Source organism: Pseudomonas sp. Irchel s3a12, from assembly GCF_900187485.1.
GTDB lineage: Bacteria > Pseudomonadota > Gammaproteobacteria > Pseudomonadales > Pseudomonadaceae > Aquipseudomonas > Aquipseudomonas neuropathica.
The window spans coordinates 403,068-460,159 of the sequence record NZ_FYDN01000002.1 but is presented as its reverse complement, the minus strand read 5'-3'; the positions used below and the strand labels follow the sequence as shown (position 1 = coordinate 460,159).

Sequence of the window (57,092 nt, the reverse complement as noted above, 5' to 3'; positions counted from 1 at the left end):
GAACACCAGCACCTGGTGATTTTCCAGAACCCGCGCATGGGCCGGGTGATGGCGCTGGACGGCGTGATCCAGACCACCGAAGCCGACGAATTCATCTATCACGAAATGCTCACCCACGTGCCAATCCTCGCCCACGGCAGCGCCAAGCGCGTGCTGATCATTGGTGGCGGTGACGGCGGCATGCTCCGTGAAGTGACCAAGCATGCCGGTGTCGAGCACATCACCATGGTCGAGATCGACGGCACCGTGGTCGATATGTGCAAAGAGTTCCTGCCGAACCACTCCAGCGGCGCCTACGACGATCCGCGCCTGAACCTGGTGATTGACGACGGCATGCGTTTCGTCGCCACCACCACGGAAAAATTCGACGTGATCATCTCCGACTCCACCGACCCGATCGGCCCGGGCGAAGTGTTGTTCTCGGAGAACTTCTATCAGGCGTGCCATCGCTGCCTGAACGAGGGCGGTATCCTCGTGACCCAGAACGGTACGCCGTTCATGCAGATTGACGAAGTGAAAACCACTGCCGGTCGCCTGAACAGCCTGTTCCCGGACTGGCACTTCTACCAGGCAGCCGTGCCGACCTACATCGGCGGCTCGATGACTTTCGCCTGGGGCTCGACCAATCCGGCGTACCGCAAACTGAGCCGTGAAACCCTGCAACAGCGCTTCATCGGCAGCGGCATCGTCACCCGCTACTACAACCCGGAAATCCACATTGGTGCGTTCGCCTTGCCGCAGTACGTGCTGCAGGCGATCAACAAGCCAAGCAACGACTGAATAATCGCTGCAAGTCTTTGTAGGAGTGAGCCTGCTCGCGATTACGGTTTGTCTACCAACATCAGCGTTGGATGAGAAATCGCTATCGCGAGCAGGCTCACTCCTACAGTCGATGTCGTTTTTTTCATCTTCGCCCGTTGTAATCCTTTTGAACCAACTTTCGGCGTACACAGTCGAGATAGGTGTAAGCCCATTTGCGGGTTTGATCGAGGAGGCACCGATGCAAAAGTGGAAAGTCACTTTCGTGGACGATCATGGTGAAATTGTCGATGAGGTGTTCGAGCGCGCGGAATGCCCCAGCGACGATGAGGCCGCTCGATTGATCAAGGCACGGCTCCTGCCCGTCGCCGCCGAACTGGATCTGAACGATCTGGAAGGGCGCACCGCCGATGCTGGCGTCAAAAGCCTGAAAACCCAGAACAGCATCGAAATCCGCAGCATCACCCCAATCTGAAATACTTCTTGTCACCTTCAACACCAGGCCTTGGCAGCAGCTCTATCTTGGGGCTACTCTGCAAGCGAGATCAGCGAACGGATCGCTAAGGTCTGGTCTTGTCAGCTACATGCTTGTTCCCGCGTGCAACCACGTTGCCGTCGTACTTTGGCCAGAGGCCCGGGGCGGGAATACGGAAAGTCTATCCATCTATGCGAGGGGGACGATTCATGAGCACAGCCTATCAAGAAGACATCAGCAGCAATGTTCTGCGCCGCATGAAAGAAGGCGGTTTCGATTTTTCCCGATTCCATCCCATCGAGTTCTACGCAATTTTCCCGGACGAGGAGCGGGCGCGCAGGGCGGCAGGCAAATTTCGTGGTGAATCCATCAATGCCCAGGTCAGCCTGCGTGATGACGGTGCGTGGGCGCTGGAATTGAGCAAAGTGATGTACGCGACATATGACGATATCGGCGACTTCGAGCAGGGATTCTCTGCCGTGGTTGAACCTCTGGGTGGCATTATCGAAGGCTGGGGTGTGAAGCAGGAGGTGCGCAACCGCCACCGTTTGAACTGATCTCTGGTTTCATTTGTTGAGCAACGGCTGACCTTCGGGTTGGCCGTTGTCATTTCCGGCATAAGCAAAACGCTGTGGCAAAACCCTGAAACAAGAAACCGAGGCAAAAAAAAGCCACCGGAGAGGGTGGCTAAAAGGGAAGACCGATAAGGAGAGGAAACCGGTCAGGGTTACAGCGGGGCGGGCCGCCGAGGCGATCCCAATCAGTTGAGCTGGCCGCTTCATGGCGCCGGGGCCGGTGAAGATTTGCAGCGAATGTGCGGATTATCCGCAGGCAGCGCCGGGCAGTGAAATCAACTCTGACTATGCTGGTGATAGGCGATGCAGTGCGTCGCAATGAAGCGGGGGCAATCCGGTTGGGGCATTTGCCGCACAGGAATGGTGCGGTGCCTGCGGCGTGTATTTCCAACCGATTGAAATCAAAGCGTTTATGCCGATGGCACGGGCCTTGCGAAGGCCTGTATGTCCGGGTGACAAGGAGTACGGCATGATCCGCACCTATTTTGATGAGATGTACGATGCCGGCGGCCAGGTTCGCCCGCATTATCGGGAGTTCGCCCGATGGCTGGCTGATACGCCGGATGAGCTGTTGGCCCAGCGGCGACGCGAGGCCGATCTGCTGTTCCATCGCGCCGGCATCACGTTCACGCTCTATGGCGACGAGCAGGGCACCGAGCGCCTGATTCCTTTCGACACCATCCCGCGCAGCATCCCTGCCAGTGAATGGCGAATCGTCGAGCGCGGGTGCATCCAGCGGGTCAAGGCGTTGAACATGTTCCTCGCCGACCTCTATCACGAGCAGCGCATTATCAAGGCCGGGATCATTCCCGCCGAACAGGTGCTGGCCAACGAGCAATATCAGTTGGCGATGCAAGGCCTGGATCTGCACCGCGATATCTATTCGCACATCTCCGGCGTCGATCTGGTGCGCGACGGCGACGGCACTTATTACGTGCTCGAAGACAACCTGCGTACACCGAGCGGCGTCAGCTACATGCTCGAAGACCGAAAGATGATGATGCGCCTGTTCCCGGAGCTGTTCGCCGCGCAGCGTATTGCCCCGATCGATCACTACCCGAACCTGTTGCTCGACACCCTGAAAAGCTCAAGTCCGATCGATGACCCGAGCGTGGTGGTGCTGACGCCGGGGCGCTTCAACAGTGCGTTCTTCGAGCACGCATTCCTGGCGCGGGAAATGGGCGTGGAGTTGGTGGAAGGCGCGGATCTGTTCGTTCGCGACGACAAAGTTTTCATGCGCACTACGGACGGCCCGAAAGCGGTGGACGTTATCTACCGTCGGCTCGACGACGCGTTTCTCGATCCACTGGCGTTCAATCCCGATTCGATGCTCGGTGTGCCGGGGCTGCTGTCCTCTTATCGCTCGGGCAACGTGGTGCTGGCCAACGCCATCGGCACCGGCGTAGCGGACGACAAATCGGTGTATCCGTTCGTTACTGACATGATCCGGTTCTACCTCGACGAAGAGCCGATTTTGAAGAACGTACCGACCTGGCAATGCCGCAACCCGTCTGAACTTTCTCATGTGCTGGCCAATCTTCCAGATCTGGTGGTCAAGGAAACCCAAGGCTCAGGCGGTTACGGAATGTTGGTCGGGCCGGCATCGACGAAAGCGGAAATCGATGCTTTCCGCGAACGGATCAAAGCCAAACCCCACGCGTACATCGCGCAACCGACGCTGTCGCTGTCGACCTGTCCGACCTTTGTCGAAAACGGCATCGCGCCGCGCCATATCGACTTGCGTCCGTTTGTCTTGTCCGGGCGCGAAACCCGGGTGGTTCCCGGCGGTTTGACCCGTGTGGCGCTGCGCGAAGGCTCCTTGGTGGTGAATTCCTCCCAGGGTGGCGGAACCAAGGACACCTGGGTAGTCGAGGATTGAAGGAAGCTTGCCATGTTAAGTAGAACTGCCTCGGATCTGTATTGGATGTCGCGTTACCTGGAGCGGGCGGAAAACCTCGCCCGGATGCTCGACATCAGTTATTCGCTGTCGCTGATGCCGCAGGACGGTCGTGGCGATGGTTTGCACGAATTGGCCATGCCGTTGCTGATCACCGGTACCCTTGACGATTACCTCGAGCGCCATGGCGCGCTACATGCTGAGCGTCTGCTGCATTTTTTTGCCCTCGATGCGGCTAACCCGGCGAGCATTTACAGCTGCCTCGGCGCGGCGCGGGCCAGTGCCCATGCGGTGCGTGGGCGCATCACGGCGGACATGTGGGAGAACATCAATTCGACGTGGCTGGAAATTCGCGGCATCGCCGAACAGGGCCTCAGTCGCTATGGCATGAGCCGTTTCTGCGAATGGATCAAGGAACGTTCGCACCTGTTCCGTGGTGCGTCGTACGGCACGATCATGCGTAATGATGCGTTTCGTTTCATTCGCCTCGGTACGTTCATCGAACGCGCGGACAACACCCTGCGATTGCTCGATGCGCGCTATGAAATGGCTGGCGATCAGGCTGAAGCAGTCAGCGACGGTACGGCCCACGCCTACTACCAGTGGAGCGCCTTGCTGCGCGCCTTGTCGTCATTCGAGGCCTACACCGAAATCTACCGCGATGCGCCCGGCGCCCGGCATGTTGCCGAGTTGTTGCTGTTGCGTGCCGATGTACCGCGTTCACTGCGTGCCTGCACCGAAGAGATCGATCAGATTCTCGCGCAACTGCCCGGTGCCAATGGCCGTCCGGCACAGCGTCTGGCGGCAGAGATGGACGCGCGCCTGCGCTACACCGGCATCAACGAAATTCTCGAGGAAGGCCTGCACGCGTGGCTGACCGAATTCATCCCGCTGGTGCGCCAGTTGGGCAACGCCATTCACAGTTCCTACCTGGAGGCTGCATGAGACTTTCCATAAGCCACGAGACCACCTATCACTACGAGGATCAGGTGCGGGCGAGCATCCAGTACCTGCGACTGACCCCACACGATAGCGAACGTCAACACGTGTTGAGCTGGCAGCTCGATCTGCCGCGCCCGGTGCGTGCGCAACTCGATCCGTTCGGCAATATCCTGCATGTGCTGACCATGGACGAGCCGCACGAAGCGATCATCATTGGTGCGCGCGGGCAGGTTGATATCGACGAACTGCGCGAGGCCGAGCATGAGAGCCAGTCGGCGCTGCCGTTCCTGCGCTTTACCCGTTTGACCGAGGCGGATGAGGCGTTACGCGCGTTCGCCGAGAAATCCTGCAAGCAGCGGCGTGATCGCACAGCGCTGATCGATCTGATGCACGGCTTGAATCAGCACATGACCTACACGCCGGGGTCCACCGAGGTCGACACCAGCGCCGCCGAGGCCTTCGCCGGGCGTGCGGGTGTTTGCCAGGATCATGCTCACGCGTTTCTGGCTTGCGCACGCAGTCTCGGGATTCCGTCGCGTTATGTGTCGGGGTATCTGTACAGCGAGGATTGCGAGCATCTGGCCAGCCACGCCTGGGCTGAAGCGTGGCTGGATGACGCCTGGTACAGCTTTGATGTGACCAATGAACTGGCGCGGCCCGAGCGCCATCTGAAACTGGCGGTAGGTCTGGATTATCTGGATGCCTGCCCGGTGCGCGGTATGCGCCGGGGCGGTGGGTGTGAGCAGATGCATGCGAAAGTGTTCGTCTCGCCAACTCCGATCATCTCGGTGCAACAACAGTAAACGCCGTACCCCTGTGGGAGCGAGCCTGCTCGCGATAGCGGTCTGTCAGTTACAAATGTGCTGACTGATACACCGCTATCGCGAGCAGGCTCACTCCTTTAAGGAAATGTGCTCAGGGCTTAACCTTGCGCCCGGCCATGTGCTTGAGATATCCCACCAGCATTTCCAGATCCCCCTCCGGTAACACCTCCACCGAAAACCCTGGCATCTTCGCCTGCGGCCACTGACGCAAACTCTGCGGATCACGAATGTAGCGCTTGAGGAAATCCGCGCCGAAATACTCGGTCGGGCTGTAAGGAATATTCAGATCCGGCCCGAATTGCGCATCACCCGCACCGTTCAACCGGTGACACGCCAGACAGTTTTTCTGAAACAGCGCAAACCCTTGATTCACCGGGTCATCTGCCTTCAACGCAGGATCCGGCAGCAGGGCAGGGAAGCGTTCGGCCACCGGCGCCATGCGCTTGATGCTCGCGACTTCGAACGGCCACTGCTCCGGGCTGATATTGCCGGCCTGCGGATCGGTCCAGACCAGGTAGAACGGCCCGGCGCTGTGCTTGCCTTCCGACAGCGGTGGCCACGGCTGCGCCGGATCTTCGATGGCCAGCCATGCTCGCGCACCTGTTGTATTAAGCAACGGCGCAGCTGACAACTCGGCGGCAAAGCCGTCCAGTGCCACCGCTTGCAGATGATCCTGCGGTTTGATCCCTGTCAGTAATGCGGCCACAGGCACGGCGCGATAAGTCATGTCCTTCTTGTAGGACACATCGTTTTTGATCGTCAGGGTTTGCACTTGAGGATGCTTGAGCAATTCCTCGGTCTGCCAGGTGCGGCTGCTTGCGCCCAGTTGCAGATCCAACTGGGCGGCAGACAAGGGCATGCTCAGCAGCATGGCCCCGAACACAATGAGCGCTTTCAAATGATCGCCGTCCATGTCGTGAGAGTGCGCCAAGGTTGGCACAGCCACGCTGGCCCGGGTAGCGGGCCAGTCACATTTTCAGTGGCGATGAACAGCGCCTGCCGCTCGACTCAGCCGATGACCTTGGTCAGATTCGGCAAAATCAACAACAGCGTCGTGGCGAAAAGAATGAGCCCTGCTTGACGAACTTTCGGTTGTTTGAACATGGCTTGACCGCCTTTATTGTTATTTCCTGATGCCTGCCTGCATATCCATGACGGCAAGCGCTGCACTTCCTGTTGAAGAACGTCTGCCTCGGCAAAACCCGACGACCCTGACGTACATGTTCTACATTAGGGGCCGCGTCACGCTTGGCTTAGATCCATTTCATATGGAATGCTTGCCAGATGCGATAAAAAAGGCATGAGGCTTATTGCCAGCTTCTTTGCCGGCCGCTGGCTAGACAACTCGCCGACCTGAACCGGTTCACCCAGCTGCCGATGACCGTCCGTCTGAGCGTGTGCGTCAACCGCATTGAGCGCTGTGGTCATTGAATCCATGGCCGCACGGGTCAAGAGTGGAGTCACAAGCAATCACTCCCCGCACAGGTTCGAGGACGTCATGACCCAAGCTTTGATATTCGATGCGTTACGCACGCCCCGTGGCAGAGGCAAGGCCGATGGCGCCCTGCACAGCGTCAAACCGGTGAATCTGCTGGCCGGTCTGCTGGCCGCGCTGCAAGCGCGCACCGCGCTGGACACCAGTCAGGTCGATGACGTGGTCATTGGCTGCGTGACGCCGATTGGCGATCAGGGCTCGGACATCGCCAAAACCGCAGTGCAAGTGGCCGATTGGGACGTCAGTGTCGCGGGTGTGCAGATCAACCGTTTCTGCGCCTCGGGACTCGAAGCGGTCAACCTTGGCGCAATGAAAGTGCGTTCGGGCTTCGAAGACCTGGTGGTGGTCGGTGGCGTCGAGTCGATGTCGCGGGTGCCGATGGGCAGCGACGGTGGCGCCTGGGCGCTGGATCCGCAAACCAACCTGCACAGTCATTTCACTCCGCAAGGTGTTGGCGCGGACCTTATCGCCACGCTGGAAGGCTTCAGCCGTCAGGACGTCGATGCCTATGCGCTGCACTCGCAACAGAAGGCCGCGCGGGCCCGGGCTGACGGCTCGTTCAACAAGTCGCTGGTGCCGGTGCAGGACCAGAACGGCATCATTCTGCTCGATCACGATGAGTTCATTCGTGCCGAGTCGACTCTGGAAGGCTTGGGCAAGCTCAAGCCGAGTTTCGAAATGATCGGCCAGATGGGTTTTGACGCCACGGCGCTGCGGGTCTACAGCCATGTCGAACGCATCAATCACGTGCACACCCCGGGCAACAGCTCAGGGATCGTCGACGGTGCAGCACTGATGCTGATCGGCTCCGAATCCAAGGGGCGTGCGCTGGGCCTGCAACCTCGGGCGCGCATTGTCGCCACGGCGGTCACCAGCACCGATCCGACCATCATGCTCACCGGCCCGGCGCCGGCAACGCGCAAGGCACTGGCAAAGGCCGGGCTGCGCGTTGAAGACATCGACCTGTTCGAGGTCAACGAAGCGTTTGCCTCGGTGGTGCTGAAGTTCATCAAGGACATGGCGGTCGACCCGGACAAGGTCAACGTCAACGGCGGTTCCATCGCTATGGGCCACCCGCTGGGCGCGACCGGTTGCGCGATCCTCGGCACCTTGCTCGATGAGCTGGAAGCGCGGCGTCTGCGCTATGGCCTGGCGACGCTGTGCGTCGGCGGCGGCATGGGCATTGCCACCATCATCGAACGCCTCTGAGCCCCGAATTCAAGGAACCTTGTTATGAGCGAAGCCATTCGTTACGAAAAAGGCCAGGACGCGATCGTCGTGCTGACCATCGACATGCCGGGCCAGAGCGCCAACACCATGAACGCCGTTTACCGCGAGGCCATGGCCGCTTGCGTTGCCCGTCTAGTGACTGAAAAAGACCAGATTGCCGGGGTCATCATCACCTCGGCGAAGAAAACCTTCTTTGCCGGCGGCGACCTTAAGGAGCTGATCAAGATCGGCAAGCCCGAAGCCAAAGCCTTCTACGACATGGTGCTGACCCTCAAAGCGCAGTTACGCACCCTAGAGACCCTCGGCAAACCGGTGGTCGCGGCGATCAACGGCGCGGCGCTGGGTGGCGGTTGGGAAATCTGCCTCGCCTGTCACCACCGCGTGGCGCTGGACGATGCATCAGTGCAACTCGGTCTGCCGGAAGTAACTCTCGGCCTGTTGCCGGGCGGCGGCGGGGTGGTGCGCATGGTGCGTATGCTTGGCATCGAAAAAGCGCTGCCGTATTTACTCGAAGGCAAGAAAGTGCGTTCGCAACAGGCGTTGCAGGCGGGTTTGATTGATGAGCTGGCGGCGGATCGCGATGAGTTGCTGGCCAAGGCGCGCGCCTGGATCGTTGCCAATCCGACGGCAGTGCAGCGCTGGGATGTGAAGGGTTATCAGATTCCGGGCGGTACGCCGTCGAATCCGAAAGTCGCGCAGATGCTGGCGATTGCGCCGTCGATTCTGCGTAGCAAGACCCAAGGGACAATGCCGGCGCCGGAGAAAATCCTCTGCGCGGTAGTCGAGGGCGCTCAGGTCGATTTCGACACCGCGCACTTGATCGAAACCCGTTACTTCACCGAACTGACCACCGGGCAGATCTCGAAAAACCTGATTGGCACGTTCTGGTTTCAACTCAACGAGATCAATGCTGGTGGTTCGCGGCCGCAGGGTTTTGCGCCGTATGTCACGCGTAAGGTCGGCGTGCTTGGCGCAGGGATGATGGGCGCGGGTATTGCCTTTGTCAGTGCTTCGGCGGGCATTGAAGTGGTGCTTAAGGATGTCAATCTGGTTGCCGCCGAGAAAGGCAAAGCACATTCTGCGGCGTTGCTGGACAAGAAAGTCGCCCGTGGGCAGATGGATGCTTTGAAGCGTGATGAGGTGTTGGCGCGGATCACCCCATCCGAAAGTGATGCGGATCTCGCGGGTTGCGATCTGATCATCGAAGCGGTGTTTGAGGATCGCGATCTCAAGGCCAGGGTTTCCTCTGCCGCCCAGCAAGTTGTCGGCGCCGAAGCGGTCATCGCTTCGAATACATCGACGTTGCCTATTACCGGGCTGGCAAAGGCTGTGCCTGATCCTGGCAAATTCATCGGCCTGCATTTCTTCAGTCCGGTGGAAAAAATGCCGCTGGTGGAAATCATCAAAGGTGCACAGACCACCGATGAAACGCTTGCCCGAGGTTTTGATTTCGTCCTGCAAATCAAGAAAACCCCGATCGTCGTCAACGATAGTCGCGGCTTCTTTACTTCACGCGTCTTCGGCACCTTCACCAACGAAGGTATCGCCATGCTCGGCGAAGGCGTGAGCGCGCCGATGATCGAGACCGAAGCGCGCAAGGCCGGGATGCCGGTCGGGCCTCTGGCGATCTCTGACGAAGTTTCCCTCAGCCTGATGAGCCATATCCGTCAGCAAACCGCCAAGGACCTACAGGCAGAAGGGAAACCGCTGATTGAACACCCGGCCTTCGCCGTGATTGACTTGCTGCTTCACGAGTACAAGCGTTCGGGCAAAGCGGCGGGTGGCGGCTTCTATGATTATCCGGTCGGCGCGCAGAAACATTTGTGGCCCGAGCTGAAGCCGCGCTTCGAGAAGCCCGACGGGCAGATTTCGCCTAAAGACGTGCGTGATCGGCTGTTGTTCGTGCAGGCCATTGAAACGGTGCGTTGTGTGGAAGAGGGCGTGCTGACCTCGACGGCGGATGCCAACGTCGGCTCGATCTTCGGTATCGGTTTTGCGCCGTGGACCGGCGGTGCGTTGCAGTTCATCAACCAATACGGAGTGAAAGATTTCGTCGCCCGCGCGCAGTATCTGGCTGAGCAGTATGGCGAGCGTTTCGCACCGCCCGCGCTGCTGCTGGACAAAGCGGCAAAAGGTGAAATGTTCTAAGGACAACGCGCATTCCGGGGCTTGCCTTGCCAGGGGGTTTCAAGGCAGGCTCTGGGGTGTTCATTATTCCCATCACGTGTCAGGTATTTTTTATGTCGCTACGCATCTGCATTCTGGAAACCGACATCCTGCGTCCAGAACTGGTCGATCAATATCAGGGTTACGGGCAGATGTTCCAGCGCCTGTTCTCACAGCAACCGATTGCCGCCGAGTTCACCGTCTACAACGTGATGCAGGGCGAATACCCAAGCGACGACCAGACCTTCGACGCGTACCTGGTCACCGGCAGCAAGGCCGATTCGTTCGGCACTGACCCGTGGATTCAAACCCTCAAGGAATACCTGCTGAGCCGCTACGAGCGCGGCGACAAACTGCTCGGCGTGTGCTTCGGCCATCAACTGCTGGCGCTGCTGCTCGGCGGCAAGAGCGAGCGCGCGACCCAGGGTTGGGGTGTCGGTACCCACAACTACAAACTCGCGGCCAAGGCGCCGTGGATGAACCCGGTACGCGAAGAGCTGACGCTACTGATCAGTCACCAGGATCAGGTCACTGCGCTACCGGAAAACGCCACCGTCATTGCTTCGAGTGATTTCTGCCCGTTTGCGGCGTATCACATCAACGATCAGGTGCTGTGCTTCCAGGGGCACCCGGAGTTCATCCATGATTATTCGCGGGCGCTGCTGGATCTGCGTCAGGAAGCGCTGGGTTCGCAAATCTACAGCAAAGGTGTGGCGAGCCTGGAGCAGGAACACCATGGCGCTACGGTTGCGGAGTGGATGATGCGTTTTGTGGCGCACAAACCAGAAACTGTCTAAGGCCAAAAGCTTCGCGAGCAGGCTCGCGCCCACATTGGATTTCCGGTGCGCCACCGATCAATGTGGGAGCGAGCCTGCTCGCGAATGTTCCAGACAACTCGGTTTGCTCTACAACCAACCAGACTTCTTGAAACTTGCCCACAAACTCACACACCCCACCGTAATAAACCCCAGCACACCGAAATAGCCGTAGTGCCAGCTCAACTCCGGCATGTTCTGGAAATTCATCCCGTAAATCCCCGCAACCGCCGTCGGAAACGCCAGAATCGCCGCCCAGGCAGCAAACTTGCGTTGCACCACGCTTTGCCGTGATGCCTCGAGCAACACACCAATCTCGATGGTCTGGCTGGCAATGTCGGCCAGGGTGGTCAGGTCTTCCATTTGCCGCGTGACGTGAATCTGCACATCACGGAAGTACGGGCGCATGTTCTTGTCGATAAACGGGAAACTCAGCTTCTGCAGTTCCTCGCCAATCTCCACCATCGGCGCCGCGTACCGACGCAGGCGTACGACATCGCGGCGCAAGCCATGCAGCCTCTGAATGTCATGCTCATTCAACGCGCTGCACAACACGTTGCGCTCCAGCTCATCGATCTCGGCATGGATCGCTTCGCCGACTGGCTGATAGTTCTCGATGACAAAATCGAGCAACGCATAAAGTACGAAATCTTCCCCGTGCTCCAGCAGCAGTGGACGTGCCTCACAACGTTGGCGAACATGAGCGTAGGAGGCCGAGTGGCCATTACGCGCGGTGATGATGTAGCCCTTGCCCGCAAAGATGTGCGTCTCGATAAATTGCAGAACGCCGTTCTCGCGGATGGGGGAGTAGGTGACGATAAACAAAGCGTCGCCAAAGGTTTCGAGCTTCGGTCGACTGTGTTTTTCCAGGGCGTCTTCAATGGCCAGTTCGTGCAGGTTGAACTGACGTTGCAGGTTGGACAGCTCTTGAGCGTCCGGCTCTTCCAGACCGATCCACACAAAGTGACCGGTTTTCGCAGCCCAGGCAGCGCCTTCGTCGAGGGTAATATTGGTGACTTTCTTGCCTGCGCTGTACACCGCAGCAGCAACAACTCGACCCATGGTGGTGATTCACTTCTTCTTGGCAGGTGGCAGGGAATTCAAGGCTTCAGCTTAGCCGTGTCGCTGCTTGAGAGTCAGTGAAATCTGTACAGTTCACCGGGTAAAAGAAAACCCGCACAGGGCGGGTTGTCTTTTCAGGCAGCTTGCAGTTGCCGATCCATCGATTCAATGCACTCGCGCATCTGCTCGCGACACTGATTGATGAGCATGGGCATGTCGTCCATGGTCAATCCGGCTGTAGGAATCGCCGGCAACGAGCGTATGAGGATTTTCCCGCTGCGCCAGCGATTCAGACGCATGTGCTTGATGTAACTGCTGACGCAAACCGGAACGATCGGTACACCAGCGGCAATTGCCATCTGGAACGCACCTTTCTTGAAGGGCAGCAATTCTTCGCCGAGGTTGCGTGTGCCTTCCGGGAACACCCAGATCGAGGTGTCTTCGTTCTGCAAGGTATTGGTGGTGGTGAGCATCGATTGACGCGCCTTGTGCGCATTGCCACGGTCGATCAACACATTGCCGGCCAGCCAGAACAGTTGCCCGAACAGTGGCACCCACTTGAGGCTCTTCTTGCCGATGCACACGGTACGGCGCGGCACGACGTTTCCGAACACGAACAGGTCATAGTTGGACTGGTGGTTGGCGATGATCACGCAGCTATCGGGTTTGTTCAGCAAACCGCTGACATCGGATTTCACCCGTAAACGCAAAATACACATCGCTGGTAGCGCATAGAGGCGGGCGCACAGACGGCTGTTGTCCGGATTGAACGGGCGGCAGATCCCGAGAATCACCCCGAGCACGCCGGCCAGAATAAAGTGCAGGCCCATCAACAACATACGAAACACGAACAGCATTTTCAGGCCCCACCGGGACAAAAGGTGGCGCAGTGTACGGATGTGCACTGTTTTCGGCAATTGCCGCTATAGAGTGCGGAGATAGCCGATGTTTAAGCGCATGTTTCAGAATGGAGGGTCAGACCTGTCCTAGAGCGGTCGCAGACTTTTAAACCATGCGTGCAAGAAAAAGCCCGACACGACGGTCGGGCTTCTTTTGCGCGTCAGCCGGGCTTAGCCCAGATGCTCCTGATCCTGGATGATCGCGTTATCCAGAGCTTCCAGCAGCGCTTTACGCACCTTCAACTTGGTGTTCTTGTGCGCGAGCATGTTGATCTTCTTCAACTGACGCGCAGCGGCGAGGGCGGCACCTTGCAGCTCTTCGGCCGCAACCACCTTGTCGAGGAAGCCGGCATCCACGGCGCTTTTCGGATCGAACATCTCGCCGTTGATCACCGAGCGGTGGAACGCCGAGCGACGCAGACGATCACGCGCCAACTCGATACCTGCGTTATGCATTGTCATGCCGATCTGCACTTCGTTCAAACCGATGCTGAACGGGCCATCGACACCGATGCGGTAATCAGCAGACAACAGAATGAAAGCGCCTTTCGCCACCGCGTGACCTGGGCATGCGACGATGACCGGGAACGGATGAGAGAGCAGGCGACGCGCCAAGGTCGAACCCGCGGTTACCAGCGATACGGCTTCCTTAGGGCCGGCGGTCATGACTTTCAGGTCATAGCCGCCGGACAGAATCCCTGGCTGACCGGTGATGATCACGATGGCACGATCAGTCACCGCCTGATCCAGCGCCGCGTTGAATGCCGCAATCACGTCCGGAGAAATGGCATTGACCTTGCCGTTGCTCAAGGTCAGGGTCGCGATACCGTCTTCGAGGTGGTAGGAAATCAACTCACTCATGACGCTATTCCTTGTAAGAAAGATGGGCAGACGTTACCCACCGCCGCAGGCCAGGTAAAGCGCCGTGACTGACTCGCCAGTCACCGTTTCACGGCCCATCCAGCGTGGCGAGGCGCTCTGCTTCTATATAGAAGGGCCACGCCCACCGAAGATTGGCCGGTTTGCCATGGCTTACCAGCGAGCAAAACGACTTTTTCTCTTAACCGCATGAAAATTCTGAAAAAAAGTTTGCCATCGGAAAAGCTTTCGACTACATTAGCGCGCCTCGACAGACAGAACATGTTTGAAGAGATACGGTGAAGTGTCCGAGTGGCTTAAGGAGCACGCCTGGAAAGTGTGTATACAGGAAACTGTATCGAGAGTTCGAATCTCTCCTTCACCGCCACATTCAGTACACAAAACCCCTGATTTCGAAAGAAGTCAGGGGTTTTGTGGTTTCTGGCGTCTGGATTTTATTGGCAGCGGCGTGAAGTCCGCTTTGAGCCATTACAATCGCGAATTTATTCATCCTTGTAGGGACGACACTCCATGATCATTTCCACCACTCACGCCATTGAAGGCCGGCAGATCACTGCATATCTGGACATCGTCAGTGCCGAGTCGGTGCAGGGGGTCAATATGATCCGTGACATGTTTGCCGGTATGCGTGATTTTTTCGGTGGGCGTTCGCAGACGCTGGAGCGGGCTTTGAAGGAGGCGCGTATTCAGGCGACCGAAGAAATACGGGAGCGTGCGCGCGCTCTGCAGGCTGATGCGGTAGTCGGGGTGGACTTTGAGATCAGTATGCCCGGCGGGAAGGGCGGGATGGTTGTGGTGTTTGCGACGGGTACGGCGGTGAAGTTGCGCTGAGTTTGTTTGACGGGTGTGTAAGCCCATTCAGAGGCTGAATGGGCTCAATCTTGCGGTGCAATCAGCCTTGTGGCTTGAGGATCACGGTGCCTCTTTCGTCATAGGTCAGTGGTGTATCAATGGCGACCAGAGGGGGTGTATCAGAAGGTGGGTTGGGTTCGACTGGCTTGCTGGGATGGTAAATGACCCCTGGTTGCAGAACCGGTGTATCCGGACCCGGAGACTTGATGGTGATTTCACCGGAAGCGATCTTTTCCTTGAATTTTTCAGCGCCAGCCTTGCCGGCTGCGATCTGTTCGTCCGTGAGTTTTACGACAGGCATATTGGAGAATCCGTTGATTTGCATGTTCTCTCCTTGAGATTCATTTGTATGAAAAAGGTCAACGGCCTGTCTCTGCAATTCTTTAGCGGTGCAGGACCAATGGCACTTCATCGCGTTGAGTTTTTGTAGGCCATTCGTCGGGCATCAGGAGATCTGAATAACAAGTCCAGGAATGACCAACTAGTCTCAAAAGCGTTGGAGGTCGATATTTTTTCAGGCGAATGGGTTTTTGCCGGTGTCGACCGGTGGCGAAGGGGCGATGGTATGACTGATCCGTATATCGAAGACGATGGCGCTGAATTTTCCTTCAATAACTGTGTACGGTGCGGTCAGACCGAGTACCAGTCAGGCTTTGGCGAGGACCGGGTGCAGACCGGCAAGATCAAATCCACAGCACCGAAAGGACCGAAGGCAAAATTTCTACCCAAGGTCAGCGCGCGATCCAGAAAATAATCTGTCACTGCATAACCCCGTCATTGAACGGGGTTTTTTATGGCTGATTGAGTGAGAGAAATGTCCTACGCACTTCGGTGGCAAATGCGGGGGGCTTTCACAAACTTTTCACGTCTACCGCGGTAGGGTGAAGCCATCCGTTAGAAAGCAAGTCTCCAGCCCGTCTCCCCAGCGGGCTTTTTTTTGCCTGTCATAAAACCTTTTGCAGAATCGCTGTCCAATCGGCGCCGAGTACGCGAAGCCTCTGATTTCGGCTGGACTTTTGCGCGGCGACGGCATTAAATCCCGGCCCTTTTTGTCATCCCAATTTTTGAGGTTTTCGTCATGCGTTTAACACTGCCTGCTCTGGTTCTGGGGCTTCTGGTTGCTCAAGGTGCAATGGCTGCCGGTGATGGCACCGCGGCGCTGGGCGGTGGTCTGGGTGGCGCACTGGGTAATGTCGTCGGCCAGAAAATGGGCGGCAGCACTGGCGCGGCAATCGGTGCTGGCGTAGCAGGCGCGGCGGGCAGCGCAGTGGCGGCGCGCAAGGGGAGCCGGACCAAAGCGGCGATTGGCGGCGGTGTTGGCGCAGCGGGTGGTTCGGTGATCGGCAACAGCCTGGGCGGCAAGACCGGTGCGACCATTGGTGCAGGCCTGGGCGGTGCGGCGGGCGGCGCAGTGGGCAGTAACTTGTCCAAAGGTCACAAGCGTCACTGAGACTAATCCCTTGTCAGAAAAAGCCCGGCTCGATGTCGGGCTTTTTCATGGCTGAACGTTTTTCCCGTTTGCGTCTCCAATCTCACATAGGCCCATGTCTGGGCGGACTGTCCCACTTCGGGAACTGTGAGGTTCATATGCGCTTGTCATTATCTGCACTGTTTTTCGGTTTGCTGGTAGCACAAGGGGCGATGGCCGCTGGTGATGGCACCGCTGCTGTGGGGGGCGGCTTGGGCGGCGCGCTCGGCAATGTGGTCGGTGGACAACTCGGTGGCAGTACTGGCGCGGCGGTAGGTGCGGGTGTTGGCGGCGCGGCCGGGAGTGCCGTCGGGGCGAATAAACGCAACCGAACCGAAGCCGCCATTGGCGGTGGTCTCGGCGCGGCGGGCGGTTCGGTTGTCGGCAACAGCCTCGGCGGCTCAACGGGTTCGACCATTGGCGCTGGGTTGGGCGGCGCGGCCGGTGGTGCGGTCGGCAATAACCTCGGTGACGATGGCGGATCTCATTCGGGTGGTGGCCACAAGCACAAGAACAAGAACAAACATAAAAACCGCCATCATTGATGGATGATTAAACGGAAACCCGGCATTTTGCCGGGTTTTTTGCATTCACTTGTCGGACTCCGGAACGATTGGCTGTAAGGCCTTTCGAACGTTATACACGCCACGAGATGATGAGGTTTGCCATGACTCCCGAAACTGAGGGCAAGGAAGAGAAAGGTTCGAGTGGATTGCCGTTTATCAATGATCCGGGGAATGAGGATCCGGGGTCGCTGATGGATGATGCGACGGTGCCGCTGAATGATTCGGATGAGGCGGATATGGAGTATGAAGAGGATGAGGATGAGCAATAAGCTGTCTTGAGAGTCGAGCATGGCAGCGCACTGAATTTAAATATCCGGGGCCTATACTTCAGGCCCCTTGATTCTGATTGGTTTGCTTGCGAAAGTTAACGTTGGTAAAAAATGTTGGAGCGGAAGAGGTCGCCGTTAATTTTTTGTTATTTCGCAGTTAAAGCATGGTTGACGCGTATATAAAGGTTGTCTGATGGCGACATTTTTTCTATTCGGCCTGATGAGATGTATTCTTTAAACTCCTCTTCAACTATTTTTTTATCGCAGTATTTTTTGTATTCAGATGGCCTGTCGCTAGCGTAAATGTAGAGGCGCCACACATCAAAGCCGTCGATTCTGTTGTCCGATCCATAGTCGAAGTCCACTGATTCTGATGGGAAATGAATGGCGCACCCTACGCCGTGCAGTTCATATTGAATTCCATTAGTTATTTCACCGCAACGTTCGATTTGCTTGCTCCGCCAAAGTCTTAAAATATTTCGAGTGCCGAATTTTTTTAGTAGTAACTCCGTGCCGTAGTCTACTTTTGAAAGGAAGTCATTTATTAGATCCTCAAGATTTTTATCGTCTGTGTTCATCTTCTTCTGTGATGCTCCAATCGGTCGTGTCCGACATTTTCAGCTGATTCAATTACTTCTTCGATGGTATTAAGTTCTCCTTTGTGTTCTCTGATGTTTGTGATCAATTTTATAGTTATAGGAGTGGCTGTTTGTTTTGCAGCCGCTGCACGGTGATGCCCATCTAGAATATAGAGGGTGCCCTGATGTTCCGCTACATCTATGGGATAGTTCATGTCGTACCCATCTGCTCGCATTGCATCCCTTATTTTTTCGACGTGTTTAGTTGATTTTTTCCCCATAATTGCGTGCGTTCGCTTCACTGAATGTGGGTCAACGCCATGAATCAAGCCCGGTAATTGTGGCTCACCCTCATCTACCTTAGCCCCAGCAACCCCACCCGACATCTCACAACCCGGCTTATTCGGCGGCGGGCAGTTAGAGCTCAACCCCAACGGATCCACCCACCCCGTCGGATTCGGCACGTACTGGTACTGATTCAGCCCACCCGCCAACTTGATTGGGTCCGGCGTCAGATACCGCCCCAGCCGCGGGTCGTAATACCGATGGCGGTTGTAATGCAGGCCACTTTCCGCATCGAAGTACTGCCCCTGAAAACGCAGCGGCTGGTTCAGGTAGTCGTCGCCAGCCAGGGTCAGAGCGGCGACTTTGCCGTAGGCGTCGTATTGCGCGGACCAGACGATGTCGCCGCTGTAGTCGGTGAGTTCCTGCGGGGTGCCGAGGTGGTCGAGTTGGTAGTAGAACGGGCAGGCCTTTTTCGGGCCTTTACCGTCGAGCAGCGCCAGCGGGCGGAAGGTGCCGGGTTCGTAGACGTAGCTGCGGTATTCGTTTTCGCTGCTTTCGGCGACGAGGTGGTCGCCTTGCCAGAAGAATTCGGTGGTTTCGCCGTTGACGGTTTTGCGGATACGCCGGCCGAAGGCGTCGTATTGGTACGACGCGGTCTGGCCGTCGGGGCGGGTCAGGCCGATCAGGCGGTGCTGGCTGTCGTAGCGGTATTCGGTGACGAGTGTCTGTGCGCGGCCGCGACGTTCGCGGATCAGGTTGCCGAAGGCGTCGTAGTCGTAATGACGATCGCCTTGCATCAGCAGGCGATTGCCCTTTATCTGGCTGGGACCGGGGCGGTCCTGCATCAGCAGGTTACCGGCCGGGTCGTGGGCGAAGGATTCCGGCAGTTCGTCGCGTGAGTGGCGTACGCGGATCAGGCGGTCGAGGGCGTCGTAGCCGTAGGTACGCTGGCCGTGGCGGCTGTCGGCGATGTGCGCGAGATTGCCGTTGGCGCTGTAGGCATAATCGCGGCGGTACAGGGCATCGCGCTGATGGCCTACGGCGTGGGCGAGTAATCGTCCTTGATCGTCGTAGGAGTATTCGCTGAGCAGCAGACCTTGTTGGCGTTGCAGTTCGCGACCGGACTGATAGACATGGCGGGTCAACGGCGTGCCGTTGAGGTCAATCCCGTTCAGCGCGCCGCCCTTGGCGTGGCGGTAGTCGAGCACGCTGTTGTCCGGCAGACGCATGCGTTTGAGCTGGCCGCAGGCGTCGTAACGGTAACGCAGGGTGCCCCAGCCCTGATGCTCGGTGATCAAGCGGTCCTGACGGTCGTACTCGAAGGCCAAAGGATGTTGCTGGCCGTCGTCGACACTGATCAAACGACCGAGACGGTCGTATTGGTAACTGACCTTGATGCCGTCGGGCAGGGTTTTGACGAGTAACCGGCCTGCGCCATCGCGTTCATAAGCGGTGAGCAAACAAGAGCCGTCATCGCCGAACTCGGTCTTCTCCAGCAGATGGCCGTTGAGGTCGTAGGCGTACGCCGTGCGCCGGCCGTCAAAACCGCTTTCCTGACGAATCAGCCCGGTCGGCGTGTAGTCCAGCCGGTACTTTTCCCCTGATTCGTTTTCGATCTCGGTGAGCAGCAGTTGCGCATGGTCGTAGCGGTACTGCACCCGCGTGCCGTCAGGGTTGATTCGGCGCGAAACCAAGTGCAGATCGTCGTCATATTCATAACGGGTAATGCGCCCCAGTTCATCCCGTTCGGCAGTGACCTGACCGTAGGCGCCGTAGCTGTAGGCGCGGGTGCTGCCGGTAGGAAAAGTCGTCTGAATCAGTCGGCCAACGGCGTCCCAATGCTGGCGGGTGACCGCACCGTGTTCGTCGGCGGTTGTCGTCCGCCGCCCCAGTGCGTCGTAGGAAAAACGCCGCACGCCACCGTCGGGCAGGGTTTCCTCGGTCAACTGGCCGAGGCTATTCCAGACCAGCCGATGCCGGCTGCTGTCCGGGTAGCGGATCGACAGCAATTGCCCCCGGGTGTCGTAGTAGTAATGAGTAACCTGGCCGTCGGGGTCGACCGCTTCGGTGACATCGCCCTCGGCATTGCGCCGGTAGATCCACACCGCCTCGCCGCGAGAGCGTTTGTGCAGGAAACCGTTGCGATACTCGTAGGACGTGGGCGCTTCATCCGGCGGAATCAGCGCCACCAGCCGTCCGACCTCGTCGTAGCGGTATTCAGTGACAGCGCCTAACGCATCCTGCTCGGCGATCAGCCGCCCCGAGGCGTCATAAGCCCTGAGCTGTTCGCCGCCATCGGCCTCGACCTTGCGCACCAGCCGCGCGCGTTCGTCGTGAACGTAGGTCTCTTCGGTGCCGTCGACGTAATGCACCGCGACACTGCCGTCATCGTTCCAGACGTAACGTGTGTCCATCTGCGAAAACGACGCCCAGTGGCGCACGCAACGAGCAGCCTTGCCGGAGCGCTCCCACTCCCAGAAGAAACTCGCGCCCCCAGCAAGTTGCCGCTGCAGAATCACGTGAGCGTCGTCGTAGTCGTAACGCTCGCTGTCACCGACGGCGTTGGTCGCTTCGATCAGGTGCCGGTAGGCGTCGTAGCTGTAACTGACCAGCGCTTGTTCGGTGCTCCATGCACCGTCGCGAAACACCTGGTAATCCACACCAAGCAACTGCGCCCGGTCATACCGCAACAACAGCGAACGCCCGGCGCCGTTATCCAGGCGCTGCACCCGGTCAGACCGATCGCGCTGCACCGTCAGACGATTGCCATAGGCATCGCTGATCGCCGTCAGCCGTCCTGCGCGAAAGTGATAAAACCGCGCGGTGTCCCCGGCCAGTGCGAGGATCAGCTCTTCCGGCTCATCGCCCAGAAAAATCGCCGCCCGCGACAAACTGTTGTGAATCGCCGGCCGCTCAACGCTCGGCAACGGAAAACGGGTACGCCGGTTTTCGTGATCGACCCAAACAACCTCATCAGCGAAAAATTCCAGCCGATGCGCCAGCGAATGACTCCAGCCAAACCCCAACCCAACATCGATTTCGGCGGCACTGCTGCGATACAACCGCGTGAACTCAAACGGCAACACGCCATCGAGCACCGCATCGCTCAGGGTCAGCAGTTCTTCGCCGGTGACCATCGACACCGGGCAGCCGTTGGTGCAAGTGCGCGGCACACAATCGGCGCTGTCACCGTTGGGGTTTTTCGCCTGATCCGGCGAGTCGTCATGCGGCTCATGCCGCTCGATCCGGCTCGAACCGCCAGACTTGTCCCGCACAACAGGCGCCGGGTTTGGCACGGTCAACACCAGCGAATCGGCCTGACGAATGTTCAGCGGTATCGCCGGTGTCGGTTTCAACTCAACGTCACGCACATTGAGCATCAGTGGCTTCAAAACGCTGGCATGCCGCGTCAAATCCGCCGAGGACGTCAGTTCGGCCAAGCGCAATGCCGAGGCCGCCAGCCATTCCCGCGCGCGCGGCGACTTGATCTTCGCCAGCACCTTGCTGCTCAAACGCAGCGGCACGCCGATGCCACCCGACACGCCCATCAACAGGAAGCTGATCAGCAATTCGACCCGCACCTCGGCCACCACTTCAGCCAGATACTGCGGCGGCAGCATCTTCAGCCAACTGGTAAACGCGGCCAGATGAATGAACAGCAGCGGCTCGTCACTGAGGATCAGCAAGCCATTGGCGATGGCGTCGCTGGAGGCATTCAATAACGCCTCAAGCTCGGCCTCGCTGAGGTATTCCAGCAATTTTTCACTGTTGGCCTGCAAGTCTGCGAGCAGGGCAAATACCTGTTTAATGTCATCCCAGACGCCATTCAGGGCTTTCTCGAATCCACGCCAATCGGCCTGTTGCAACTGACCGTAACGCTCAAGAAACCCGGCGCTGGAAAATTCCTTCCACTGCGGCTGACATTCACTCCATTCCCCGCGCAACCAGCCCTCCAGCCCATCGATGATGCCCTGATAGGAGGCGTACAGCTTCTTCACATGGTCCGTGGACACATCGGGAAAGAAGGTGATGCGATAACGCTGGCCCCGATCGCAGTCGGTCACTTGCAGAATGCCGCTGGGGCCGATGGTGTAATGCAGCGGTTCGCCGAAAGTCAGCACGCCGCCGACATCGGCAAGCACCGGTTCGAGGATTACCGGGGTGTTGCCAATCGGCACAAACCTCGCGGCCTCGAACATATGCACCAGCGTCAGCGACCCGCTGGCCGAGCACATGACCACCGATGAACTGAGCGGCTGGCGCGACGTGATCGGCGCGCTGAGGCGTACGTCGTTACCGACGGTGAAGACCTGTTCGACATCCAGCGCGGTGCCTGTCCAGAACTGCTCGGCCCAGGCGTCGTAGTGGTTCAGGCACAGGCGGAACTCGCGGATCAGGTGTTCGAAGTCCGGCTCATCGGGATTCAAAGCAGCAACAACGAGCAGGCCGATGCTGTTGTTCAGGGCCAGAAGCCGATCGGTTGGAAGCATTCGCAGTCTCTCGCGCACGTCAAAAAGGTGCGGGGACTTTGCGGGGGATCAAACAGGAAAGAAGTCGGGCGAGTAGGCGATGCCTGTAGGACATTTCGCTAAATGTCTGCGAGTAGTTCATCGCTCAATAAACATTGGCCGTTGCTCAATGTCTGTCGCGCTCGTTATGCTGCTGAACCCTTTAATCAGATCCGAGCAGCGGTCCACCTGCCGCTTGGGATGTCTTTGTTAACGGATCCGATGATGAATGCACCGCTGAAGGCGTTCGGCCCGATCAAGGCCGTGATTTTTGATATGGACGGTTTGTTGCTGGACACCGAGGGCATTTACACCGAAGTCACTTCGCTGATTGCCCAGCGCTACGGGCGCACCTTCGACTGGAGCGTCAAGCAGAACATCATTGGTCGCGGGGCCAACGATCTGGCGAACTACGTGGTGCAGGCGCTGGATCTGCCGATCACCGCTGAAGAGTTTCTGGTGATCCGCGAACCATTGATGCGCGAGCGTTTTCCCACGGCGCAAGCGATGCCGGGTGCCGAGGAGCTGATTCGCCACCTCAAGGCGCACAACATCCCCATCGCCGTCGGCACCAGTTCATCGCGGCAATCGTTCGGGCAAAAAACCACGCTGCACCGCGACTGGTTCGCGCTGTTCGACTTCATTGTCACGGCGGACGATCCGGAAGTCGGCGCGGCGAAACCGGCGCCGGATATCTTCCTGACCGCTGCCCGCCGTCTGGGTGTGGCACCTGAGGATTGCCTGGTGTTCGAGGATTCGCCGTTTGGCGTGACCGCAGCGAAAGCCGCAGGCATGACGGCCATCGCCATCCCCGATGCCGCCATGGCCGATGAAAAGTACGCACACGCTGACGGGATTCTTCGGAGTTTGAAAGCGTTCACGCCAAGTGCCTGTGGTTTGCCGGCGCTGGAATGGATGTAAACGTCTGAGACAAAAAAACGCCGCCCCTCTGTGAAAAGAGGGGCGGCGTTTTGCGTTCAGGCAACTCGGAAAATCAGGCGCCGAAACCACCGTCGATGGTCAGGCTGGCACCGGTGATGTAACCGGCTTCCGGGCCCGCCAGATAGGCGACAAAACTGGCGATTTCTTCGGCTTTACCGTAACGACCGACGGCCATCAACGGAATGAGGCTTTCGGCGAAGTCACCGTGCGCCGGGTTCATGTCGGTGTCGACAGGGCCGGGCTGCACGTTGTTGATGGTGATGCCGCGTGGGCCAAGATCGCGGGCCAGGCCTTTGGTCAAACCGACCAGCGCCGATTTGCTCATCGCATATACACCGCCACCGGCGAAGGGCATGCGGTCGGCGTTGGTGCTGCCGATGTTGATGATGCGCGAACCTTCGCCCATGTGCTTGGCGGCTTCTTGCGAGGCGATGAATACGCTGCGCACGTTGATTGCGAGGGTCTGGTCGAAGTCTTCGAGTTTGAAGTCTTCCAGTGGAGCAACGGCCAGCACACCGGCGTTGTTGACCAAAATGTCGAGTCGGCCAAAAGCTTCGACCGTGGCGCTGACCGCGTGGCGGATCGCTGCGGCGTCGGCACTGTCGGCCTTGATCGCCAGGGCTTTGCCGCCGTTGGCGGTGATGCTGTTCTGTAACTCTTCGGCTTTGGCGGTGGAGCTGACGTAAGTGAAGGCTACTGCAGCGCCTTCAGCGGCCAGGCGTTTGACGATGGCAGCGCCGATACCACGGGAACCGCCTTGAATCAGAGCGACTTTGCCGCCGAGGTGTTGAGTGGTCATGTTCGATCTCCAGACTATTCAAGGCGGGATGCCTTGTTGTTGGAGCCGAGTATCGACCTCTGATCCGCAACCGTGTAGACCCTGATTGCTATAGTCTATGTAAACCAGAAGTTTATAGTGGCGGCCATGGAAACCTTCAGCAGTATCGAATGCTTTGTCCGTAGTGCTGAGGTCGGCAGCTTTGCCGAGGCGGCGCGGCGCTTGAGCCTGACCCCGGCAGCGGTTGGCAAAAGTGTCGCAAAGCTTGAGGCGCGGCTGGGTGTGCGGCTGTTTCAGCGCAGCACCCGCAGTCTGACGCTGACCGAGGCGGGGCAGCTGTTTTTGAGTGAAGTCAGTGCCAGCCTGACCACGATCCAGAATGCCGTGGCCAATCTGGCCAGTGCCGAAGGGCAGCCGATCGGCACCTTGAAAGTCAGCATGGGCACGGTGTTCGGGCGCCTTTATATAGTGCCGTTGCTCGGCGAGTTTCTGCGGCGCTTCCCGGCGATCAATCCGGACTGGCATTTCGATAATCGTCAGGTCGATCTGATCGGGCAGGGCTTCGATGCGGCGATTGGCGGCGGCTTTGAGCTGCCACAAGGTGTGGTAGCGCGCAGATTGACGCCAGCGCATCGGGTATTGGTCGCTTCGCAGGATTATCTGAACGGCAATCCTGCGATCACTCATCCGGACGATCTCAAGCAGCATGACGGAATTCTGATTCGCTCACCGCAAACCGGGCGTGTGCGTTCATGGCAATTGACGCACCGCGATCAGCAGCACAGTCCGTTGATGCTCAAGGCCCGGATGACCATGAGCGATTCCGAAGCCGCGTGTGCGACAGCAGCGCAGGGCCTGGGGATTGCACTGGTGAGCATGCCTTTTGCGGTGGGGTATCTGGAGGCGGGTACGTTGCAGCGAGTGTTGCCGGACTGGTTTGTCGATGATGGCAACATCTCGATTTATTACGCCGAACATAAGTTGTTGCCGGGCAAGACGCGGGCGTTTGTCGATTATGTGATTGAACAGTTTGCGGAGAGAGGGTTGGCGCGGCGGTTTAGTGCTATTTGAGCAACCTTGATACCGAGTTGCGGCCTTCGCGAGCAGGCTCGCTCCCACATTTGGAATGCATTTCCCCTGTGGGAGCGAGCTTGCTCGCGAATGGGGCGACTCGGTTTCCGATGATGAGCTTAGCGGGCAAACCGCCCCGGCCAGCCAATGATGTTCTTCGGCCGAGGTGTCGCATACGTTCGCACTTTCGACGTCGACAAGCGCAAGCGCACCAGCGATTCCGCAATCGTTACCGCCGCCGTGACGCCATCCACCACCGGCACGCCAGTGCGCCGACGAATCTGCTCATCCAGGCCGGCCATGCCGCCGCAACCCAGGCAGATCACCTCGGCTTTGTCCTGCGTCACCGCCAGTTCTGCCTGATGCACGATGGCTTCCAAGGCACGCTGTGGCTCGTGTTCCAGTTCCAGAACGGCCAGACCACTGGCCCGTACCGATGCACAACGATCCCACAGGCCGGACAATTTCAGCCGATCTTCGATCAGCGGTACGGTGCGATCCAGCGTGGTCACCACCGAATAGGCGTGGCCGAGAAACATCGCCGTGCTCGCGGCCGCATCGGTGATATCCACCACTGGCACGTTGAGCAATTCCTGCAGACCTTCGCGACCGTGCTCGCCGTAGCCGGCCTGAATCACGGCATCGAACGGCTGGTCGTAGGCCATCACCCGATCCATCACCGCGATGGCCGCCAGATAGCTTTCGAAGTTGCCTTCAATCGAGTCGGCACCGAAGTACGGCGTCAAACCGACGATTTCGGTACCGGGCGAGGCGACAGCCTGCGCCGAGCGGGCAATGGCCTCGGTGATGGATTCGGTCGTGTTGACGTTGACCACGAGAATACGCATGGGGAAATCCTTATAGCGGGCAGTTCTGCGGCCCGAAGTCCGGGCCACGAGGGAATTAATGGCAGACGTTGTCGACAGCGATCGATTCGCCGCTGATGTCGGCGTAGTGCGCATGGCGTTTGGCAATGATCAGGTAGAGCATTCCGGCGATCCCGGCGCCGATCAGCCAGGAGAACGGCGAGACGCTGTGGAAACCCGGCACGAGCGCCAGGACGATGGCGATCAGCGCCGCAGGAATAAATGCCGCCACCGCACGGAAATTCACCCCACGGCTGTAGTAATAAGCGCCGTCGGGATCTTCGCTGTAGAGCTGCGGGACGTTGACCCGGCCTTTGCGGATCAGCCAGTAGTCGACCATGATCACGCCGTACAACGGGCCGAGCAGGGCGCCGAGGCCAGACAGGAAGTACACGATCACCAGCGGGCTGTTGTAGAGATTCCACGGCAGGATCAGCACAGCGATGGTTGCGCTGATCAGCCCGGCGCGACGGAACGTCAGGTACTTCGGCGCCAGGTTGCTCAGCACGAAGGCCGGGGCGACGAAGTTGGCCATGATGTTCACCGCCACAGTGACGATCAGGAATGCCAGGCAACCGAGCACGAGGAAGAAGGTGTTGGGAATCGAGGCGATGATCTCGGTCGGGCTCTCGATGATCCGGCCGTTGATCTGAAATTGCGCACCGCAGAGCAGCACGGTAATCGCGGCGAACACCAGAATATTCACCGGCAAACCCCAGAAGTTTCCTACCTTGATGGTCTTGCGGCACGGCGATGAGCGGGCGAAGTCGCAGAAATTCAGAATCAGCGTGCCGTAGATCGCCAGCCACAACGCGCCGCCGGCAAAAATGTTGCGCCACATCTCGCCACCGGTCAGTGGCTCGCGGATCGACCAGGCAATGGTCGCGTTGGCTTGGAAGTACATCCACCCAGCGAGTGCCGCAACTGTCAGCAAAATCACCGGCCCGGCAAACGCTTCGTAACGGCGGACCATTTCCATGCCGTAGGCGAGGATCGCCAGTTGCACGAACCAGATCGCCACGAAACACACCCAACCCAAAGTCGACAGCCCGAGGATCGAGTTGTGGTCGTATGCGGCGAATCCGGGATGGACTGCCGTGAGCAATACGCGAAATACCACTGACGCCAGGTACGTCTGAATGCCGAACCAGGCGATGGCGATAACCGCGCGGATCAGTGCAGGAATTTGCGCGCCGTGGATGCCGAAACTGATCCGGCTGATCACTGGAAACGGCACCCCGGTTTTCTGTCCCATGTACCCGGACAGGTTCATGAAGAAATACACCAGCGCCGCGCCGATCCCCAGCGACAGCAGGATCTGCCAGCCACCCAGGCCAAGGGCGTAAAGGCCGATGGCGAACGAGTAGTTAGCAATGTTGTGCACGTCGTTCGTCCACAGGGCGAAGATGCTGTATTTGCCCCAGCGCCGACCTTCGGCCTTGGTTGGCGCCAGGTCGCTGTTGTGCAGGCGGGGGCTCAGTTGTAACGGCTCGGTCAATTCGTCATCGGGTAACGGCTGGTCGAGAGCAGCGGCGGGCAGATTCAGCGCGATGTTGTTGGAGAGACTTGTACGCATTCCGGCAGGCTCCTGATGTTCAGGGCCGCGATGACTGTGCATGAGCCGGCAGGCTCGACAAATCTTCGTCGCGGCAGTGAAAGCATCACTGGTTACGGGGCATCTGCAGCCTGTACGGGATAGGGCGCTTCAGGCTTGCGGATCGAAGTGGTTTTATGTTTTGCAGTTTTGTATACAAAACATGTATGCACCTAAGCCAGATCTGTGCCAGTCGTTGATCTATGCGCAGCCGTGCTCATTTCGAAAAGTTATCGATGTGCGCTAAGTGTCTGAAAATAATTGGCTAAAAATTGACCGGTTGAACAGGTATTTATTTTTGGCGAGGGATTTTGATGGCGGGCGGAGGCGAGGGATTTTTGGCAGGGATGTAACTTTTCAGGGCGCTGAAACAAAAAAGTGCACACATAAATGGCACCGATGGTGACATTCATGTGTACACATTTTTGGAGTCGCTACAAACCCCTGTAGGAGTGAGCCTGCTCGCGATAGCGGTGTATCAGCCAAAAAAATTATCGACTGAGACACCGCTATCGCGAGCAGGCTCACTCCTACAAGGGGGAAATCAGCGCGGCAGGGAGTTAGGCCTTGCTGATGATATTCCCGGCATGCAACCCGCATTCTTTCTGCGTCGCTTCTTCCCACCACCAGCGGCCTTCGCGCTCGTGCTGATTCGGCAGGACAGGGCGGGTGCACGGTTCGCAGCCGATACTGATAAAGCCGCGCTCATGCAGGCTGTTGTACGGCAACTCGAGCATGCGGATGTAACCCCAGATCTCTTCGCTGGTCATCTGCGCCAACGGGTTGAACTTGTACAGGGTGCGCTCGGGGGTGGAGAACGCGGTATCGATTTCCATCACGGCTACAGCACTGCGGGTGCCCGGGCTCTGGTCGCGGCGCTGGCCGGTGGCCCAGGCTTTGACGGTGGACAATTTTCGGCGCAGCGGCTCGATCTTGCGGATACCGCAGCATTCGCCGTGACCGTCCTTGTAGAAGCTGAACAGGCCTTTTTCCTTCACGAACGGTTCGAGTTTCGTGTAGTCCGGCGACACCAGTTCGATGTCGATCTTGTAGTGCTCGCGCACCTGATCGATGAAGCGGTAGGTCTCCGGGTGCAGACGGCCGGTGTCGAGGCTGAACACCTTGACGTTCTTGTTGAGCTTCCAGGCCATGTCCACCAGCACCACATCCTCGGCGCCGCTGAAAGATATCCACAAGTCATCGCCGAACTCGGCGAACGCGAGTTTGAGGACGTCTTGCGCGGATTTGTTGGCATAGGTCGTGGCGAGTTCCACGACGTCGAACGTTGCACTCATCAGGGCGGCTTCCTACAGGTCGGTGGCGCTGGGCGCTCTATATGGCGCTGATGGTAACAAAAAGCTGCACGGCTCGGGGGCGTGCTGTGCGTTGCGCGTCTGCATGTGAGTCGCTAGAGTTCGGCCTCGCTCGACTCAAATAATCAATACAAACGGGAGTGTCTTGTGGAAATTGCTTGCCTGGATCTTGAAGGGGTACTGGTGCCGGAAATCTGGATCGCCTTCGCTGAAAAAACCGGAATCGAATCCCTCAAGGCCACCACCCGGGACATTCCCGATTACGACGTGCTGATGAAGCAGCGCCTGCGCATCCTCGATGAGCACGGCTTGAAGCTGTCGGACATTCAGGAAGTGATCGCCACACTGAAGCCGCTGGACGGCGCTGTGGAGTTCGTCAACTGGCTGCGCGAGCGCTTTCAGGTGGTGATTCTGTCGGACACGTTCTACGAGTTCTCGCAGCCGTTGATGCGTCAACTGGGCTTCCCGACGTTGCTTTGCCATCGCCTGATTACTGACGAAACCGGGCGGGTGACCAGCTATCAGTTGCGCCAGAAAGATCCCAAGCGTCAGTCGGTGATGGCGTTCAAGAGCCTGTATTACCGGGTGATTGCGGCGGGGGATTCGTATAACGATACGAGCATGCTGGGCGAGGCTGATGCGGGGATTCTGTTCCATGCGCCGGAGAATGTGATTCGCGAGTTTCCGCAGTTTCCCGCGGTGCACACCTTTGCTGAGTTGAAGCAGGAATTCCTCAAAGCTTCGAACAGAGAATTGAGTTTGTAATGAATACCCCTGTAGGAGCTGCCGAAGGCTGCGATCTTTTGATCTGGTTTTTCAGGATCAAGATCAAAAGATCGCAGCCTTCGGCAGCTCCTACACGGGTTGTGTCATTCAGAGGTTCTGCAGGGTGTCGAGGAGGATTCTGACTTTGGTAATCGACTCCTGATACTCAGCCTGCCAATCCGAATCGGCAACAATTCCGCCACCGCCCCAGCAGCACACCTGCCCATCCTTGACCAACAAACTGCGAATCGCGATGGAACTGTCCATCTCGCCGCGCACGTCCAGATACAGCAACGACCCGCAATACAACCCACGTCGCGTCGGTTCCAGCTCATCGATGATCTGCATTGCGCGAATCTTCGGTGCGCCGGTAATCGAGCCGCCGGGGAAACTGCCGGCAATCAAATCCAGTGCGTCACGATCATCCGCCAACTCACCGGTGACGCTACTGACCAAGTGATGCACGTTAGGATAGCTTTCCAGACTGAACAGCTCCGGCACCCGCACCGAACCGATGCGGCAGGTGCGCCCGAGATCGTTGCGCAGCAGGTCGACGATCATCAGGTTTTCTGCGCGATCCTTGGGGCTGGCCAGCAGTTCGGCGGCGTTCGCGGCATCTTCGGCCGGGGTCATGCCACGCGGACGGGTGCCTTTGATCGGTCGGGTTTCCACCTGACGGTCGCTGACTTTGACGAAGCGCTCTGGCGACAGGCTCAAAACGGCACCGCCATCAGGCAAGCTCTGGAAACCGGAAAACGGCGTCGGGCAGGCCTCGCGCAACGCGCAATAAGCCAGCCACGGATCGCCCTGACACGCAGCGCGGAAGCGCTGGGCGAAGTTGACCTGATAGCAGTCGCCGGCCTGGATATAATGCTGAATGCGTTCGAAGGCCTGACGATAATTGTCAGCGGAGAGGTCGGCGGTCATTGGCTGGTTCAGTTTGAACGGCGCCATCGATTCGACAAGCGGCTGGCTGAACAGCGCGATCAGCCGCTGTTTCTCGCTATCGATCACGGACGGGTGAAACACCAGTTGGCTGCTGGCCCTCTGGTGATCGCTGATCAGTGCCCAGTCGTACAGGCCAAAGCGGGCATCCGGCAATTGCAGATCATCCAGCGCCTGGCTCGGCAGGTTTTCCAGATGCCGACCGAAATCGTAGCTCAGGTAGCCTATCAAACCGCCGGCGAATGGCAGGTCGAAACCTGTTGGCAAATCAGCCTCGCCCAGACGGGTCAGATTATCCCGCAGGCGTTGCAGGAAAACGTCGCCGCTCTCGTCCGGCAACACCGCCAGTTGTTCCAGCGGCCAGGCGCTGAGCAGGTCATAACGGCCACGGTCGGCACTTGGCCGGCTGCTGTCGAGCAGCACGGCGCCGGGCGCGTTGCGGATGGCCGCGAAGTAGTCGGCGGGATTGGCGCGGTAGGGCAGTGGGTGTACAGAACAGGTCAACATGGGCGGGGCAGATCGGCCGTTGAGGCGGGGTGGGGATTGTAGTCCTCTCTCGGCTGTCAGATCAAAATCAAAAGCTACCCCCTCACCCCAGCCCTCTCCCCCAAGGGGGCGAGGGGAAAGGGAGCCGATCTTTATGCTTTTCAAAGCCTGAGTTCGACTCGAAATTCGGAAAGGGCGCCGACCTTCATACTTTTCAAAGCCTGAGTTCGACTCAAGACTTTCAAGTCGGCGTATTTCCAGCATCCACCTCGGTCAGTCCCCTCTCCCTCTGGGAGAGGGCTAGGGTGAGGGGCTTTTAGCTTTTCAGCTCTTAGCCTTCGACCGCAGGAATATGCCCAAACATTTCCTGAGTAAACGCCACACGCTCTTCAACCGTCTCCGTCACCCCACGCGCCTTCAGCTCTTCCAGTCGCGCTTCCACCGCATGGGTACGCAACGTCAGCCCACAGTCGTTAGCAATCTGAATATTCAGCCCCGGCCGCGCATTCAGCTCCAGAATCAGCGGGCCTTTTTCCTGATCGAGCACCATATCAACACCGATATAGCCCAACCCGCACAGCTCATAGCAGCCGGCGGCGAGTTTCATGAAACCGTCCCAGTAGGGCAGTTGCACGCCGTCCACCGCGTTGGTGGTGTCGGGGTGTTTGGTGATGATGTTGTTCAGCCAGGTGCCGCGCAACGTCAGACCCGTGGCCAGGTCAACACCGACACCGATGGCGCCCTGATGCAGGTTGGCCTTGCCGCCGGACTGCCGGGTTGGCAGACGCAGCATCGCCATCACTGGATAACCCATCAAGACGATGATGCGGATGTCCGGCACGCCTTCGTAGCTGATGCTTTTGAAGATCTGATCCGGGGTCACGCGGTATTCGATCAGCGCGCGATCACGGTGGCCGCCCAGCGAATACAGGCCAGTGAGGATGCTCGAGATGTGATGCTCAAGCTCTTCATGGGCAAGGATCTTGCCCGACACCGTGCGATAGCGGCCCTCGAAACGGTCGGCAATCACGATGATGCCGTCACCGCCAGCGCCTTGGGCCGGTTTGATCACAAAGTCGTTGCGCCCGCCGATGATCTGGTCGAGTTTGTCGATTTCCTTCTCGGTGGAGATCACGCCGTACAGCTCCGGCACGTGAATGCCGGCCGCGATGGCGCGTTCCTTGGTGATGATCTTGTCATCGACAATCGGGTACAGGCTGCGCTTGTTGTACTTGAGCACGTAGTCGGCGTTACGCCGATTGATGCCCATGATGCCCCGCGCTTCCAGGGCCTTCCAGGTCTTCCAGAAACCGAACATCAGGCGTCAGCCTTCTTCAGGAAAGCCTTGAAGCGCACCAGCTCGGTCAGGCGGTAGCCGCGATACCGACCCATCGCCAACATGAAGCCGACCAGAATCAGCAGGATCGCCGGGAAGGTGAACACGAAGTAGACCAGCTCTGGAACGGTCATGATCAGGTGCGCGAGTGACGCCGCGAACAGTGTGCCGATCGCGACTTTCATCGCATGGCTGGCACCGCGTTCTTCCCAGGTGATCGACAGGCGTTCGATGGTCATGGTCAGAATCACCATCGGGAACAGCGCCACCGACAGCCCGCGTTCCAGGCCGAGCTTATGGCTGAACAGGCTGATCGCTGCGATCAGCACCACAACAAAGGTCAGCACCACCGAGAGTCGCGGCAGCATTTGCAGCTTCAGGTGTTCCAGATACGAACGTAATGACAAGCCCAGCGCGGTGATCACGGTAAACAAAAGAATGCCGAAGCCCAGTTGCGTTTCGCGGAAGGCGAGGGCGATCAGCACCGGGGTGAACGTGCCGAGTGTCTGCAGGCCGATCAGGTTGCGCAGAATCAGGATCACCAGCACGCCGATCGGGATCATCACCATGATCATGAACGTCTGCTGAGTCTGCAGCGGCAAGCCGTACAGCGAGTATTCGAGGAAGTTGGCGTCGGTGTTTTCGTCGGTCAGCTTGGCCAGACGAATCGCGTTCATCTCGCTGTTGTTCAGGCTGAAGGTCACGTTGGCTTTTTTGCCGCCATCGACGGTGATCAGGTTTTCATCGCCGGTCCACCACAGCAGGCGGTCGGTCGGCAGGCCTTGCTCACCGGTTTCCGGGTTGAAGTACAGCCAGTCGTTGCCGTTGAAGCTGCGCAGCCACAGTTCCGGGGTTTGCGGCTGGTCGGCGACGAGGCGGATGGTGTGGACTTTTTCCACCGGGACGTGGGCGATGGACAGCAGCAGTTCGACGATTTTGGCTTTGTGCGGCGTCGACGGATCGCCGGCCAGCAGCAATTTCACGTTGTCATCGTTGACGTTGTTGACGCGTTTGATCGCCTCGCCAATAAAGGTTTCGACGTCGGCCGAGTGCTGACGGATCGGCGCGAGCAGGGCTTCGGCGGCGATTTTCTCAGGGCCTTCGATGGCGATGCTGTCGCGGAAGGTCGGGCCTTTGATCTTGGATTTTTCGGCGGTGTAACGCTTGGTCAGCACCAGACGGTAATAAAGGGTCTGGTTGCCCTTGGCCCGGCGCGCTGACCAGGTGACCTTGCGGTTGCCGTCGACGCGGTTGACGGCGACACCGTAGTTATTGGAGATAAAACTCTCGTTGAGGCTGACGTAATCGCGGCTCAACGGCGGCACGAACATCTGGATCTTCACCGGATCCTTGGTGCTGGCGACGAACTCGACCTTGGCGTCGATGTTCCACAAGTCGTCGGTGGCGTCTTCGGTCACCGGGATGCCGAGCACGAAAATCTGATAGGCCGTAACCGAAACGCCCAGGAGCACCAGAATGGTGATCAGGATTTTCAGGTGGAAGGTTAGAGAACGCATGGAAATTACTCGGCGGTATGAGCGGCGATGGTGCAGGCGGGTTTGCCGGCAGCGTATTTAAGGCTTGGATCGACCAGCGCATCAAAGCGTTTCAGCGCTTCGGAGCCAATCAAAAGCGGGTATTGGAACGCACTACGGTCGGTCAGGTTCACTTCGATGCTGCGCATCGCCGTGCCCATGCAGATATCCAGCTCGATCACCGGACGGGCGGTGTACTTCTTGCCTTCCTCCGGGTCGTAATCGCCGGCGCGGCGCTTGATCTTGCTGACCCGCGCCAGCGGCCGCTCGATCGGGTGTGAATGCGCAGCGTCGATGGCCAGGTAGAAACGTACCCAGGACTCACCGTTGCGTTTAAAGCGTTTGATGTCGCGGGCACTCAGCGATGCGGTTTTCGCACCGGTGTCGAGTTTGGCCGCAACTTCCAGATTGATGCCGTCAAGCGAAGCGTATTCGTTGAGGCCGTACACGGTTTTTTCCCCCGCGGCGGCGAGGCCGGGCAGGCAAAACAGGGCAAAGAATGTGGGAAAAGGCTTGAGTCTCATAAATCCTGGTGCGCAGCGTTCCGTTTTCGGTTCAGGTCCTTGGCAAAACTTGCGCAAGGCCCTTCGTGTGCCTATCAGCTTTTTATGACAAGCCGTACAAATGGCCAGCAAATGCGGGCGGCATTCTAGCACGGTGGGTTTATGGCGCCAGCGCCGGCACCGGTCTATAACCCTTGGGATTCCCTGTGGGAGCGAGCCTGCTCGCGAAGGCGGTGCGTCATCCCAAGCAGATGCTGACTGACACTACGCTTTCGCGAGCAGGCTCGCTCCCACAGGGGTTAATCGACCAATGGAAGATTGCCTACGGTTATTAGACGATTGTCGACAATACCTATTTATCCTTTGACTGATGCGGGCGAATTGGCTAGTTTTTGCCGCATTGGATTTAAAGGTGTCGACAATCATGCTGGATCAACTCGATCCCCCAGTCATCAGCGGCGACGATTCCGAGACGCTCTCGGAAAACGTCTTCCGGCGCATTCAGGCGGCTATCGTCAAAGGCGAGATCGCCCCGGGCAGCAAAATCTCCGAGCCGGAACTGGCGCGCACCTACGGCATCAGCCGTGGGCCGTTGCGTGAGGCGATTCATCGCCTTGAAGGCCAGCGCCTGCTGGTGCGCGTACCGCACGTCGGTGCGCGGGTGGTGTCGCTCAGTCATGCCGAATTGCTCGAACTCTACGAAATCCGCGAATCCCTCGAAGGCATGGCCTGTCGTCTCGCAGCCGAGCGCATGAGCGTCGAAGAAATCGACGAGCTGCGCCGGGTTCTGGAAACCCACGAGCGCGACGCGGCGTTTCAGGCTGGCGTTGGCTATTACCAGCAGGAAGGCGATTTCGACTTTCACTACCGGATCATCCAAGGCAGCGGCAACCGCACGCTGACGCAGATGCTCTGCGGCGAGCTGTATCAATTGGTGCGCATGTACCGCATCCAGTTTTCCACCACGCCGAACCGCCCGCGTCAGGCCTTCGCCGAACACCACCGGATTCTCGATGCCATCGCCGACCGTGACGGCGAACTCGCGGAATTGTTGATGCGCCGTCACATCGGGGCCTCGAAACGCAACATCGCCCGTCATTACCAGGACGGCGCCCACAATAAGACAGCCACTGAACGAGGTGAGTCATGAGTTCCAACCTGAACACTCCAGGCCAGCGTTTCCGCGATGCGGTCGCCAGCGAGCATCCATTGCAAGTGGTCGGCGCGATCAACGCCAACCACGCGCTGCTGGCCAAACGTGCCGGTTTCAAGGCGATCTACCTGTCCGGTGGCGGCGTGGCCGCAGGTTCCCTCGGCGTGCCGGATCTGGGCATCACCGGTCTGGACGACGTGCTGACAGACGTTCGGCGCATCACCGACGTCTGCGATCTGCCGCTGCTGGTCGATGTGGACACTGGTTTCGGCTCCTCGGCGTTCAATGTGGCGCGCACGGTCAAGTCGATGATCAAGTTCGGCGCGGCGGCGATTCACATCGAGGATCAGGTCGGCGCCAAGCGCTGCGGCCACCGTCCGAACAAAGAGATCGTCAGTCAGCAGGAAATGGTCGACCGCATCAAAGCCGCCGTCGATGCGCGCACCGATGACAGCTTTGTGATCATGGCGCGTACCGATGCACTGGCGGTGGAAGGTCTGGAGTCGGCACTCGATCGCGCAGCGGCATGCATCGAGGCCGGCGCCGACATGATCTTCCCGGAAGCCATCACTGAACTGGAAATGTACAAGCTGTTCGCCAACCGCGTAAAAGCGCCGATCCTGGCCAATATCACCGAGTTCGGCGCGACGCCGCTGTACACCACCGAGCAACTGGCTGGCGCCGATGTGTCGCTGGTGCTGTATCCGCTGTCGGCGTTCCGCGCGATGAACAAGGCAGCGGAAAACGTCTACACCGCCATTCGCCGCGACGGCACGCAGCAGAATGTCATCGACACCATGCAGACTCGCATGGAGCTTTACGATCGCATCGACTACCACACCTTCGAGCAGAAGCTCGATGCGTTGTTTGCCGCCAAGAAATAAAGATCAAAAGATCGCAGCCTGCGGCAACTCCTACACAGATCCCTGTAGGAGCTGTCGAGTGCAACGAGGCTGCGATCTTTTCGCCACACTCCCTAACAAATTCAAGATTGGAGAACACAATGGCCGAAGCAAAAGTACTCAGTGGTGCCGGGCTCCGTGGCCAGGTTGCCGGGCAAACCGCACTGTCCACCGTGGGCCAGGCCGGTGCCGGGCTGACCTATCGCGGCTACGACGTGCGCGAACTCGCTGCCGATGCGCAATTTGAAGAAGTCGCGTACCTGCTGCTCTACGGCGAGCTGCCGACGAAGGCGCAACTCGACGAATACCAAGGCAAACTGAGCAAGCTGCGCGACCTGCCGCAAGCGCTGAAAGAAGTGCTTGAACGCATCCCCGCCGACGCCCACCCGATGGACGTGATGCGCACCGGTTGCTCGTTCCTTGGCAACCTCGAGCCGGAGCAAGACTTCTCCGAGCAGCGCGACAAGACTGACCGCTTGCTGGCCGCGTTCCCGGCGATCATGTGCTACTGGTATCGCTTCAGCCACGACGGCAAACGCATCAACTGCGTCAGTGACGAGCCGACTATCGGCGGTCACTTCCTGCACCTGCTGCACGACAAGAAGCCAAGCGAACTGCACGTCAAAGTGATGAACGTTTCGCTGATCCTCTACGCCGAACACGAATTCAACGCCTCGACCTTCACCGCGCGCGTTTGCGCCTCGACCCTGTCCGATCTGTATTCCTGCGTAACCGCGGCCATCGGTTCGCTGCGTGGCCCGTTGCACGGTGGCGCCAACGAAGCGGCGATGGAAATGATCGAGCGCTTCTCGTCGCCGGAAGAGGCGATCAAGGGCACTCTCGGCATGCTCGAGCGCAAGGACAAGATCATGGGCTTCGGCCACGCGATCTATAAGGACAGCGATCCGCGCAACGAGGTGATCAAGGGCTGGTCGAAAAAACTCGCAGACGAGGTCGGCGACAAGGTGTTGTTCGCGGTTTCCGAAGCCATCGACAAGACCATGTGGGAGCAGAAAAAACTGTTCCCCAACGCCGATTTCTACCATGCCTCGGCGTACCACTTCATGGGCATTCCGACCAAGCTGTTCACGCCGATCTTCGTCTGCTCGCGCCTGACCGGTTGGGCCGCGCACGTGTTCGAACAGCGTGCCAACAACCGCATCATCCGTCCAAGCGCCGAGTACATCGGCGCTGAACAGCGCAAGTTCGTGCCAATCGAACGTCGCTGAAATGGTGAGCTGACCCGATCCCGAAAGCCACCGCAAACCCTGTAGGAGTGAGCCTGCTCGCGATGACGGACTGACATTCAACATTGATGTCGACTGATCTACCGCTATCGCGAGCAGGCTCACTCCTACAAGGGACGGTGTGAATCTTGAGTCTGGCGTCTGCCCACCCTTTGAAACTACCGTGACCCGAGTCCTGACCCGATGAACACAGAATTCCGTAAAACCCTGCCCGGCAGCCCTCTGGATTATTTCGACGCCCGTGCGGCGGTCGAAGCGATTCAGCCCGGCAGTTACGACACCCTGCCGTACACCTCCCGCGTGCTGGCGGAAAACCTCGTGCGTCGCTGCGACCCGGCCACGCTCACCGACTCCCTCAAGCAACTGATCGAACGCAAACGCGACCTCGACTTCCCGTGGTTTCCGGCCCGTGTGGTCTGCCACGACATTCTCGGCCAGACCGCGCTGGTCGACCTCGCCGGCCTGCGCGACGCGATCGCCTTGCAGGGCGGCGACCCGGCGCAGGTCAACCCGGTGGTGCCGACGCAATTGATCGTCGACCACTCGCTGGCGGTGGAGGCGGGCGGTTTCGACAAGCAGGCGTTCGAGAAGAACCGCGCCATCGAAGACCGTCGCAACGAAGACCGTTTCCACTTCATCAACTGGACCAAAAAAGCCTTCAAGAACGTTGATGTGATCCCGCCGGGCAACGGCATCATGCACCAGATCAACCTGGAGAAAATGTCTCCAGTGATCCAGGTGCGTGAAGGCGTGGCGTTCCCCGACACTTGCGTCGGCACCGACAGCCACACCCCGCACGTTGATGCGCTGGGCGTGATTGCCATTGGTGTCGGCGGCCTCGAAGCCGAGAGCGTGATGCTCGGTCGCGCGTCGTGGATGCGTCTGCCGGAAAGCGTCGGCGTCGAACTGACCGGCAAGCTGCAACCGGGCATCACCGCCACCGACATGGTGCTGGCGCTGACCGAATACCTGCGCAAACAGAAAGTCGTCGGCGCCTGGCTGGAGTTCTTCGGCGAAGGTGCGGCGGCGCTGACCCTCGGCGATCGCGCAACCATCTCCAACATGGCCCCGGAATATGGCGCCACGGCGGCGATGTTCTACATAGACCAGCAAACCATCGATTACCTGAAACTCACTGGCCGCGAAGATCAGCAAGTGCAGTTGGTCGAGCAATACGCCAGGCTTACCGGACTGTGGGCCGACAGCCTGAAAGGCGCGCAATACGAGCGCGGACTGACTTTCGATTTGTCGTCGGTGGTGCGCAACATGGCCGGTCCGAGCAATCCGCACGCGCGCGTTGCGGTGGCGGATCTGGCGGCCAAAGGCATCTCCGGGCAGTGGGAGGACGTGCCCGGGCAAATGCCCGACGGCGCGGTGATCATCGCCGCCATCACCAGTTGCACCAACACCAGCAACCCGCGCAACGTGATTGCCGCCGGACTGCTGGCGCGCAACGCCAACAAGCTTGGCCTGACCCGCAAGCCGTGGGTGAAATCCTCGCTGGCGCCGGGTTCGAAAACCGTGGCGCTGTACCTCGACGAAGCGGGGCTGACCACTGAGTTGGAGCAGCTTGGTTTCGGTGTTGTCGCCTTCGCTTGCACCACCTGCAACGGCATGTCCGGCGCGCTCGATCCGGTGATCCAGCAAGAGATCATCGATCGTGATCTGTATGCCACCGCCGTGCTTTCCGGCAACCGCAACTTCGACGGCCGCATTCACCCGTATGCCAAGCAAGCGTTTCTCGCGTCGCCGCCGCTGGTGGTGGCTTACGCCATTGCCGGGACCATCCGTTTTGATATCGAGAAGGATGTGTTGGGCGTGGTCGACGGCAAGGAAATCCGCCTCAAAGACATCTGGCCGAGCGACGAAGAAATCGACTCGGTGGTGAAGTCTTCGGTCAAGCCTGAGCAGTTCCGTCAGGTCTACATCCCGATGTTTGCCGTCCACGAAGACACCGGCCCGAAAGTCACGCCGCTGTACGACTGGCGCGAGATGAGCACTTACATCCGCCGACCGCCGTACTGGGAAGGTGCGCTGGCCGGCGCACGTCCGCTTAAGGGCATGCGCCCGCTGGCGGTGCTGCCGGACAACATCACCACCGATCACCTGTCGCCATCCAACGCGATCATGCTCGACAGCGCCGCCGGCGAATACCTGGCGAAAATGGGCCTGCCGGAAGAGGACTTCAACTCTTACGCCACCCACCGTGGCGACCACTTGACCGCGCAGCGCGCGACGTTCGCCAACCCGAAACTGTTCAATGAAATGGTCGTGGAAAACGGCAAGGTCAAACAGGGTTCGCTGGCGCGCGTCGAGCCGGAAGGCAAGGTCATGCGCATGTGGGAAGCCATCGAAACCTACATGGAGCGCAAGCAGCCGCTGATCATCATTGCCGGCGCCGATTACGGACAGGGTTCGTCCCGCGACTGGGCGGCGAAAGGCGTGCGTCTGGCCGGTGTCGAGGCGATTGCCGCAGAAGGTTTCGAGCGCATTCACCGCACCAACCTGGTGGGCATGGGCGTGTTGCCGCTGGAGTTCAAGCCGGGTACTGACCGTCACACCCTGGCCATCGACGGCAGCGAAACCTACGACGTGGTCGGCGAGCGCAAACCGCGTGCGGACCTGACGCTGGTGATCCATCGCAAGAACGGCGAGCGCGTTGACGTGCCGGTGACCTGCCGTCTGGATACCGCTGAAGAAGTGTCGATCTACGAGGCTGGCGGCGTGTTGCAGCGCTTCGCTCAGGACTTCCTCGAAGAGTCGGCGGTTGCCGTTTAAATCAACTGATGCGGGCATGGGATTTTAAGTCCCATGCTTTCGGTAAGGAGCAATATGGCTCACGCACCACAGATTAAAATCCCCGCCACCTACATGCGCGGCGGCACCAGCAAAGGCGTGTTCTTCAGCCTCAAGGATCTGCCCGAAGCGGCACAGATTCCCGGCCCGACCCGCGACGCTTTGCTGCTGCGCGTGATCGGCAGCCCCGACCCGTACGACAAGCAAATCGACGGCATGGGCGGCGCGACTTCGAGCACCAGCAAAACCGTGATCCTGTCGAAAAGCATCAAGGCTGATCACGACGTCGATTACCTGTTCGGTCAGGTCTCCATCGACAAGCCGTTCGTGGACTGGAGCGGCAATTGCGGCAACCTCTCGGCAGCGGTCGGTTCGTTCGCCATCAGCAACGGTCTGGTCGACGTCAGCCGCATTCCGCACAACGGTGTTGCGGTGGTGCGCGTGTGGCAGGCCAACATCGGCAAGACCATCATTGCCCATGTGCCGATCACCAACGGTGAAGTGCAGGAAACCGGTGATTTCGAACTCGACGGCGTGACCTTTCCGGCGGCCGAAGTGCAGGTTGAATTCATGGATCCGGCGGCGGAAGAAGAGGGTGGCGGTGGCTCGATGTTTCCTACCGGCAACCTGGTCGATGAGCTGGAAGTGCCGGGTGTTGGCACGTTCAAGGCGACCATGATCAATGCTGGCATCCCGACGATTTTCGTCAATGCTGAAGACATTGGTTACACCGGGACCGAGTTGCAAGGTGCGATCAACAGCGATCCGCAAGCACTGCAGATGTTCGAGACGATTCGGGCTTATGGCGCGTTGCGCATGGGTCTGATATCGAATCTCGATGAAGCGGCCAAACGTCAGCACACGCCGAAAGTCGCGTTTGTCGCCAAGCCTGCTGATTACGTGGCGTCGAGTGGTAAAGCGGTCGGCGCCGGTGATGTGGATTTGCTGGTGCGCGCCTTGTCGATGGGCAAGTTGCATCACGCGATGATGGGCACGGCGGCCGTGGCCATCGGCACCGCTGCAGCAATCTCCGGCACCCTGGTAAACCTCGCGGCCGGTGGCGTTGAACGTAATGCCGTGCGCTTCGGGCATCCGTCCGGGACGTTGCGCGTTGGCGCCGAAGCCAGTCTGGAAAACGGCGAGTGGATCGTCAAAAAAGCCATCATGAGCCGTAGCGCGCGTGTCCTGATGGAGGGTTACGTGCGCATTCCCGGAGATTCGTTCTGATCCAAGAGCTTTACCCTCACCCCAGCCCTCTCCCGGAGGGAGAGGGGGCCGACCGAGGTGTCAGGGGTTGTGCATCGACCTGAAAGATCGAGTCGATTATGTATTCAGCGCAGATCGCTCACGTCGGTGAACCTCTACAGCATCCCCCAATCGGTTCCCTCTCCCTCGGGAGAGGGCTAGGGTGAGGGGCCACTCACTGAAGAAACCCAAAACCAGCAGGCACCCCAGACCTGCAATCAACCAGACCAAACCCGCCAAGCCCTGAGGAAGACCGCACCCACTCATCATTCCCGCACAGGAGTACCGCAATGAGCGCCAACGTCGACCTGAACAACCGCCCCGACTACGATCATGTCCTGCAGGACATCGCCGATTACGTCCTCACCTTCAAAGTCACCTCCGCCGAAGCCCTCGACACCGCCCGCAACTGCCTTATGGACACGCTGGGCTGCGGCCTGCTGGCGTTGCGCTTTCCCGAATGCACCAAGCATCTGGGCCCGATCGTCGAAGGCACCGTCGTCCCGTTCGGCGCACGCGTTCCCGGCACCTCCTATCGCCTCGACCCGGTCAAGGCCGCCTGGGACATCGGCTGCATCGTCCGCTGGCTCGACTACAACGACACTTGGCTCGCCGCCGAATGGGGGCATCCGTCGGACAACCTCGGCGGGATTCTCGCTGTGGCCGATCACCTCTCGCAAAAACGCGTGTCCAACGCTGAAGCACCGCTGACCATTCGCGATGTGCTGGAAGCGATGATCATGGCCCACGAGATACAAGGCGTGATTGCCCTGGAAAACTCCTTCAACCGGGTAGGACTCGATCACGTCATCTTGGTGAAAGTCGCCTCCACAGCTGTTACCGCCAAACTCATGGGTGCCAATCGCGAGCAATTGCTGTCGGCGTTGTCCCATGCATTCGCCGATGGTCAGGCGCTGCGCACTTATCGCCATGCACCGAATGCCGGTTCACGAAAATCCTGGGCAGCGGGGGATGCGTCGAGTCGTGGTGTGCGCCTGGCCGACATCGCCATGCGCGGCGAAATGGGCATTCCCGGGGTTCTGACGGCAAAGCAGTGGGGCTTTTATGACGTGCTGTTCAGCCACACCAACAGCGATCTGGCGCTGAAACCGGAGAATAAACGCGCCTTCAGTTTCTCGCGCTCGTTCGGCAGTTACGTGATGGAAAACGTGCTGTTCAAGATCAGCTTCCCCGCCGAATTCCACGCGCAAACCGCCTGTGAAGCGGCGGTGACGTTGCATCCGCAAGTGCGCAATCGTCTGCATGAAATCGACCGCATCGTCATCACCACCCACGAATCGGCGATTCGCATCATTTCCAAGGTCGGGCCGCTGGCCAACGCTGCCGACCGCGACCACTGCATCCAGTACATGACCGCCGTGCCGCTGGCGTTTGGCAATCTGGTCGCCGAGCAGTACGAAGATGATTTCCACAAGGCGCACCCGATCATCGATGTGCTGCGCGAAAAAATGGTCATCGTTGAAGAGCCACGTTTCACCCGCGAGTATCTCGAGGCCGACAAACGTTCGATCGCCAACGCCGTACAAGTGTTTTTCAAGGATGGCAGCAGCACCGAAAACGTCGTGGTGGAATACCCGATTGGTCATCGTCGCCGCCGTGTCGAGGGCATTCCATTGCTGGAAGACAAGTTCAAGGCCAACCTAGCCACACGTTTCACCGGCCAGCGTAGCGGTGAGATCTTGGCGTTGTGCAAAGACCAGACGCAGCTGGAGTCCACTCCGGTAAACCGTTTCGTCGACCTGTTCGTGATCTGACGATCGAACTCACTGAATGAAACCAACCCATGTAGGAGCTGCCGCAGGCCGCGATCTTTTGACTTTGATTGTAAAAAAACAAGATCAAAAAATCGCAGCCTGCGGCAGCTCCTACATGGACGATTTGCGCCACCTTTCGATAGGCAATTTGGTGAGCGCAAAACCACTCAGCAAAACCGCCGAATAGATCATCAACTCCTCGGACAGGGTTTGTCCCTCGTACCAGGCGCCGATGATCACGGCGAACACCGGGAAAATGATAAACACGAACGACAGAATGATCGGGCTCAAGCGTTTAAGCAGTAAAAAGTAAACGATGAATCCGCCCACCGAGGCCACCAGCCCGAGATACAGCAGGGCGCCCCAGGAACGTGCTGTCACCTGCGCAAACTCAGGGGCTTCAACGCTCAAGCCGACAATAAATAACATCAGCCCGGCGATACCGATCGGCAGCGTGTTGTAGGTGATCACGCTGATCGCGCTGCCATGTTTTTTCGTCACCACGTAGCACAGCGCATGCATCAGCGCTGCGCACAGAATCGCCAACACGCCAAGCCACTCCGCCTGATCCAGATGCAGACCCTGACTGCGAATAATCATCAACAGACTGCCAAAGCCGATGGCGATGCCGAGCATCTGCGAGGGGTAGATTTTCTCGCGCAGAAACAACCCGGAAAACAACAGGATAAACACCGGCATGCAACTGAACAGCAGCGCTGTCAGGCCTGACGACACGTGCATCTCGCCATAGTTGAGCAAGTAGTAAGGCAGGCTGAAATACGACAGCGTGACGAACACAAAGAACCAGCGGCTTTGTCGGGGAAACAACAGCGGTTCCTTGCGCAACAGCGCGAAGCTCAGGAACAGCGGAAAAGCAATCAGAAAACGCAGCCCGGCGGCCGTCAGCGGCGGCACGCTTTCCACCGCAATCTTGATCCCCAGCCACGTCGTGCCCCAACTCAGACAGACGATGAGAAACAGCGTGCTGGTGATCAATCCGGCGAGCCAGGGTTTGCTGATGTGCATCGGTGTGCTGACGGCTGTCGACATGTGGCGTACTCCGAACGGTGGAATTGACCTGATCGCGAAAACGGTCTATTTCTGATTGAACCTGTTCTCAGCACGCTATTCGGGGCAAGAATGACTGTCAAAGTAAGTATTGCCATGGTGTCAATCCTCCGTGATGGTCTCGCCAATGGCGTGGGCGTGAAGTACAAACGCCTGGCGAATGCCGTCGCGCAAGCCATCGATGAAGGCATTATCGATGCCGGTAGCAAACTGCCGCCGCACCGGTTGTTGGCCGACAGTCTCGGAGTGACCATCGGTACGATCAGCCGTGCCTACGGCGAATTGGAGCGCGTGGGGTTGGTCGTCGCCCGCGTCGGAGATGGCACTTATGTGTGTCAGCGCGGGATAGAACGGCCGCAGGACAAAGGCTTTCGTAATGTCAGCGATGAGCCGTCAGCCTGTTTCGATATGAGCCGCAATCAGCCGATTCCCGCACAGGAAGCGGCGTTCATGAGCCAGAGTCTGCAGGAACTGGCCAGCGATCCTCGGGTGCTGCAACAGTTGACCGGGTACACCGCTGAAGCCGGGTTGGCGCGGCATCGTGTGGCGGGGGCGGTGTGGTTGCAGCATGCGGCTTATGTCCCGCATGCCGATCAGGTGTTGTGCGTCAACGGTGGCCAGCATGGTCTGCTGTGTACGTTGATGGGCTTGCTCAAGGTCGGCGACACCGTTGTGACCGAGCATTTGTCCTACCCGGGATTGATCGGCGTCGCACGCCAGCTCGGGATAAAACTCATTGGCGCGGCAATGGATGACGAAGGACTTTTACCGTCGGCGCTGGAGGACATTTGTCGTCAGCATCGTGTTTCAGCGCTGTATTGCACCCCGACGATCCAGAATCCTACGGCCGCTGTAATGTCGATCCCACGGCGCGAGGCGATTGCCGACCTCTGTCGTCAACACAATCTGCTGATTATCGAAGACGAGGCCCATGCTGTTCTGGATCGCCAACGCCCGATACCGCTGAGCTATTTTGCGCCGGAGCGATCGGTGTTGATCGGCAGCCTGAGCAAGGCTGTTTCGGCGGGGCTGCGCGTCGGTTATCTGCATGCGCCGCAAGCCTTGATCGGGCGTTTGAGTGCCGCCATCCGCGCAACATGCTGGATGGCCAATCCGTTATCGATGGAAGTCGCGAGCCTGTGGATTGAAAGCGGCATGGCCGAGCGTTTGCTGGACGAACAGATCAACGAGATCGCTCGGCGCAAAGCGTTGGTGGCGCCTGTTCTGCAGGGTTTGAACTACAAGACTCACCCTTACAGTCCGCACTTCTGGGTGGAGGTGCCTGAGCTGTGGCGGGCGTCACAGATTGCGGCGGAGTTGAAGGAGAACAACTATCTGGTGGCCACCGCTGAGGCGTTTGCGGTGGGGCATGCAGCGGTGCCGCAATTTATTCGGGTGAGTGTGTGTAATGCGGTGGGGGATGATCGCTTGTTGCTGGCAGGTTTTGAAGCTCTGGCCAAGGCATTAACAGACACCGTGTAATCGTTCTTCGCGAGCAGGCTCGCTCCCACATTCGACCGCATTTCAACGGGATAAACGCGATCAAACTGTGGGAGCGAGCCTGCTCGCGAAAGCGTCAGCCCAGACACCACAAATCTACTTGAACCGCCGCTCCACACCTTTCTCGACCAGAATCTTCGCCGAAATCTCTTCCACCGAAAAATGCGTGGAGTTGATGTGCGGGATGTTCTCGCGGCGGAACAGATTCTCTACTTCACGCACTTCGAATTCGCACTGCGCGTAGCTCGAATAACGGCTGTTGGGCTTGCGCTCGTTGCGAATCGCGGTGAGGCGGTCGGGGTCGATGGTCAGGCCGAACAGCTTGTGCTGATGAGCGCGCAGGGCCGTCGGCAGGGTCAGGCGTTCCATGTCGTCTTCGGTCAGCGGATAGTTGGCCGCGCGAATGCCGAACTGCATGGCCATGTACAGACACGTCGGCGTTTTGCCGCATCGCGACACGCCCACTAGTATCAAATCGGCTTTGTCGTAATAGTGCGTGCGCGCGCCGTCGTCGTTGTCGAGGGCAAAGTTAACCGCCTCGATACGCTCCATGTAATTGGAGTTGTGCCCGATCGAGTGCGACTTGCCGACCGTGTAGGAAGAGTGCTCGGTCAGTTCCTGCTCCAGCGGGGCAAGAAAGGTCGAGAAAATGTCGATCATGAAACCATTGGACGTTGCGAGAATCTCACGGATGTCCTGATTGACGATGGTGTCGAAGATGATCGGGCGAAAGCCGTCGGTTTCAGCGGCTTTGTTGATTTGTTGTACCATGGCCCGCGCTTTCTCAACGCTGTCGATGTACGGTCGCGTGAATTTGCTGAAGGTAATGTTTTCGAACTGCGCCAGAAGGCTTTGACCCAGGGTTTCGGCAGTGATGCCGGTGCCATCGGAGATGAAGAAAGCAGATCGTTTCATTTGCACCTTGGGCCTTAAGCTAGTCATCAATCTTGGATATGATAGGCGCGATTTGCCGGCCGCCATTGGCCCGCATTCTCACTTATTTTCCAGGTCCAGGCCATACAACCGGCCAAGGCTCCCCCGGGCCGCCGGTTTCTGAGCTTTTCCAACACAGTTAGTGGAGAGATCACCTTGGTAGAGTACGTAGTTTCCCTCGATAAGCTCGGCAAACACGATGTTGAGCATGTGGGGGGCAAGAACGCATCCCTGGGCGAGATGATCAGTAACCTGGCAGGCGCCGGTGTTTCGGTCCCCGGCGGCTTCGCCACGACGGCTCAGGCTTATCGTGATTTCCTCGAACTGAGCGGCCTCAACGACCAGATCCACGCGGCCCTCGATGCGCTCGACGTCGACGACGTCAACGCCCTGGCCAAAACCGGCGCACAGATCCGTCAATGGATCATGGAAGCCGAATTCCCCGAAAAACTGAATGCCGAAATCCGCACCGCGTTTGCCGCGCTGTCGGCCGGCAACCCTGACGTGGCCGTGGCCGTGCGTTCTTCCGCCACCGCCGAAGACCTGCCGGACGCCTCGTTCGCCGGTCAGCAGGAAACCTTCCTGAACATCCGTGGCGTTGAAAACGTTATCCGCGCCGCCAAAGAGGTGTTCGCTTCGCTGTTCAACGACCGTGCAATTTCCTACCGCGTGCACCAGGGCTTCGACCACAAACTGGTCGCCCTGTCGGCTGGCGTGCAGCGCATGGTGCGTTCGGAAACCGGCACTGCCGGCGTGATGTTCACCCTCGACACCGAATCCGGTTTCCGTGACGTGGTGTTCATCACCGGCGCTTACGGCTTGGGCGAAACCGTCGTACAAGGCGCGGTCAACCCGGACGAATTCTACGTACACAAGGGCACGCTGGAGGCCGGTCGTCCGGCGATCCTGCGTCGCAACCTCGGCAGCAAAGCCATCAAGATGATCTACGGCGACGAGGCCAAGGCCGGTCGTTCGGTCAAGACCATCGACGTCGACAAGGCTGATCGTGCGCGGTTCTGCCTGTCCGACGCTGAAGTCAGCGAGCTGGCCAAGCAAGCGATGATCATCGAGAAGCACTACGGCTGCCCGATGGACATCGAGTGGGCCAAGGACGGTGACGACGGCAAGCTGTACATCGTGCAGGCGCGTCCGGAAACCGTGAAAAGCCGCACCCAGGCCAACGTCATGGAGCGTTACCTGCTGAAAGAAACCGGCACCGTGCTGGTGGAAGGTCGTGCGATTGGCCAGCGCATCGGCGCCGGTAAGGTTCGCATCATCAAAGACGTCTCCGAGATGGACAAAGTCCAGCCGGGCGACGTGCTCGTTTCCGACATGACCGACCCGGACTGGGAACCGGTGATGAAGCGCGCCAGCGCCATCGTCACCAACCGTGGCGGCCGTACCTGCCACGCGGCGATCATCGCCCGTGAGTTGGGGATTCCGGCAGTGGTTGGTTGCGGCAACGCTACCCAACTGCTCAAGGACGGCCAAGGCGTGACCGTGTCCTGCGCCGAAGGCGACACTGGTTACATCTTCGAAGGCGAACTGGGCTTCGACATCAAGAAGAACTCCGTCGACGCCATGCCAGAGCTGCCGTTCAAGATTATGATGAACGTCGGCAACCCGGACCGCGCCTTCGACTTCGCGCAACTGCCGAACGCTGGTGTGGGTTTGGCCCGTCTGGAATTCATCATCAACCGCATGATCGGCGTCCACCCGAAAGCGCTGTTGAACTACGACGGTCTGCCGCAGGAAATCAAGGACAGCGTCGACAAGCGTATCGCCGGTTACGACGATCCGGTCGGCTTCTACGTCGAGAAACTGGTTGAAGGCATCAGCACCCTCGCGGCTGCGTTTGCACCGAAGAAAGTCATCGTGCGTCTGTCGGACTTCAAGTCCAACGAATACGCCAACCTGATCGGCGGCAAGCTCTACGAGCCGGAAGAAGAAAACCCGATGCTGGGCTTCCGTGGCGCTTCGCGTTACATCAGCGAATCGTTCCGTGACTGCTTCGAACTCGAATGCCGCGCGCTGAAACGTGTGCGCAACGAGATGGGCCTGACCAACGTCGAAATCATGGTGCCGTTTGTCCGTACTCTGGGCGAAGCCAGCCAGGTTGTTGATCTGCTCGCCGAGAACGGCTTGAAGCGCGGCGAGAACGGTCTGCGCGTGATCATGATGTGCGAACTGCCATCCAACGCGATCCTTGCTGAAGAGTTCCTCGAATTCTTCGACGGTTTCTCGATCGGTTCCAACGACCTGACTCAGCTGACCCTGGGTCTGGACCGCGATTCCGGTATCATCGCGCACCTGTTCGACGAGCGTAATCCGGCAGTCAAGAAGCTGTTGGCCAACGCGATTGCCGCGTGCAACAAGGCCGGCAAGTACATCGGTATCTGCGGTCAGGGTCCTTCGGACCACCCGGATCTGGCCAAGTGGCTGATGGAGCAGGGCATCGAAAGCGTGTCGCTGAACCCGGACTCCGTGCTGGAAACCTGGTTCTTCCTCGCCGAAGGCCAAGCCCCGGCTTGATCAACATGTGAACGGGCCGCGTCTCCCTGTAGGAGTGAGCCTGCTCGCGATAGCGTCATGACAGTCAGCATCGATTCGAATGACACACCGCCATCGCGAGCAGGCTCACTCCTACACGGTTCGGTTCCTTATGATTCAAACAGGGCGGGGTCTCCGGATGCCGCCCTTTTTTGTGCAAGAGCATTATGCAAAGCAGCAGCAACCTGTTTCCTGTCGCCCTGATCAGCGCCGAACGGCGCGGCGATCTGAGCGAAGACGTGTATCGACTGAAACCCGGCAACAGTCCCGACTGGTCCGTGGAAATCGCTGTGACCCGTTTGGGCATGGCCGATGACTCGACGCCTCGCGGTGTGCCGGTGATTCTGCTGCACGGCAGTTTTTCCAATCGACGCTTCTGGTTTTCACCGAAAGGCCTGGGCCTGGGCGCGTATCTGACGCGACTGGGGTTCGACGTTTGGATTCCGGAGATGCGCGGTCACGGCCTGTCGCAGCGCAATGAGGAATACCGACGCAACCGGGTCGCCGACTATGCCCGTTACGATCTGCCGGCGATTGCCGCATTCGTGCGAGAGCAGAGCGGGCAGATTCCGCACTGGATCGGCCATTCGCTGGGCGGCATCACCCTGGCCGCCGCGCTCGGTGGTGAGTACCTTGGCGAACCCGCCGTGGCTTCGGCTGCGTTTTTCGGCACACAAGTCAGCCGCACTTACTGGCCGTTGAAAATTCCGCCGGTGGAGTGGAGCGGGCGCTTCATTCTCAAGCGTTTCGCGCAGCTGTCGGGTTCGCGTCTCAAACGTGGCCCGGAAGATGAGCCGATCGGTCTGGCGCTGGAAAGCATGCGCTGGTACGGCTTGTTCGGTCGTTTTGGCGACAAGGACAAGGATTGGTGGGCGGGGCTGGCCGATGTTCAAGTGCCAGTGCTGGCGGTGACCGCAGCAGGGGATCATCAGGATCCGGCCTGGGCCTGTCGCAAATTGTTCGAGCAGATCGGCTCCGAGCACAAGCAGTTCATCAATCTGGGTCGCGAGCAGGGCTTCAACGATAATTTCGGCCATGTCGAGATGTTGGTGAGCAAAGCGGCGCAGACCGAGGTGTGGCCACTGGTGGCGCGTTGGTTGAACGATCAGCACACGCCATTGCTGGGCGAGAAGCCGGATCTGGCCGCTGCTGTGTGAGTGCGAAGGCCTTGAAGGGATTTCGTTCGGGTTGGCTTGCGGCTAAGATATGACGCAATGTGCGGATCTGGTCATTTTTGGTGGCGGTTTAGCTATTACGTTTCAGGGTTTGTTCAGGTTCGTTCAGCGACCATGGGATGGACTAAGGTAAACAGCGACCACCGAAACTCGTCTCTTCAGAACGCAGCATCCTCGATCGTTTTCCTTTTTACAGGAGTTTTTCGATGAACCATTACCTTACGCCTGATCTGTGCGACGCCTATCCGGAGCTGGTACAGGTGCTGGAACCGATGTTCAGCAATTTCGGCGGCCGTGATTCGTTCGGCGGCGAAATCGTGACCATCAAATGCTTCGAAGACAACTCGCTGGTCAAGGAACAGGCTGAACTCAAGGGTAACGGCAAGGTGCTGGTCGTCGATGGCGGCGGTTCGCTGCGCCGTGCATTGCTGGGGGACCTGATCGCCGAAAAGGCCGCTAAAAACGGTTGGGAAGGGCTGGTGATCTACGGCTGCATCCGTGACGTTGACGTCATCGCGCAGACCGATCTGGGCGTGCAGGCGCTGGCCAGCCATCCGATGAAAACTGAAAAACGTGGTATCGGCGACCTCAACGTCCCGGTGACTTTCGCCGGTGTGACGTTCCACCCGGGCCACTACATTTATGCGGACAACAACGGCGTGATCGTCTCGCCGAGTCCGCTGAAGATGCCTGAATAAGCTTTTCGACAAAGGGATGCGGATGTTCGAGGAAGAAAACGCGCAGTGGGGGCTGGTGCATGCCCTGGTGCTGGACGGAAAAGGCGGTGCGCGTTCGATAGCCCGGACTGAGCTCGACGATTTGCAGCTGCAGGCCCATGAAAGCCTGTGGCTGCATTGGGATCGCAGCCATCCGCAGACCCAGACCTGGCTGCGCAAATCCAGCGGGCTCAATGAATTCACCTGCGATCTGCTGCTGGAAGAGAACACCCGGCCGCGCCTGTTGCCGCTGCCGGATGCCGAACTGTTGCTGTTTCTGCGCGGAGTCAATCTGAATCCGGGCGCCGAGCCGGAAGACATGGTCTCGGTGCGGATTTTCGCTTCTGCCCAACGGGTGATTTCACTGCGTTTGCGCCCGTTGCGCGCCACCGATGAGCTGCTGGCGCAATTGGCCGACGGCAACGGCCCGAAAACCTCCTCCGAACTGATCCTTTATCTGGCGCAGTTCCTCACCAACAAGGTGCAGGATCTGGTCACTTGCCTCTCGGAAATCGCCGATGAGGAAGAAGAAAAGATGGATGCCGACGAACGGTATACTCCCGAGCATGGCGCCATTTTGCACATCCGTCGCCGGGCGGCCGGACTAAAGCGATTTCTCGCGCCGCAGCGGGATATTTTCGGACAACTCACGCGGATAAAACTGCCTTGGTTTGTCGATGACGATGCCGATTACTGGAACGAACTGAACAACAGTCTGACCCGCTATCTCGAAGAGCTCGAATTGACCCGAGAGCGCGTGGGGCTTGTGCTTGAGGCTGAAGACCGACGCTTGAGCGAGCGTATGAATCGCACGATGTACCGCTTCGGGATCATCACCTGCATCTTTTTGCCGATGAGTTTTATCACCGGTCTGCTGGGTATAAACGTCGGCGGAATTCCGTTCTCCAGCAGCCCTTATGGTTTCCTGATTGCCTGTTTGACGGTGCTCACCCTGGCCTTCGGTCAGTGGTGGTTATTCCGTCGTTTGCGCTGGGTATGAAGATGGCGCATGTGACCCGACCAAATCTGCCCGCGTCTTTCACAGACATCACGAGAGGTGCGTATGCACGATCCGTTTGAACAGTCTTTGCGCGACATGCTCAACGCTTCGCCGTCCAGCCGCGACGACGATGCGTGCCTGGGCCGCGTACTCAAAACCGCCAACCGCCAAGTTGGCGCCGGTGATCTGTTCAGCCTGCTGGGCCGCTGGCTGCCCGCGCTGATGATCGCCCTGAATAATGGATCGGCGCATGTCTCGCCGGTTTCCCGTCTTCGTAAACCTACCGCTCGCACTGCTGATAAGGCTGATTGAATATGGAACTTGATCTCTGGACTCAGAGCCTCGTCACTGCAATGACTGCGTTGTGGACCAAAGTCGCCAACTTCATCCCGAACCTGTTCGGCGCACTGGTCGTGCTGCTGTTGGGTTTCGTCGTGGCCAAGCTGCTCGATACCCTGCTGTCCAAACTGCTCGCCAAGCTCGGTCTTGATCGCCTGATGGGCGGCACCGGGCTGACCAAGTTGATGTCGCGCGCCGGGTTGCAAGTTCCGATCTCGACCCTGATCGGTAAAATCGTTTACTGGTTCGTTCTGCTGATTTTCCTGGTTTCTGCAGCAGAATCCCTTGGCCTTGAGCGAGTTTCGGCTACGCTGGATATGTTGGCGCTCTATTTGCCGAAAGTATTCGGCGCGGCGCTGGTGTTGCTGGTAGGTGTTTTGCTCGCGCAACTGGCCAATGGGCTGGTGCGCGGGGCGGCAGAAGGCGTCGGCCTGGACTACGCTTCGGGGCTTGGGCGAATTGCTCAGGGGCTGGTGATCATCATCAGCATCTCGGTCGCGATCAGTCAGCTTGAGGTCAAGACTGACCTGCTGAACCATGTGATCGTCATCGTTTTGATTACCGTTGGTCTGGCCGTTGCGCTGGCCATGGGTTTGGGAAGCCGGGAAATTGCCGGTCAGATTCTTGCGGGAATCTATGTGCGTGAGTTGTATCAGGTTGGGCAACAAGTGCGTGTTGGCGAGGTCGAAGGCCAGATCGAGGAGATCGGCACGGTTAAAACCACATTGCTGACCGATGAGGGTGAGCTAGTCTCTCTTTCCAATCGGATCCTGCTGGAACAGCATGTGAGTAGCCGCTAATCCGGCAAACCCTGCTAATGTATGCCGCCGCAAAATGCCAGCTGATGCTGGTTGCGGCGGACATTGACCTGACTGTCGGCACGACTTGTTTTGAATAAAGCCCAAACGCTATCCACGCGCTACGACCCCCGCGAGCTCTCTGATGAGGAGTTGGTCGCGCGCTCGCATACCGAGCTTTTTCACGTAACGCGCGCCTATGAAGAACTGATGCGGCGTTACCAGCGAACATTATTTAACGTTTGTGCGAGATATCTTGGGAACGATCGCGACGCAGACGATGTCTGTCAGGAAGTCATGTTGAAGGTGCTGTATGGCCTGAAGAACTTCGAGGGGAAATCGAAGTTCAAAACGTGGCTCTACAGCATCACGTACAACGAATGTATTACGCAGTATCGGAAGGAACGGCGAAAGCGTCGCTTGATGGACGCATTGAGTCTTGACCCCCTCGAGGAAGCGTCCGAAGAAAAGGCGCCGAAACCCGAGGAGAAGGGCGGGCTTGATCGCTGGCTGGTGTATGTGAACCCGATTGACCGCGAAATTCTGGTGCTTCGATTTGTCGCAGAGCTGGAATTTCAGGAGATCGCAGACATCATGCACATGGGTTTGAGTGCGACAAAAATGCGTTACAAACGTGCTCTAGATAAATTGCGTGAGAAATTTGCAGGCATTGCTGAAACTTAGTTCAGCGCAAATATCTCTTACGTGTAGGCAAGTTCTGATAGACTTGCCGCCGAGTTGTCCCCCGGTTTGCGGGACTGCTTCACAATCACCAGATGGGGATTTAACGGATGAAACTGAAAAACACCTTGGGCTTGGCCATTGGTTCTCTGATTGCCGCCACTTCGTTCGGCGCTCTGGCACAAGGCCAAGGCGCAGTTGAAATCGAAGGCTTCGCAAAGAAAGAACAATTCGACAGCGCTCGTAACTTCAAGAACAACGGCAACCTGTTCGGCGGCTCGATCGGTTACTTCCTGACCGACGACGTTGAACTGCGTCTGGGCTACGACGAAGTGCACAACGTACGTGCCGATGATGGCAAGAACGTAAAAGGCGCTAACACCGCTCTGGACGCTCTGTACCACTTCAACAACCCAGGCGACATGCTGCGTCCATACGTCTCGGCCGGTTTCTCCGACCAGAGCATCGACCAGAACGGTTCGAACGGTCGTAACCGTTCTACCTTCGCTAACGTTGGTGGCGGTGCCAAGCTGTACTTCACCGAGAACTTCTACGCCCGTGCTGGCGTTGAAGCTCAGTACAACATCGACCAGGGCGACACCGAGTGGGCTCCTAGCGTCGGTATCGGTGTGAACTTCGGTGGCGGCTCCAAGCCTGCTGCTGCTCCAGTTCCAGCACCAGCTGAAGTCTGCTCCGACAGCGACAACGATGGCGTTTGCGACAACGTTGACAAGTGCCCGGACACCCCAGCCAACGTAACTGTTGACGCTGACGGCTGCCCAGCAGTTGCTGAAGTTGTTCGTGTTGAGCTGGACGTTAAGTTCGACTTCGACAAGTCGGTTGTGAAGCCAAACAGCTACGGCGACATCAAAAACCTGGCTGACTTCATGAAGCAGTACCCATCCACCACCACTACTGTTGAAGGTCACACTGACTCCGTCGGTCCTGACGCTTACAACCAGAAACTGTCCGAGCGTCGTGCAAACGCCGTTAAGCAAGTTCTGACCAACCAGTACGGTGTTGAATCGTCCCGCGTTCAGTCTGTTGGCTACGGCGAATCCCGCCCAGTTGCTGACAACAAAACTGAAGCTGGCCGCGCTGTAAACCGTCGCGTAGAAGCGCAGGTTGAAGCTCAAGCTAAGTAATTAGCTGCCGCTCTGAGAAAAGCCCGGCTTAGGCCGGGCTTTTCTTTGCCTGCGATTTGGCTTTGCAGCTTTAAAAGATCGCAGCCTTCGGCAGCTCCTACAGGACCAATGCAGATCCAAAGTAGGAGCTGCCGCAGGCTGCGATCTTTTGATCTTCAACAACAGCCGCCACCGCCCCGATCACCAGAATCGCCGGGCTTTTCAATCCAAACGCACACGCATCATCACTCATACTCGCCAGATCACTCCGGCATTCGCGCTGCTCTGGCAACGATGCATTCTCGATCATCGCCACCGGCGTATCCGCCGCCATCCCGCCTGCCAGCAGTTGATCGCGAATCTCCCCCAGCTTGGCCACGCCCATATAAACCACCAGCGTCGTCCCCCCCTGTGCCAGCGCCTGCCAGTTCAACTGGCTGTCGTCCTGCGTGTGTGCAGTCACCAGCGTCACCCCGCGCGCCACACCGCGTAACGTCAGCGGAATATCGCACTGCGTCGCCCCGGCCAGCCCGGCGGTAATGCCATTGACCAGTTCCACCTCAACGCCTCTTTCACGCAGCCACTGCGCCTCTTCGCCACCTCGGCCGAAAATGCACGGATCGCCGCCCTTGAGCCGCACCACACACTTGCCATGGCGGGCATAGCGCAGCATCAGCCGATGGATAAACGCTTGCGGTGTCGAACGGCAGCCGCCGCGTTTACCCACTGCAATGATGCGAGCGTCAGGGCAGTGTTCCAGCACCGCGTCGTTGACCAGATCATCGATCAGCACCACATCGGCCTCGCGCAGGGCGCGTACCGCTTTGAGGGTCAGCAGTTCCGGATCACCAGGACCTGCACCCACCAGCCAGACTTTTGCGTTCATGGTGTTTTCCTCATCAGATGACGGCGGCTGGCTGCACGTCGGCAGCCAGTAAACGTTTTATTTCCGGGACGCACGAGCCGCATTGCGTGCCGCAGCCCAGTTGGTTTTTCAAGCTCTGCAGATCCAGGCCTTGGCGAATGCCGGCGCAGACCGCGTTGAGGCTGACGTTCTTGCAGTTGCACAGGGTTTTATCCACAGCCATTTGCGCCCCGACACTGCCCGGCGGCGCACTCATTGGCGCCAATAGCCAGCGCCGCAGTTGCTCATCCGCACGGCCTTCCAGCCACAACCCTTGCAGCCAATGCTGAGCGAGGGTTTCACCGGCTAACCGGATAGCAGTGATCCGGCCGTTTTCAATGCGCACGCGTTTGCCAATGGCGCGGCGAGGATCGTCATAGGCCAATACCGGGCCGTCGATCAGTGACAGGCATTGGTCGATTTCACCGAGCAATTGCGCATTCGGAGCTTCGCTGCTGGCCGCGCGTATCAGCAATGCCGATCGTTCACGTCCGACAAGGCTGAGACTC

At 58.6% G+C, this 57,092-nt stretch carries 51 protein-coding genes and 1 tRNA gene (2 of these 52 cut by a window edge); 33 read left to right on the top strand and 19 right to left on the bottom strand.

The features are described from left to right. From speE to CKW14_RS05500, 6 genes are all read left to right on the top strand, one after another. Window positions 1–780: the 3' portion of a polyamine aminopropyltransferase gene (gene speE / locus CKW14_RS05525; protein WP_016982904.1), read on the top strand. 96 nt of this gene lie to the left of the window's left edge; only the last 780 of its 876 coding nucleotides appear in the window; the start codon falls outside the window, past its left edge; it ends in the stop codon at window positions 778–780. 220 nt (window positions 781–1,000) lie between these two features. Continuing rightward, window positions 1,001–1,234: a hypothetical protein gene (locus CKW14_RS05520; RefSeq protein ID WP_007914057.1), complete on the top strand. Its 234-nt coding sequence runs from the start codon at window positions 1,001–1,003 to the stop codon at window positions 1,232–1,234. Window positions 1,235–1,443: 209 nt separating this feature from the next. Continuing rightward, entirely contained in the window at window positions 1,444–1,791 is a 348-nt protein-coding gene (locus CKW14_RS05515) for a ribonuclease E inhibitor RraB (protein WP_093441760.1), read from the top strand. Window positions 1,792–2,278: 487 nt separating this feature from the next. Then, window positions 2,279–3,688: a circularly permuted type 2 ATP-grasp protein gene (locus tag CKW14_RS05510; protein ID WP_007914061.1), complete on the top strand. Its 1,410-nt coding sequence runs from the start codon at window positions 2,279–2,281 to the stop codon at window positions 3,686–3,688. Window positions 3,689–3,700: 12 nt separating this feature from the next. After that, on the top strand, window positions 3,701–4,651 hold the full coding sequence (locus tag CKW14_RS05505) for an alpha-E domain-containing protein (protein ID WP_016982907.1): 951 nt from the start codon (window positions 3,701–3,703) through the stop codon (window positions 4,649–4,651). Next, window positions 4,648–5,451, top strand: a complete 804-nt coding sequence (locus tag CKW14_RS05500; RefSeq protein ID WP_007914065.1) for a transglutaminase family protein — start codon at window positions 4,648–4,650, stop codon at window positions 5,449–5,451. Before CKW14_RS05505 ends, CKW14_RS05500 begins: the two co-directional genes overlap by 4 nt. Before the next feature lie 112 nt (window positions 5,452–5,563). Here the strand turns inward: CKW14_RS05500 and CKW14_RS05495 are convergent, their stop codons facing one another. Beyond that, entirely contained in the window at window positions 5,564–6,385 is an 822-nt protein-coding gene (locus CKW14_RS05495; protein WP_093441765.1) for a cytochrome c, read from the bottom strand. Window positions 6,386–6,970: 585 nt separating this feature from the next. Here CKW14_RS05495 and CKW14_RS05485 point away from each other — a divergent pair. The 3 genes from CKW14_RS05485 to CKW14_RS05475 all read left to right on the top strand — a co-directional run bounded on the left by CKW14_RS05485 (window position 6,971) and on the right by CKW14_RS05475 (window position 11,160). Beyond that, window positions 6,971–8,176: an acetyl-CoA C-acetyltransferase gene (locus CKW14_RS05485; protein ID WP_095124925.1), complete on the top strand. Its 1,206-nt coding sequence runs from the start codon at window positions 6,971–6,973 to the stop codon at window positions 8,174–8,176. 24 nt (window positions 8,177–8,200) lie between these two features. Beyond that, complete coding sequence (locus CKW14_RS05480) at window positions 8,201–10,345, top strand: 3-hydroxyacyl-CoA dehydrogenase NAD-binding domain-containing protein (RefSeq protein ID WP_095124924.1); 2,145 nt, start codon at window positions 8,201–8,203, stop codon at window positions 10,343–10,345. Between the two features lie 92 nt (window positions 10,346–10,437). Next, window positions 10,438–11,160, top strand: a complete 723-nt coding sequence (locus tag CKW14_RS05475; RefSeq protein WP_095050934.1) for an amidotransferase — start codon at window positions 10,438–10,440, stop codon at window positions 11,158–11,160. Window positions 11,161–11,268: 108 nt separating this feature from the next. Here CKW14_RS05475 and CKW14_RS05470 read toward each other — a convergent pair whose 3' ends face one another. From CKW14_RS05470 to CKW14_RS05460, 3 genes are all read right to left on the bottom strand, one after another. Then, a complete protein-coding gene (locus tag CKW14_RS05470; RefSeq protein WP_095050935.1) occupies window positions 11,269–12,240 on the bottom strand; it encodes a magnesium and cobalt transport protein CorA in 972 nt (323 codons plus the stop codon). A gap of 134 nt (window positions 12,241–12,374) precedes the next feature. After that, complete coding sequence (locus CKW14_RS05465; protein WP_077571798.1) at window positions 12,375–13,097, bottom strand: 1-acyl-sn-glycerol-3-phosphate acyltransferase; 723 nt, start codon at window positions 13,095–13,097, stop codon at window positions 12,375–12,377. A gap of 213 nt (window positions 13,098–13,310) precedes the next feature. Continuing rightward, a complete protein-coding gene (locus CKW14_RS05460; RefSeq protein WP_093441795.1) occupies window positions 13,311–14,000 on the bottom strand; it encodes a crotonase/enoyl-CoA hydratase family protein in 690 nt (229 codons plus the stop codon). A 295-nt stretch (window positions 14,001–14,295) separates the two neighbouring features. Here CKW14_RS05460 and CKW14_RS05455 point away from each other — a divergent pair. Both CKW14_RS05455 and CKW14_RS05450 read left to right on the top strand, forming a co-directional pair. Continuing rightward, window positions 14,296–14,385, top strand: a tRNA-Ser gene (locus tag CKW14_RS05455). 143 nt (window positions 14,386–14,528) lie between these two features. Further along, window positions 14,529–14,849: a YbjQ family protein gene (locus CKW14_RS05450; protein WP_095124923.1), complete on the top strand. Its 321-nt coding sequence runs from the start codon at window positions 14,529–14,531 to the stop codon at window positions 14,847–14,849. A gap of 61 nt (window positions 14,850–14,910) precedes the next feature. Here CKW14_RS05450 and CKW14_RS05445 read toward each other — a convergent pair whose 3' ends face one another. Then, entirely contained in the window at window positions 14,911–15,195 is a 285-nt protein-coding gene (locus tag CKW14_RS05445) for a hypothetical protein (protein WP_095124921.1), read from the bottom strand. Between the two features lie 240 nt (window positions 15,196–15,435). On the opposite strand from CKW14_RS05445, the gene CKW14_RS05440 reads away from it, so the two are divergent. The 4 genes from CKW14_RS05440 to CKW14_RS29925 all read left to right on the top strand — a co-directional run bounded on the left by CKW14_RS05440 (window position 15,436) and on the right by CKW14_RS29925 (window position 17,173). After that, a complete protein-coding gene (locus CKW14_RS05440; RefSeq protein WP_095050941.1) occupies window positions 15,436–15,624 on the top strand; it encodes a hypothetical protein in 189 nt (62 codons plus the stop codon). Window positions 15,625–15,948: 324 nt separating this feature from the next. Then, on the top strand, window positions 15,949–16,320 hold the full coding sequence (locus tag CKW14_RS05435) for a glycine zipper domain-containing protein (RefSeq protein WP_007914079.1): 372 nt from the start codon (window positions 15,949–15,951) through the stop codon (window positions 16,318–16,320). A 137-nt stretch (window positions 16,321–16,457) separates the two neighbouring features. Continuing rightward, window positions 16,458–16,883 (top strand): glycine zipper domain-containing protein, encoded by a 426-nt coding sequence (locus tag CKW14_RS05430; protein WP_095124920.1) that lies wholly within the window; start codon window positions 16,458–16,460, stop codon window positions 16,881–16,883. A 122-nt stretch (window positions 16,884–17,005) separates the two neighbouring features. Then, entirely contained in the window at window positions 17,006–17,173 is a 168-nt protein-coding gene (locus tag CKW14_RS29925) for a hypothetical protein (protein ID WP_007914082.1), read from the top strand. A 146-nt stretch (window positions 17,174–17,319) separates the two neighbouring features. Here CKW14_RS29925 and CKW14_RS05420 read toward each other — a convergent pair whose 3' ends face one another. Next, window positions 17,320–17,751 carry a hypothetical protein gene (locus CKW14_RS05420; RefSeq protein WP_095124918.1) on the bottom strand — a complete coding sequence of 144 codons (432 nt, stop codon included), beginning with the start codon at window positions 17,749–17,751 and terminating at the stop codon, window positions 17,320–17,322. After that, window positions 17,748–22,526, bottom strand: a complete 4,779-nt coding sequence (locus CKW14_RS05415) for an RHS repeat-associated core domain-containing protein (RefSeq protein ID WP_095124917.1) — start codon at window positions 22,524–22,526, stop codon at window positions 17,748–17,750. The genes CKW14_RS05420 and CKW14_RS05415 overlap by 4 nt, the downstream gene beginning before the upstream one ends. A gap of 243 nt (window positions 22,527–22,769) precedes the next feature. On the opposite strand from CKW14_RS05415, the gene CKW14_RS05410 reads away from it, so the two are divergent. Further along, on the top strand, window positions 22,770–23,465 hold the full coding sequence (locus CKW14_RS05410; RefSeq protein WP_095047766.1) for an HAD-IA family hydrolase: 696 nt from the start codon (window positions 22,770–22,772) through the stop codon (window positions 23,463–23,465). A 73-nt stretch (window positions 23,466–23,538) separates the two neighbouring features. On the opposite strand, the gene CKW14_RS05405 is transcribed toward CKW14_RS05410, so the two are convergent. Further along, complete coding sequence (locus CKW14_RS05405) at window positions 23,539–24,285, bottom strand: 3-oxoacyl-ACP reductase family protein (protein ID WP_095047765.1); 747 nt, start codon at window positions 24,283–24,285, stop codon at window positions 23,539–23,541. Window positions 24,286–24,411: 126 nt separating this feature from the next. On the opposite strand from CKW14_RS05405, the gene CKW14_RS05400 reads away from it, so the two are divergent. Next, the gene (locus CKW14_RS05400; RefSeq protein ID WP_095047764.1) at window positions 24,412–25,335 is read left to right on the top strand and encodes a LysR family transcriptional regulator; all 924 of its coding nucleotides are present in this window, start codon (window positions 24,412–24,414) and stop codon (window positions 25,333–25,335) included. A gap of 119 nt (window positions 25,336–25,454) precedes the next feature. On the opposite strand, the gene CKW14_RS05395 is transcribed toward CKW14_RS05400, so the two are convergent. From CKW14_RS05395 to CKW14_RS05385, 3 genes are all read right to left on the bottom strand, one after another. Continuing rightward, window positions 25,455–26,183, bottom strand: a complete 729-nt coding sequence (locus tag CKW14_RS05395; protein WP_095047763.1) for an aspartate/glutamate racemase family protein — start codon at window positions 26,181–26,183, stop codon at window positions 25,455–25,457. A 55-nt stretch (window positions 26,184–26,238) separates the two neighbouring features. After that, window positions 26,239–27,777 (bottom strand): NCS1 family nucleobase:cation symporter-1, encoded by a 1,539-nt coding sequence (locus CKW14_RS05390; protein WP_095124916.1) that lies wholly within the window; start codon window positions 27,775–27,777, stop codon window positions 26,239–26,241. A 578-nt stretch (window positions 27,778–28,355) separates the two neighbouring features. Continuing rightward, window positions 28,356–29,090, bottom strand: coding sequence for a phosphoadenylyl-sulfate reductase (locus CKW14_RS05385; protein WP_095124915.1), 735 nt, complete (start codon window positions 29,088–29,090; stop codon window positions 28,356–28,358). Between the two features lie 165 nt (window positions 29,091–29,255). On the opposite strand from CKW14_RS05385, the gene thrH reads away from it, so the two are divergent. Then, the gene (gene thrH, locus CKW14_RS05380; protein ID WP_095124914.1) at window positions 29,256–29,873 is read left to right on the top strand and encodes a bifunctional phosphoserine phosphatase/homoserine phosphotransferase ThrH; all 618 of its coding nucleotides are present in this window, start codon (window positions 29,256–29,258) and stop codon (window positions 29,871–29,873) included. A 108-nt stretch (window positions 29,874–29,981) separates the two neighbouring features. On the opposite strand, the gene pabB is transcribed toward thrH, so the two are convergent. From pabB to CKW14_RS05360, 4 genes are all read right to left on the bottom strand, one after another. Further along, on the bottom strand, window positions 29,982–31,325 hold the full coding sequence (gene pabB, locus CKW14_RS05375) for an aminodeoxychorismate synthase component I (RefSeq protein WP_095124913.1): 1,344 nt from the start codon (window positions 31,323–31,325) through the stop codon (window positions 29,982–29,984). 310 nt (window positions 31,326–31,635) lie between these two features. Next, window positions 31,636–32,622, bottom strand: a complete 987-nt coding sequence (locus CKW14_RS05370) for an alpha-L-glutamate ligase-like protein (RefSeq protein ID WP_095124911.1) — start codon at window positions 32,620–32,622, stop codon at window positions 31,636–31,638. After that, window positions 32,622–34,157: an inactive transglutaminase family protein gene (locus CKW14_RS05365; protein ID WP_093431750.1), complete on the bottom strand. Its 1,536-nt coding sequence runs from the start codon at window positions 34,155–34,157 to the stop codon at window positions 32,622–32,624. Before CKW14_RS05365 ends, CKW14_RS05370 begins: the two co-directional genes overlap by 1 nt. Window positions 34,158–34,162: 5 nt before the next feature. After that, window positions 34,163–34,699, bottom strand: coding sequence for an ATP-dependent zinc protease (locus tag CKW14_RS05360; protein ID WP_053116866.1), 537 nt, complete (start codon window positions 34,697–34,699; stop codon window positions 34,163–34,165). A gap of 406 nt (window positions 34,700–35,105) precedes the next feature. Between CKW14_RS05360 and CKW14_RS05355 the strand changes: the two genes are divergently transcribed. From CKW14_RS05355 to prpD, 6 genes are all read left to right on the top strand, one after another. After that, window positions 35,106–35,828, top strand: a complete 723-nt coding sequence (locus CKW14_RS05355) for a GntR family transcriptional regulator (RefSeq protein ID WP_172828118.1) — start codon at window positions 35,106–35,108, stop codon at window positions 35,826–35,828. Beyond that, the gene (gene prpB, locus CKW14_RS05350; protein WP_095047757.1) at window positions 35,825–36,715 is read left to right on the top strand and encodes a methylisocitrate lyase; all 891 of its coding nucleotides are present in this window, start codon (window positions 35,825–35,827) and stop codon (window positions 36,713–36,715) included. The genes CKW14_RS05355 and prpB overlap by 4 nt, the downstream gene beginning before the upstream one ends. Window positions 36,716–36,834: 119 nt before the next feature. Further along, window positions 36,835–37,962 (top strand): 2-methylcitrate synthase, encoded by a 1,128-nt coding sequence (prpC, locus tag CKW14_RS05345; protein WP_095124910.1) that lies wholly within the window; start codon window positions 36,835–36,837, stop codon window positions 37,960–37,962. 201 nt (window positions 37,963–38,163) lie between these two features. Further along, complete coding sequence (gene acnD / locus CKW14_RS05340) at window positions 38,164–40,758, top strand: Fe/S-dependent 2-methylisocitrate dehydratase AcnD (RefSeq protein WP_095047755.1); 2,595 nt, start codon at window positions 38,164–38,166, stop codon at window positions 40,756–40,758. 54 nt (window positions 40,759–40,812) lie between these two features. After that, a complete protein-coding gene (prpF, locus tag CKW14_RS05335; protein WP_095124908.1) occupies window positions 40,813–42,003 on the top strand; it encodes a 2-methylaconitate cis-trans isomerase PrpF in 1,191 nt (396 codons plus the stop codon). Between the two features lie 308 nt (window positions 42,004–42,311). Then, window positions 42,312–43,796, top strand: coding sequence for a 2-methylcitrate dehydratase (prpD, locus tag CKW14_RS05330; RefSeq protein ID WP_095124906.1), 1,485 nt, complete (start codon window positions 42,312–42,314; stop codon window positions 43,794–43,796). A 111-nt stretch (window positions 43,797–43,907) separates the two neighbouring features. Here the strand turns inward: prpD and CKW14_RS05325 are convergent, their stop codons facing one another. Beyond that, window positions 43,908–44,822 carry a DMT family transporter gene (locus tag CKW14_RS05325; protein ID WP_176471257.1) on the bottom strand — a complete coding sequence of 305 codons (915 nt, stop codon included), beginning with the start codon at window positions 44,820–44,822 and terminating at the stop codon, window positions 43,908–43,910. A gap of 114 nt (window positions 44,823–44,936) precedes the next feature. On the opposite strand from CKW14_RS05325, the gene CKW14_RS05320 reads away from it, so the two are divergent. Continuing rightward, window positions 44,937–46,346: a PLP-dependent aminotransferase family protein gene (locus CKW14_RS05320; protein WP_095124903.1), complete on the top strand. Its 1,410-nt coding sequence runs from the start codon at window positions 44,937–44,939 to the stop codon at window positions 46,344–46,346. A gap of 114 nt (window positions 46,347–46,460) precedes the next feature. Here the strand turns inward: CKW14_RS05320 and CKW14_RS05315 are convergent, their stop codons facing one another. Further along, on the bottom strand, window positions 46,461–47,279 hold the full coding sequence (locus tag CKW14_RS05315; protein ID WP_016773826.1) for a pyruvate, water dikinase regulatory protein: 819 nt from the start codon (window positions 47,277–47,279) through the stop codon (window positions 46,461–46,463). A 174-nt stretch (window positions 47,280–47,453) separates the two neighbouring features. On the opposite strand from CKW14_RS05315, the gene ppsA reads away from it, so the two are divergent. The 8 genes from ppsA (at window position 47,454) to CKW14_RS05275 (ending at window position 55,700) form a co-directional block, all read left to right on the top strand. Continuing rightward, on the top strand, window positions 47,454–49,829 hold the full coding sequence (ppsA, locus tag CKW14_RS05310; protein WP_095124901.1) for a phosphoenolpyruvate synthase: 2,376 nt from the start codon (window positions 47,454–47,456) through the stop codon (window positions 49,827–49,829). 185 nt (window positions 49,830–50,014) lie between these two features. Next, window positions 50,015–51,004 (top strand): alpha/beta fold hydrolase, encoded by a 990-nt coding sequence (locus CKW14_RS05305; RefSeq protein WP_095047749.1) that lies wholly within the window; start codon window positions 50,015–50,017, stop codon window positions 51,002–51,004. A gap of 224 nt (window positions 51,005–51,228) precedes the next feature. Beyond that, entirely contained in the window at window positions 51,229–51,720 is a 492-nt protein-coding gene (rraA, locus tag CKW14_RS05300) for a ribonuclease E activity regulator RraA (protein WP_095047748.1), read from the top strand. Window positions 51,721–51,742: 22 nt separating this feature from the next. After that, the gene (locus tag CKW14_RS05295; protein WP_095047747.1) at window positions 51,743–52,738 is read left to right on the top strand and encodes a zinc transporter ZntB; all 996 of its coding nucleotides are present in this window, start codon (window positions 51,743–51,745) and stop codon (window positions 52,736–52,738) included. Between the two features lie 63 nt (window positions 52,739–52,801). Then, window positions 52,802–53,050 (top strand): hypothetical protein, encoded by a 249-nt coding sequence (locus CKW14_RS05290; protein ID WP_008076827.1) that lies wholly within the window; start codon window positions 52,802–52,804, stop codon window positions 53,048–53,050. 2 nt (window positions 53,051–53,052) lie between these two features. Continuing rightward, on the top strand, window positions 53,053–53,877 hold the full coding sequence (locus tag CKW14_RS05285; protein ID WP_007916401.1) for a mechanosensitive ion channel domain-containing protein: 825 nt from the start codon (window positions 53,053–53,055) through the stop codon (window positions 53,875–53,877). Window positions 53,878–53,967: 90 nt separating this feature from the next. Beyond that, window positions 53,968–54,558: an RNA polymerase sigma factor SigX gene (gene sigX, locus CKW14_RS05280; protein WP_011333251.1), complete on the top strand. Its 591-nt coding sequence runs from the start codon at window positions 53,968–53,970 to the stop codon at window positions 54,556–54,558. Window positions 54,559–54,665: 107 nt separating this feature from the next. After that, window positions 54,666–55,700, top strand: a complete 1,035-nt coding sequence (locus CKW14_RS05275; RefSeq protein ID WP_095047746.1) for an OmpA family protein — start codon at window positions 54,666–54,668, stop codon at window positions 55,698–55,700. A 97-nt stretch (window positions 55,701–55,797) separates the two neighbouring features. On the opposite strand, the gene cobA is transcribed toward CKW14_RS05275, so the two are convergent. Then, window positions 55,798–56,565: a uroporphyrinogen-III C-methyltransferase gene (gene cobA / locus CKW14_RS05270; RefSeq protein WP_095124900.1), complete on the bottom strand. Its 768-nt coding sequence runs from the start codon at window positions 56,563–56,565 to the stop codon at window positions 55,798–55,800. Between the two features lie 13 nt (window positions 56,566–56,578). After that, window positions 56,579–57,092, bottom strand: partial view of a nitrate reductase gene (locus tag CKW14_RS05265; protein WP_095124899.1) — the end only. It continues 2,201 nt past the right edge of the window; only the last 514 of its 2,715 coding nucleotides appear in the window; its start codon lies beyond the right edge, outside the window; it ends in the stop codon at window positions 56,579–56,581.

Coding starts and splice junctions, on each gene's coding strand:
- CKW14_RS05520 (WP_007914057.1), top strand. CDS start 1,001: ATGCAAAAGTGGAAAGTCACTTTCGTGGACGATCATGGTGAAATTGTC.
- CKW14_RS05515 (WP_093441760.1), top strand. CDS start 1,444: ATGAGCACAGCCTATCAAGAAGACATCAGCAGCAATGTTCTGCGCCGC.
- CKW14_RS05510 (WP_007914061.1), top strand. CDS start 2,279: ATGATCCGCACCTATTTTGATGAGATGTACGATGCCGGCGGCCAGGTT.
- CKW14_RS05505 (WP_016982907.1), top strand. CDS start 3,701: ATGTTAAGTAGAACTGCCTCGGATCTGTATTGGATGTCGCGTTACCTG.
- CKW14_RS05500 (WP_007914065.1), top strand. CDS start 4,648: ATGAGACTTTCCATAAGCCACGAGACCACCTATCACTACGAGGATCAG.
- CKW14_RS05495 (WP_093441765.1), bottom strand. CDS start 6,385: ATGGACGGCGATCATTTGAAAGCGCTCATTGTGTTCGGGGCCATGCTG.
- CKW14_RS05485 (WP_095124925.1), top strand. CDS start 6,971: ATGACCCAAGCTTTGATATTCGATGCGTTACGCACGCCCCGTGGCAGA.
- CKW14_RS05480 (WP_095124924.1), top strand. CDS start 8,201: ATGAGCGAAGCCATTCGTTACGAAAAAGGCCAGGACGCGATCGTCGTG.
- CKW14_RS05475 (WP_095050934.1), top strand. CDS start 10,438: ATGTCGCTACGCATCTGCATTCTGGAAACCGACATCCTGCGTCCAGAA.
- CKW14_RS05470 (WP_095050935.1), bottom strand. CDS start 12,240: ATGGGTCGAGTTGTTGCTGCTGCGGTGTACAGCGCAGGCAAGAAAGTC.
- CKW14_RS05465 (WP_077571798.1), bottom strand. CDS start 13,097: ATGCTGTTCGTGTTTCGTATGTTGTTGATGGGCCTGCACTTTATTCTG.
- CKW14_RS05460 (WP_093441795.1), bottom strand. CDS start 14,000: ATGAGTGAGTTGATTTCCTACCACCTCGAAGACGGTATCGCGACCCTG.
- CKW14_RS05450 (WP_095124923.1), top strand. CDS start 14,529: ATGATCATTTCCACCACTCACGCCATTGAAGGCCGGCAGATCACTGCA.
- CKW14_RS05445 (WP_095124921.1), bottom strand. CDS start 15,195: ATGCAAATCAACGGATTCTCCAATATGCCTGTCGTAAAACTCACGGAC.
- CKW14_RS05440 (WP_095050941.1), top strand. CDS start 15,436: ATGACTGATCCGTATATCGAAGACGATGGCGCTGAATTTTCCTTCAAT.
- CKW14_RS05435 (WP_007914079.1), top strand. CDS start 15,949: ATGCGTTTAACACTGCCTGCTCTGGTTCTGGGGCTTCTGGTTGCTCAA.
- CKW14_RS05430 (WP_095124920.1), top strand. CDS start 16,458: ATGCGCTTGTCATTATCTGCACTGTTTTTCGGTTTGCTGGTAGCACAA.
- CKW14_RS29925 (WP_007914082.1), top strand. CDS start 17,006: ATGACTCCCGAAACTGAGGGCAAGGAAGAGAAAGGTTCGAGTGGATTG.
- CKW14_RS05420 (WP_095124918.1), bottom strand. CDS start 17,751: ATGAACACAGACGATAAAAATCTTGAGGATCTAATAAATGACTTCCTT.
- CKW14_RS05415 (WP_095124917.1), bottom strand. CDS start 22,526: ATGCTTCCAACCGATCGGCTTCTGGCCCTGAACAACAGCATCGGCCTG.
- CKW14_RS05410 (WP_095047766.1), top strand. CDS start 22,770: ATGAATGCACCGCTGAAGGCGTTCGGCCCGATCAAGGCCGTGATTTTT.
- CKW14_RS05405 (WP_095047765.1), bottom strand. CDS start 24,285: ATGACCACTCAACACCTCGGCGGCAAAGTCGCTCTGATTCAAGGCGGT.
- CKW14_RS05400 (WP_095047764.1), top strand. CDS start 24,412: ATGGAAACCTTCAGCAGTATCGAATGCTTTGTCCGTAGTGCTGAGGTC.
- CKW14_RS05395 (WP_095047763.1), bottom strand. CDS start 26,183: ATGCGTATTCTCGTGGTCAACGTCAACACGACCGAATCCATCACCGAG.
- CKW14_RS05390 (WP_095124916.1), bottom strand. CDS start 27,777: ATGCGTACAAGTCTCTCCAACAACATCGCGCTGAATCTGCCCGCCGCT.
- CKW14_RS05385 (WP_095124915.1), bottom strand. CDS start 29,090: ATGAGTGCAACGTTCGACGTCGTGGAACTCGCCACGACCTATGCCAAC.
- pabB (WP_095124913.1), bottom strand. CDS start 31,325: ATGTTGACCTGTTCTGTACACCCACTGCCCTACCGCGCCAATCCCGCC.
- CKW14_RS05370 (WP_095124911.1), bottom strand. CDS start 32,622: ATGTTCGGTTTCTGGAAGACCTGGAAGGCCCTGGAAGCGCGGGGCATC.
- CKW14_RS05365 (WP_093431750.1), bottom strand. CDS start 34,157: ATGCGTTCTCTAACCTTCCACCTGAAAATCCTGATCACCATTCTGGTG.
- CKW14_RS05360 (WP_053116866.1), bottom strand. CDS start 34,699: ATGAGACTCAAGCCTTTTCCCACATTCTTTGCCCTGTTTTGCCTGCCC.
- prpB (WP_095047757.1), top strand. CDS start 35,825: ATGAGTTCCAACCTGAACACTCCAGGCCAGCGTTTCCGCGATGCGGTC.
- prpC (WP_095124910.1), top strand. CDS start 36,835: ATGGCCGAAGCAAAAGTACTCAGTGGTGCCGGGCTCCGTGGCCAGGTT.
- acnD (WP_095047755.1), top strand. CDS start 38,164: ATGAACACAGAATTCCGTAAAACCCTGCCCGGCAGCCCTCTGGATTAT.
- prpF (WP_095124908.1), top strand. CDS start 40,813: ATGGCTCACGCACCACAGATTAAAATCCCCGCCACCTACATGCGCGGC.
- prpD (WP_095124906.1), top strand. CDS start 42,312: ATGAGCGCCAACGTCGACCTGAACAACCGCCCCGACTACGATCATGTC.
- CKW14_RS05325 (WP_176471257.1), bottom strand. CDS start 44,822: ATGCACATCAGCAAACCCTGGCTCGCCGGATTGATCACCAGCACGCTG.
- CKW14_RS05320 (WP_095124903.1), top strand. CDS start 44,937: ATGACTGTCAAAGTAAGTATTGCCATGGTGTCAATCCTCCGTGATGGT.
- CKW14_RS05315 (WP_016773826.1), bottom strand. CDS start 47,279: ATGAAACGATCTGCTTTCTTCATCTCCGATGGCACCGGCATCACTGCC.
- CKW14_RS05305 (WP_095047749.1), top strand. CDS start 50,015: ATGCAAAGCAGCAGCAACCTGTTTCCTGTCGCCCTGATCAGCGCCGAA.
- rraA (WP_095047748.1), top strand. CDS start 51,229: ATGAACCATTACCTTACGCCTGATCTGTGCGACGCCTATCCGGAGCTG.
- CKW14_RS05295 (WP_095047747.1), top strand. CDS start 51,743: ATGTTCGAGGAAGAAAACGCGCAGTGGGGGCTGGTGCATGCCCTGGTG.
- CKW14_RS05290 (WP_008076827.1), top strand. CDS start 52,802: ATGCACGATCCGTTTGAACAGTCTTTGCGCGACATGCTCAACGCTTCG.
- CKW14_RS05285 (WP_007916401.1), top strand. CDS start 53,053: ATGGAACTTGATCTCTGGACTCAGAGCCTCGTCACTGCAATGACTGCG.
- CKW14_RS05275 (WP_095047746.1), top strand. CDS start 54,666: ATGAAACTGAAAAACACCTTGGGCTTGGCCATTGGTTCTCTGATTGCC.
- cobA (WP_095124900.1), bottom strand. CDS start 56,565: ATGAACGCAAAAGTCTGGCTGGTGGGTGCAGGTCCTGGTGATCCGGAA.